Annotated in this window: 50 protein-coding genes and 8 pseudogenes (2 of these 58 cut by a window edge); 23 read left to right on the top strand and 35 right to left on the bottom strand. The window is 69.7% G+C overall.

Annotated elements, in window-relative coordinates:
• The 3 genes from ACFV5H_RS20650 to ACFV5H_RS20640 all read right to left on the bottom strand — a co-directional run.
• Window positions 1-937: the 5' end (the start) of a TerD family protein gene (locus ACFV5H_RS20650; RefSeq protein ID WP_385196511.1), read on the bottom strand. Its footprint begins 971 nt before the window's first position; only the first 937 of its 1,908 coding nucleotides appear in the window; the start codon lies at window positions 935-937; its stop codon lies beyond the left edge, outside the window.
• Between the two features lie 552 nt (window positions 938-1,489).
• Window positions 1,490-1,837, bottom strand: a complete 348-nt coding sequence (locus ACFV5H_RS20645; protein ID WP_385196558.1) for a VOC family protein — start codon at window positions 1,835-1,837, stop codon at window positions 1,490-1,492.
• Window positions 1,838-2,009: 172 nt separating this feature from the next.
• Window positions 2,010-2,204 carry a hypothetical protein gene (locus ACFV5H_RS20640; RefSeq protein WP_385196509.1) on the bottom strand — a complete coding sequence of 65 codons (195 nt, stop codon included), beginning with the start codon at window positions 2,202-2,204 and terminating at the stop codon, window positions 2,010-2,012.
• A gap of 165 nt (window positions 2,205-2,369) precedes the next feature.
• On the opposite strand from ACFV5H_RS20640, the gene ACFV5H_RS20635 reads away from it, so the two are divergent.
• The 5 genes from ACFV5H_RS20635 to ACFV5H_RS20615 all read left to right on the top strand — a co-directional run bounded on the left by ACFV5H_RS20635 (window position 2,370) and on the right by ACFV5H_RS20615 (window position 7,061).
• The gene (locus tag ACFV5H_RS20635) at window positions 2,370-3,143 is read left to right on the top strand and encodes an SDR family NAD(P)-dependent oxidoreductase (protein ID WP_385196506.1); all 774 of its coding nucleotides are present in this window, start codon (window positions 2,370-2,372) and stop codon (window positions 3,141-3,143) included.
• A gap of 63 nt (window positions 3,144-3,206) precedes the next feature.
• Window positions 3,207-4,352 (top strand): galactonate dehydratase, encoded by a 1,146-nt coding sequence (dgoD, locus tag ACFV5H_RS20630; RefSeq protein WP_385196503.1) that lies wholly within the window; start codon window positions 3,207-3,209, stop codon window positions 4,350-4,352.
• A gap of 118 nt (window positions 4,353-4,470) precedes the next feature.
• The gene (locus tag ACFV5H_RS20625; protein WP_385196500.1) at window positions 4,471-5,115 is read left to right on the top strand and encodes a bifunctional 4-hydroxy-2-oxoglutarate aldolase/2-dehydro-3-deoxy-phosphogluconate aldolase; all 645 of its coding nucleotides are present in this window, start codon (window positions 4,471-4,473) and stop codon (window positions 5,113-5,115) included.
• The gene (locus ACFV5H_RS20620; RefSeq protein WP_385196498.1) at window positions 5,112-6,113 is read left to right on the top strand and encodes a sugar kinase; all 1,002 of its coding nucleotides are present in this window, start codon (window positions 5,112-5,114) and stop codon (window positions 6,111-6,113) included. The genes ACFV5H_RS20625 and ACFV5H_RS20620 overlap by 4 nt, the downstream gene beginning before the upstream one ends.
• Window positions 6,114-6,161: 48 nt before the next feature.
• The gene (locus ACFV5H_RS20615; RefSeq protein WP_385196495.1) at window positions 6,162-7,061 is read left to right on the top strand and encodes an SMP-30/gluconolactonase/LRE family protein; all 900 of its coding nucleotides are present in this window, start codon (window positions 6,162-6,164) and stop codon (window positions 7,059-7,061) included.
• Here ACFV5H_RS20615 and ACFV5H_RS20610 read toward each other — a convergent pair.
• The 6 genes from ACFV5H_RS20610 to ACFV5H_RS20585 form a co-directional block, all read right to left on the bottom strand.
• The gene (locus ACFV5H_RS20610; protein ID WP_385196493.1) at window positions 7,051-8,304 is read right to left on the bottom strand and encodes a glycosyl hydrolase 53 family protein; all 1,254 of its coding nucleotides are present in this window, start codon (window positions 8,302-8,304) and stop codon (window positions 7,051-7,053) included. The genes ACFV5H_RS20615 and ACFV5H_RS20610 overlap by 11 nt on opposite strands.
• A gap of 145 nt (window positions 8,305-8,449) precedes the next feature.
• A complete protein-coding gene (locus tag ACFV5H_RS20605) occupies window positions 8,450-9,715 on the bottom strand; it encodes a cellulase-like family protein (RefSeq protein ID WP_385196491.1) in 1,266 nt (421 codons plus the stop codon).
• A 70-nt stretch (window positions 9,716-9,785) separates the two neighbouring features.
• Window positions 9,786-10,688 carry a carbohydrate ABC transporter permease gene (locus ACFV5H_RS20600; protein ID WP_385196489.1) on the bottom strand — a complete coding sequence of 301 codons (903 nt, stop codon included), beginning with the start codon at window positions 10,686-10,688 and terminating at the stop codon, window positions 9,786-9,788.
• Window positions 10,685-11,677 (bottom strand): carbohydrate ABC transporter permease, encoded by a 993-nt coding sequence (locus ACFV5H_RS20595; RefSeq protein ID WP_385196487.1) that lies wholly within the window; start codon window positions 11,675-11,677, stop codon window positions 10,685-10,687. The genes ACFV5H_RS20600 and ACFV5H_RS20595 overlap by 4 nt, the downstream gene beginning before the upstream one ends.
• Window positions 11,674-13,002 carry an ABC transporter substrate-binding protein gene (locus ACFV5H_RS20590; RefSeq protein ID WP_385196485.1) on the bottom strand — a complete coding sequence of 443 codons (1,329 nt, stop codon included), beginning with the start codon at window positions 13,000-13,002 and terminating at the stop codon, window positions 11,674-11,676. The genes ACFV5H_RS20595 and ACFV5H_RS20590 overlap by 4 nt, the downstream gene beginning before the upstream one ends.
• Window positions 12,995-15,430 carry a beta-galactosidase gene (locus ACFV5H_RS20585; protein ID WP_385196483.1) on the bottom strand — a complete coding sequence of 812 codons (2,436 nt, stop codon included), beginning with the start codon at window positions 15,428-15,430 and terminating at the stop codon, window positions 12,995-12,997. The genes ACFV5H_RS20590 and ACFV5H_RS20585 overlap by 8 nt, the downstream gene beginning before the upstream one ends.
• Window positions 15,431-15,650: 220 nt before the next feature.
• Between ACFV5H_RS20585 and ACFV5H_RS20580 the strand changes: the two genes are divergently transcribed.
• A complete protein-coding gene (locus ACFV5H_RS20580) occupies window positions 15,651-16,370 on the top strand; it encodes a FadR/GntR family transcriptional regulator (protein WP_385196480.1) in 720 nt (239 codons plus the stop codon).
• Here ACFV5H_RS20580 and ACFV5H_RS20575 read toward each other — a convergent pair.
• Window positions 16,360-16,587, bottom strand: a pseudogene (locus ACFV5H_RS20575) (transposase); the annotation flags it as partial. The gene ACFV5H_RS20580 and the pseudogene ACFV5H_RS20575 overlap by 11 nt on opposite strands.
• A 145-nt stretch (window positions 16,588-16,732) precedes the next feature.
• On the opposite strand from ACFV5H_RS20575, the gene ACFV5H_RS20570 reads away from it, so the two are divergent.
• Window positions 16,733-17,686: an aldo/keto reductase gene (locus tag ACFV5H_RS20570; protein ID WP_385196556.1), complete on the top strand. Its 954-nt coding sequence runs from the start codon at window positions 16,733-16,735 to the stop codon at window positions 17,684-17,686.
• A gap of 22 nt (window positions 17,687-17,708) precedes the next feature.
• On the top strand, window positions 17,709-18,059 hold the full coding sequence (locus tag ACFV5H_RS20565) for a MerR family transcriptional regulator (protein ID WP_385196478.1): 351 nt from the start codon (window positions 17,709-17,711) through the stop codon (window positions 18,057-18,059).
• A gap of 107 nt (window positions 18,060-18,166) precedes the next feature.
• Here the strand turns inward: ACFV5H_RS20565 and ACFV5H_RS20560 are convergent.
• The 5 genes and pseudogenes from ACFV5H_RS20560 to ACFV5H_RS20540 all read right to left on the bottom strand — a co-directional run.
• Window positions 18,167-18,728: pseudogene (locus tag ACFV5H_RS20560) on the bottom strand (transposase family protein); the annotation flags it as partial.
• A gap of 125 nt (window positions 18,729-18,853) precedes the next feature.
• Window positions 18,854-19,003 carry a hypothetical protein gene (locus ACFV5H_RS20555; protein ID WP_385196476.1) on the bottom strand — a complete coding sequence of 50 codons (150 nt, stop codon included), beginning with the start codon at window positions 19,001-19,003 and terminating at the stop codon, window positions 18,854-18,856.
• Window positions 19,004-19,037: 34 nt separating this feature from the next.
• Window positions 19,038-20,162 (bottom strand): Gfo/Idh/MocA family protein, encoded by a 1,125-nt coding sequence (locus tag ACFV5H_RS20550; RefSeq protein WP_385196473.1) that lies wholly within the window; start codon window positions 20,160-20,162, stop codon window positions 19,038-19,040.
• Window positions 20,162-20,971: a sugar phosphate isomerase/epimerase family protein gene (locus tag ACFV5H_RS20545; RefSeq protein ID WP_385196471.1), complete on the bottom strand. Its 810-nt coding sequence runs from the start codon at window positions 20,969-20,971 to the stop codon at window positions 20,162-20,164. The genes ACFV5H_RS20550 and ACFV5H_RS20545 overlap by 1 nt, the downstream gene beginning before the upstream one ends.
• A 460-nt stretch (window positions 20,972-21,431) precedes the next feature.
• Window positions 21,432-22,577, bottom strand: a complete 1,146-nt coding sequence (locus ACFV5H_RS20540; protein WP_385196468.1) for an MFS transporter — start codon at window positions 22,575-22,577, stop codon at window positions 21,432-21,434.
• Between the two features lie 291 nt (window positions 22,578-22,868).
• Between ACFV5H_RS20540 and ACFV5H_RS20535 the strand changes: the two genes are divergently transcribed.
• Window positions 22,869-23,507, top strand: a complete 639-nt coding sequence (locus ACFV5H_RS20535) for a TetR/AcrR family transcriptional regulator (RefSeq protein ID WP_385196466.1) — start codon at window positions 22,869-22,871, stop codon at window positions 23,505-23,507.
• A gap of 213 nt (window positions 23,508-23,720) precedes the next feature.
• Here ACFV5H_RS20535 and ACFV5H_RS20530 read toward each other — a convergent pair.
• The 4 genes and pseudogenes from ACFV5H_RS20530 to ACFV5H_RS20515 form a co-directional block, all read right to left on the bottom strand.
• Window positions 23,721-23,840 (bottom strand): annotated as a pseudogene (locus ACFV5H_RS20530) (hypothetical protein); the annotation flags it as partial.
• Window positions 23,841-23,856: 16 nt separating this feature from the next.
• The gene (locus ACFV5H_RS20525) at window positions 23,857-24,285 is read right to left on the bottom strand and encodes a transposase (protein WP_385196463.1); all 429 of its coding nucleotides are present in this window, start codon (window positions 24,283-24,285) and stop codon (window positions 23,857-23,859) included.
• Window positions 24,276-24,869: an aldo/keto reductase gene (locus ACFV5H_RS20520; RefSeq protein WP_385196461.1), complete on the bottom strand. Its 594-nt coding sequence runs from the start codon at window positions 24,867-24,869 to the stop codon at window positions 24,276-24,278. The genes ACFV5H_RS20525 and ACFV5H_RS20520 overlap by 10 nt, the downstream gene beginning before the upstream one ends.
• Window positions 24,781-24,966 (bottom strand): hypothetical protein, encoded by a 186-nt coding sequence (locus ACFV5H_RS20515; RefSeq protein ID WP_385196568.1) that lies wholly within the window; start codon window positions 24,964-24,966, stop codon window positions 24,781-24,783. The genes ACFV5H_RS20520 and ACFV5H_RS20515 overlap by 89 nt, the downstream gene beginning before the upstream one ends.
• A 311-nt stretch (window positions 24,967-25,277) precedes the next feature.
• On the opposite strand from ACFV5H_RS20515, the gene ACFV5H_RS20510 reads away from it, so the two are divergent.
• Both ACFV5H_RS20510 and ACFV5H_RS20505 read left to right on the top strand, forming a co-directional pair.
• Window positions 25,278-26,537, top strand: coding sequence for an MFS transporter (locus tag ACFV5H_RS20510; RefSeq protein WP_385196458.1), 1,260 nt, complete (start codon window positions 25,278-25,280; stop codon window positions 26,535-26,537).
• A 554-nt stretch (window positions 26,538-27,091) separates the two neighbouring features.
• Complete coding sequence (locus ACFV5H_RS20505; protein ID WP_385196456.1) at window positions 27,092-27,445, top strand: transposase; 354 nt, start codon at window positions 27,092-27,094, stop codon at window positions 27,443-27,445.
• 134 nt (window positions 27,446-27,579) lie between these two features.
• Here the strand turns inward: ACFV5H_RS20505 and ACFV5H_RS20500 are convergent, their stop codons facing one another.
• Both ACFV5H_RS20500 and ACFV5H_RS20495 read right to left on the bottom strand, forming a co-directional pair.
• A complete protein-coding gene (locus tag ACFV5H_RS20500; RefSeq protein WP_385196454.1) occupies window positions 27,580-28,773 on the bottom strand; it encodes a PP2C family protein-serine/threonine phosphatase in 1,194 nt (397 codons plus the stop codon).
• Window positions 28,774-29,502: 729 nt separating this feature from the next.
• The gene (locus ACFV5H_RS20495; protein ID WP_385196554.1) at window positions 29,503-30,114 is read right to left on the bottom strand and encodes an SUKH-4 family immunity protein; all 612 of its coding nucleotides are present in this window, start codon (window positions 30,112-30,114) and stop codon (window positions 29,503-29,505) included.
• A gap of 91 nt (window positions 30,115-30,205) precedes the next feature.
• On the opposite strand from ACFV5H_RS20495, the pseudogene ACFV5H_RS20490 reads away from it, so the two are divergent.
• Window positions 30,206-30,331: pseudogene (locus ACFV5H_RS20490) on the top strand (IS5/IS1182 family transposase); the annotation flags it as partial.
• A 378-nt stretch (window positions 30,332-30,709) separates the two neighbouring features.
• Window positions 30,710-31,153: a hypothetical protein gene (locus tag ACFV5H_RS20485; protein WP_385196551.1), complete on the top strand. Its 444-nt coding sequence runs from the start codon at window positions 30,710-30,712 to the stop codon at window positions 31,151-31,153.
• Window positions 31,154-31,344: 191 nt separating this feature from the next.
• Here the strand turns inward: ACFV5H_RS20485 and ACFV5H_RS20480 are convergent, their stop codons facing one another.
• The 3 genes from ACFV5H_RS20480 to ACFV5H_RS20470 form a co-directional block, all read right to left on the bottom strand.
• The gene (locus ACFV5H_RS20480) at window positions 31,345-32,532 is read right to left on the bottom strand and encodes an amidohydrolase family protein (RefSeq protein WP_385196451.1); all 1,188 of its coding nucleotides are present in this window, start codon (window positions 32,530-32,532) and stop codon (window positions 31,345-31,347) included.
• A 182-nt stretch (window positions 32,533-32,714) separates the two neighbouring features.
• Window positions 32,715-33,170 carry an Rrf2 family transcriptional regulator gene (locus ACFV5H_RS20475; protein WP_385196449.1) on the bottom strand — a complete coding sequence of 152 codons (456 nt, stop codon included), beginning with the start codon at window positions 33,168-33,170 and terminating at the stop codon, window positions 32,715-32,717.
• A gap of 258 nt (window positions 33,171-33,428) precedes the next feature.
• On the bottom strand, window positions 33,429-34,184 hold the full coding sequence (locus ACFV5H_RS20470; protein WP_385196446.1) for a TetR/AcrR family transcriptional regulator: 756 nt from the start codon (window positions 34,182-34,184) through the stop codon (window positions 33,429-33,431).
• A gap of 251 nt (window positions 34,185-34,435) precedes the next feature.
• Here ACFV5H_RS20470 and ACFV5H_RS20465 point away from each other — a divergent pair, with 251 nt between their 5' ends.
• Window positions 34,436-36,676, top strand: coding sequence for an MMPL family transporter (locus tag ACFV5H_RS20465; protein ID WP_385196444.1), 2,241 nt, complete (start codon window positions 34,436-34,438; stop codon window positions 36,674-36,676).
• 59 nt (window positions 36,677-36,735) lie between these two features.
• Window positions 36,736-37,464, top strand: a pseudogene (locus ACFV5H_RS20460) (Tn3 family transposase); the annotation flags it as partial.
• On the opposite strand, the gene ACFV5H_RS20455 reads toward ACFV5H_RS20460, so the two are convergent.
• On the bottom strand, window positions 37,365-38,000 hold the full coding sequence (locus ACFV5H_RS20455) for an SDR family oxidoreductase (RefSeq protein ID WP_385196549.1): 636 nt from the start codon (window positions 37,998-38,000) through the stop codon (window positions 37,365-37,367). The pseudogene ACFV5H_RS20460 and the gene ACFV5H_RS20455 sit on opposite strands and share 100 nt — an antisense overlap.
• A gap of 77 nt (window positions 38,001-38,077) precedes the next feature.
• A pseudogene (locus ACFV5H_RS20450) lies at window positions 38,078-38,182 on the bottom strand (short-chain dehydrogenase); the annotation flags it as partial.
• A gap of 286 nt (window positions 38,183-38,468) precedes the next feature.
• Between ACFV5H_RS20450 and ACFV5H_RS20445 the strand changes: the two are divergent.
• Window positions 38,469-38,704, top strand: a pseudogene (locus ACFV5H_RS20445) (transposase).
• Between the two features lie 511 nt (window positions 38,705-39,215).
• Here ACFV5H_RS20445 and ACFV5H_RS20440 read toward each other — a convergent pair.
• Entirely contained in the window at window positions 39,216-39,539 is a 324-nt protein-coding gene (locus tag ACFV5H_RS20440) for a hypothetical protein (RefSeq protein ID WP_385196441.1), read from the bottom strand.
• Window positions 39,540-39,586: 47 nt separating this feature from the next.
• On the opposite strand from ACFV5H_RS20440, the gene ACFV5H_RS20435 reads away from it, so the two are divergent.
• Window positions 39,587-40,204, top strand: a complete 618-nt coding sequence (locus ACFV5H_RS20435) for a hypothetical protein (RefSeq protein ID WP_385196438.1) — start codon at window positions 39,587-39,589, stop codon at window positions 40,202-40,204.
• Between the two features lie 358 nt (window positions 40,205-40,562).
• A complete protein-coding gene (locus ACFV5H_RS20430; RefSeq protein ID WP_385196435.1) occupies window positions 40,563-41,135 on the top strand; it encodes a hypothetical protein in 573 nt (190 codons plus the stop codon).
• A 288-nt stretch (window positions 41,136-41,423) separates the two neighbouring features.
• On the opposite strand, the gene ACFV5H_RS20425 is transcribed toward ACFV5H_RS20430, so the two are convergent.
• Window positions 41,424-42,284: an alpha/beta fold hydrolase gene (locus ACFV5H_RS20425; protein ID WP_385196433.1), complete on the bottom strand. Its 861-nt coding sequence runs from the start codon at window positions 42,282-42,284 to the stop codon at window positions 41,424-41,426.
• A 122-nt stretch (window positions 42,285-42,406) separates the two neighbouring features.
• On the opposite strand from ACFV5H_RS20425, the gene ACFV5H_RS20420 reads away from it, so the two are divergent.
• On the top strand, window positions 42,407-43,024 hold the full coding sequence (locus tag ACFV5H_RS20420) for a TetR/AcrR family transcriptional regulator (protein WP_385196430.1): 618 nt from the start codon (window positions 42,407-42,409) through the stop codon (window positions 43,022-43,024).
• A 221-nt stretch (window positions 43,025-43,245) separates the two neighbouring features.
• On the opposite strand, the gene ACFV5H_RS20415 is transcribed toward ACFV5H_RS20420, so the two are convergent.
• The 3 genes from ACFV5H_RS20415 to ACFV5H_RS20405 form a co-directional block, all read right to left on the bottom strand.
• Window positions 43,246-43,386: a hypothetical protein gene (locus ACFV5H_RS20415; RefSeq protein WP_385196428.1), complete on the bottom strand. Its 141-nt coding sequence runs from the start codon at window positions 43,384-43,386 to the stop codon at window positions 43,246-43,248.
• Between the two features lie 261 nt (window positions 43,387-43,647).
• A complete protein-coding gene (locus tag ACFV5H_RS20410; protein WP_385196426.1) occupies window positions 43,648-44,181 on the bottom strand; it encodes a GNAT family N-acetyltransferase in 534 nt (177 codons plus the stop codon).
• 424 nt (window positions 44,182-44,605) lie between these two features.
• Window positions 44,606-45,004, bottom strand: a complete 399-nt coding sequence (locus ACFV5H_RS20405) for a VOC family protein (protein WP_385196424.1) — start codon at window positions 45,002-45,004, stop codon at window positions 44,606-44,608.
• Between the two features lie 93 nt (window positions 45,005-45,097).
• On the opposite strand from ACFV5H_RS20405, the gene ACFV5H_RS20400 reads away from it, so the two are divergent.
• Window positions 45,098-46,087, top strand: a complete 990-nt coding sequence (locus ACFV5H_RS20400; RefSeq protein WP_385196421.1) for a helix-turn-helix transcriptional regulator — start codon at window positions 45,098-45,100, stop codon at window positions 46,085-46,087.
• Between the two features lie 284 nt (window positions 46,088-46,371).
• On the opposite strand, the gene ACFV5H_RS20395 is transcribed toward ACFV5H_RS20400, so the two are convergent.
• The 3 genes from ACFV5H_RS20395 to ACFV5H_RS20385 all read right to left on the bottom strand — a co-directional run bounded on the left by ACFV5H_RS20395 (window position 46,372) and on the right by ACFV5H_RS20385 (window position 49,116).
• Window positions 46,372-46,770, bottom strand: coding sequence for a hypothetical protein (locus ACFV5H_RS20395; protein WP_385196419.1), 399 nt, complete (start codon window positions 46,768-46,770; stop codon window positions 46,372-46,374).
• A gap of 650 nt (window positions 46,771-47,420) precedes the next feature.
• Complete coding sequence (locus ACFV5H_RS20390; RefSeq protein ID WP_385196417.1) at window positions 47,421-47,825, bottom strand: DUF2690 domain-containing protein; 405 nt, start codon at window positions 47,823-47,825, stop codon at window positions 47,421-47,423.
• A 754-nt stretch (window positions 47,826-48,579) separates the two neighbouring features.
• Complete coding sequence (locus ACFV5H_RS20385) at window positions 48,580-49,116, bottom strand: dihydrofolate reductase family protein (protein ID WP_385196414.1); 537 nt, start codon at window positions 49,114-49,116, stop codon at window positions 48,580-48,582.
• 46 nt (window positions 49,117-49,162) lie between these two features.
• Here ACFV5H_RS20385 and ACFV5H_RS20380 point away from each other — a divergent pair, with 46 nt between their 5' ends.
• Window positions 49,163-49,630 carry a hypothetical protein gene (locus ACFV5H_RS20380; RefSeq protein WP_385196412.1) on the top strand — a complete coding sequence of 156 codons (468 nt, stop codon included), beginning with the start codon at window positions 49,163-49,165 and terminating at the stop codon, window positions 49,628-49,630.
• Between the two features lie 347 nt (window positions 49,631-49,977).
• Here ACFV5H_RS20380 and ACFV5H_RS20375 read toward each other — a convergent pair.
• Window positions 49,978-50,247, bottom strand: a pseudogene (locus tag ACFV5H_RS20375) (transposase); the annotation flags it as partial.
• Window positions 50,248-50,724: 477 nt separating this feature from the next.
• Here ACFV5H_RS20375 and ACFV5H_RS20370 point away from each other — a divergent pair.
• Together ACFV5H_RS20370 and ACFV5H_RS20365 are read left to right on the top strand one after the other, a co-directional pair.
• Window positions 50,725-53,115, top strand: a complete 2,391-nt coding sequence (locus tag ACFV5H_RS20370) for a beta-L-arabinofuranosidase domain-containing protein (protein ID WP_385196410.1) — start codon at window positions 50,725-50,727, stop codon at window positions 53,113-53,115.
• A gap of 1,068 nt (window positions 53,116-54,183) precedes the next feature.
• Window positions 54,184-56,066, top strand: partial view of a discoidin domain-containing protein gene (locus tag ACFV5H_RS20365; RefSeq protein WP_385196407.1) — the 5' portion only. 313 nt of this gene lie beyond the right edge of the window; the window shows 1,883 of its 2,196 coding nt (coding positions 1-1,883); it begins with the start codon at window positions 54,184-54,186; its stop codon lies off the right edge, out of view.

The following is a 56,066-nucleotide window of genomic DNA, read 5'->3' as shown; positions in this document are numbered from 1 at the left end:
TGCTGTCCGTCGCCTCGTGCGCTGTCCCCGGCCGTACCTCGGCCAGCAGCCGCAGGAACGTCTGCTCGTCGATGACCGGCACGCCTTCGGCAAGTGCGCGTCGGGCCTTTGCCGATCCGGCCGCCGGTTCGTTGGTCACCAGCACGCTGGTGTGCCGGCTGACGGAGGTCATCATGTTCAGCCCGGCGGCAACCGCCCGCCCGACAAGCTCCGCCCGGGCGTGGGCTGTCTCACCGGTCAACGCGACCTTCATCCCCTGCTGGAGCGGCCCACCGGGGGTCAGACGTCCCGGATTGCGGTAGGCACAGGGAGTCTTCGGCGGCTTCGGCGTGAATTGGGATTCCGCCCGTGGTGGGCAGGTCACCAGCGGCAAGGGCAGATCGAGCCGAGCCGCCTCGCGCAGCGACGCCCGCAGGACCCCGGCGAGTACCCGGGTGTCGTCCAGCGCGTCATGAGCGCGCTGTTGGGGGACGCCGTAGTGGGCGGCGAGGGTGCCGAGCCTCATGTCGTGCGTGGGCGGGTCCACCTGGCGGTTCAGGGCCAGGGTGCACAGCCGCTGCGACACGGGCAGCCACATCCGCGCACGGGCGAACTCGTGAGCCAGGAAGTCGTAGTCGAATTGAGCATTATGGGCCACCAGGACCCGGTCCTGGAGCATCGCTCCGATCCGCCCGGCCACTTGGTCGAAGGTCGGTGCCCCCTGCAGACGCTCGACGGTGAGCCCGTGCACCTCCACCGGCCCCGGATCGCATCCCGGATTGAGCAGCGTGGAGAACTCACCGGTCTGCTCACCGTCCGGCCCGATCGTGACGACCGCAACGGACAGCACCCGGTCCCGTCGGGCTATGAGTCCCGAGGTCTCCACATCGACCAGCGCCCAGTCGTAGGCATAATCGCCCATGGCGGGCACGTCCAAGAAAGGAGAGACAAGACTCATGACGCCAAGGATGATCCGATATGCGTCCCTCCTTCAACCTGCATGGTGATTTTCCCTCGCCGGAAGGCCGTGACGGGCGGCACCGGCCTGCCCGGCGCTGCGCGTACCGATCACGGCAGCGGCCGGTCCCGGCCGAAGTCGCGACCACGAAGGCCCGACCACGGTCACGAAGCGACGACACCGCCGTGGGCCAGGACCGCCTCCCCACCGGCACTCCGGCCGGCACCCGCCCGCGCTTTCTGCCGCGCCTGTCCGCGGACCGGCAGGTCACCGCACTGGTGAGGTCGCGGTCGGGAGATCGACAGCTCCTCTGCGTTCTCAGTCCACGCCCCACGGCAGGAAGAACAGAGGAGCGGGCGGGCAGAACAGGCCCCGTCTCGGCCGGAGCACATGATCAGGCGGAGGCCGCCCCCGCGTCCGGCGAACCCCCAGGTGAGTGACCCGGTCCGAGACGCCGTTCAAGATCGGAAGGTGAAGAACAAGCTCAGGACAACGGCGAGTTCGCCACTTTGCGTGGGCTCGCGGTCGCGGTCATCGGCCGGCCGGTGATGCTCAGTCCTGCGTGGAGATGCAGAAGGGATGGCCTGCGGGGTCCAGCAGGACCCTCCGCTGACCGGGGTGCGGTTGGACAGGGGGTTCCATGGCGCCCAGTGCCGGCATCCGTGCGTGGGCGGCGTCCGGATCGTCGACGCCCAGTTCCATGTGAGCCTGCTTGCCCTGGGCCAAGTCCGGCCAGGTCGGAGGCCGATAATCGGCCACCCGGATAAAGCCCGGTCCGGGTGGATTCTCCCGGCCGAGCAGGATGAAGTCGTCGCTGGAGCAGACGACCGGCAAGCCGAGCGCGTTGCCGTAGAAGCGGGCCGGCCCGGCGGGGTCCGGGCAGTCGAAGTCGACGGTCAGATCTCGCCCGGTGTGCTGCTGGAACTGGCCGCCGTCTGCTGTCGTGGCGAGCTCACCCGTCTGTCGTACCGGGACCACGCGGGGAAGGACACGGTCCGGAACGTCGCTCCCTGACTGATTCGTACAGCGCCTTTGCCTGATCGGCACGCGCGTGAGCCGGTATCTGGTGCCGCTACCAGGGTTCGGGGCCGGGGTGTTCGGGGCGCATGCGGGCCTGGGCGGTGGCGAGATCGGCGACGAGTTTCCAGCGCTCACCGTCCCGGCGCAGCGTTGTGCGGGGCGCGTCGGGGGGCGAAGTCACGCGGGAGCCGCCGGTGCTGAAGCCGTGTTCGGGGTTGGCGGCCGACGGATTCCGGCGCTGCGCCACGAGAAGTCACCCCTCTGCTGTTCCCTGGCTCTCCGCCCGGGACGGACGAGCGGCGATGACCGGCCCCCTCTTGGCACCCCTGATTAATTAATATTTAATTGGGCTGGCCTCTTCAAGGGTCACCTCTCCACCTTCTTGTCGGACGATGCCGCTCGGGAGCCGCATGTGAACCCGTACCGCCCAGTCAACGATCGTTTCTCCGGCCGCTGCGTCGTCGTCACGGGGGCGGCCTCGGGTATCGGCGCCGCCACCGCGCACCGGCTGGCGGCCGAGGGCGCCGGTGTGGTCCTGGTCGACATCATGGATCGAGGGGGCGAGGAGACGGCACAGGCCATCCGTGACGCGGGCGGGCGGGCCGTCCACCGGCACGGTGACGTCTCCACCGAGGCCGGCTGGGCAGATGCGGTCACGACGGCCCACGACCACTTCGGGCCTGTCGCGGGGCTCGTCAGCAACGCGTACACGGTGCGTATGGGGGCCGCCCACACGATCGACCGGGCAGAGTGGGACCGTCAGCTCTCCGTCAGCCTCACGGGCGCTTTCCTGGGGTTCCAGGCGTGTCTGGAGGATCTCCGGGCGACCGGGGGCAGCGCCGTCTTCGTCTCCTCCGTGCATGCTCTGGTCGGTATGCCGGGGCGTCCCGCCTACGCGGCGGCCAAGGCGGCGCTGACGGGACTGATGCGGCAGCTGGCGGTCGAGTACGGGGCCGACGTGCGGGTGAACGCGGTGCTTCCGGGACCGATCCTCACGCGCGCCTGGGACGGCATCGGCGAGGCGGACCGGCAGGCCAGCGCCGAGCAGACGGCGATGGGCCGGCTGGGGCGCCCGGAGGAGGTCGCCGGCGCCATCGCCTTCCTCCTGGGCGCGGACGCGTCCTTCGTCACCGGAGCCTCCCTCGTTGTCGACGGAGGGTGGAGCGTACGGAAGACCTCCTCCTAGGCCGTTGTGCCGTCGTGCGCGAGACGTGCCCTTTCACCGCCACCCATCGCAGGAGCATCCCCCTTGAAGATCACCCGCATCGAGACCTTCGCCGTCCCGCCTCGCTGGCTGCTGTGCCGCGTGGAGACCGACGAGGGCGTCGTCGGCTGGGGCGAACCGGTCGTCGAAGGCCGGGCCGCCACCGTGCGCACCGCCGTGCGCGAACTGGCCGAACTCCTCGTCGGACAGGACCCGCTGCGCATCGAGGACCACTGGCAGGTGATGACCAAGGGATCCTTCTACCGGGGCGGTCCCGTGCTGTCCAGCGCGGTCGCGGGACTCGACCAGGCCCTGTGGGACATTGCGGGCAAGGTGTTCGGCGCGCCCGTGCACGTGCTGCTGGGCGGTCCGGTGCGCGACCGTGTGCGTGCCTACAGCTGGGTGGGTGGCGACGAGCCCGCTGAGGTCGCCGACGCGGTCGCAGCCCAGGTGGAGGCCGGCTTCACGGCGGTCAAGATGAACGCCTGCGGCCGGATGAACCGCCTGGCCACGGTACGCGACATCGACGATGTCGTCGGCCGGGCCGCCGCAGCACGCGAAGTACTCGGTGGGGACCGGGACTTCGCCGTCGACTTCCACGGGCGTTTCACGGTGGCCAACGCCCGCAGGATGCTGCCCCACCTGGCTCCCTTCAACCCCCTGTTCGCCGAGGAGGCGGTGCTGCCGGAGTACACCCACCTGCTGAAGGACCTGGTGGCCGGCTCACCTGTGCCGCTCGCCACCGGTGAGCGCCTGTACTCGCGTACCGACGTCCTGCCGGCCCTGCAGGCCGGTGTGGCCGTCCTCCAGCCGGATCTGTCCCATGCCGGAGGCATCTCCGAGGTACGGCGCATCGCGGCGCTCGCCGAGGTCTTCGACGTCCCCGTGGCACCGCACTGCCCGCTCGGCCCGGTCTCCCTCGCCGCGAGCCTGCAGATCGCCTTCAGCACTCCCAACTTCCTCATTCAGGAACAGAGCATCGGCCTTCACTACAACCAGGGGGCCGAGGTCCTCGACTACGTCGTCGACCACGAGGTGTTCCGCTTTCACGACGGCTGCTTCCTGCGCCCCACCGCACCCGGGCTGGGCATCGAGGTCGACGAGAAGGCCGTGCGCGCGGCCGACGACAGCAGTCCCGACTGGCGCGGGCCGGTCTGGCGGCACCCGGACGGCTCGTTCGCCGAGTGGTGACACCAGGGCACCGGTCCCGGTCCTCTCGCCCCGTTCCGTACGACACCGGTCCCGCTGCCCTCGCCTTCTTTGCTCCCTTGTCCCCTCGCCCTCTCCACGACATCACTGGAGCCGCCCCGTGGAACCCACCGACTTCACCGGCCGTCTGAGCCGTGACCGGCTCGCCGCGATCGTGCGCGGCCGCTCGGCGGACGCCGCCCTGCGCACCGTACTCACGCTCGTCGAGGAAGGAGTCGACCTCGTCGAGGTCTCCCTCAACACCGCCGACGCCTGCGACGTGATAGCCGAGGCCGCCCGCGAGGTGGGGGAGGACGCCTTGATCGGCGCGGGCACCGTCGTCACCCGGGACGACCTGCTGCGCGCCCAGGATGCCGGCGCTACCTGGATCGTCACCCCCACCACGGGGGAGGCCGTGACCGCCGCCGTGCACGAGCGGCTGCCCGTGCTGGCCGGGGCGTTGACGCCCACTGAGGCCGCGGTCGCCGTGACGGCGGGTGCCACCGCCGTGAAGCTCTTCCCCGCGTCCCTGGGCGGGCCCGCCTACCTCCGGGCCCTGAGGGACCCCTTCCCCGACATGCCGTTGGTGCCCGTCGGCGGTGTGGACGCCGACCTCGTACCCGAGTACTTCGCGGCCGGAGCTCTCGCCGTCGGAGTCGGCTCACCGCTGGTCGGTGACGCCGCCCACGGCGGTGATCTGGACCTGTTGCGCCGGCGGGCCCGGCTGTTCCGGTCGGTGTGCCGACGGCAGGAGGCGGGCGCGTGACCTCCCGGGCCGTCACCAGCGCACCTGTGCCGCACCCGTCGGAGGTGGACACGGACGTCCTGACCTTCGGCGAGACCATGCTGTCCCTGCAGACCGACGGGCCGCTCGCCACCGGAGCCCCGGCCCGCACCTCGGTGGCCGGCGCGGAGTCGAACGTCGCCGTCGGACTGGCCCGGATGGGCCACCGCGTCTCCTGGGCCGGCCGCCTGGGCACGGACGAACCGGCCCGGCTGGTCCTGCGGACCCTGCGCGGCGAAGGCGTCGACGTGCGGCACGCCACCACCGACCCCGAGGCGCCGACGGGGTCCATGGTGCGCGAAAGCCTGGTGGCCGACATCACTCGGGTGCATTACTGGCGTACAGGATCCGCCGCCTCCCGCCAGCGGCCCGAGCACCTCGCCCCGGCGCTGGCCGCGGGCGCCCGCGTCCTGCACGTCACCGGCATCACCTGCGCTCTCGGCTCCGGCCCGCGGGCCGCCGTGACCGAGGCGGTCGAGCACGCCCGCGCACACGGCTGGACGGTGGTACTGGACGTCAACCACCGGACGCGCCTGTGGAGCGAGGAGGAGGCGGCGCCCGTCCTGCGCCGCCTCCGCGGCAGCGTCGACGTCCTGATCGCCTCGGACGACGAACTCCCCCTCATGGCCGGGGGCGAGCACACGAGTGAGGACGCGCGGGTGGCGGAGGTGCTGGCCGCGGGGGTGGGTGAGGTGGTCGTCAAACGCGGAGGCGACGGAGCCGACCTGTACGGCGCCGGCGGCCACCGCCTCCACCAGCCCGCCCACACCGTCCCCGTCCTCGACACGGTCGGCGCCGGGGACGCCTTCTGCGCCGGATACCTCTCCGGGCTCCTGGACGGTCTGGCACCGGCCGACCGGCTGCGGCGGGCGGGCACCACGGGCGCGTTCGCGGTCGCCTCCCGCGGCGACTGGGAGGGCCTGCCGCACCGCGACGAACTCGCGCTCCTGGACGCGGCACCCGGCAGCGCCCTCCGCTGAGCCCGCCGCCGCCCACTCACTCACCACGCGATCCGGAGCCACCCGACCATGAGCTCGCACAGCAGCGTTCCCTGCGCCCCCGCCCTCGGCCATGACATCCGACCGGCCTCCCCCGACCGTCTGGAACTGGGCGAGGGCATCCGTCTCCTCGACGACGGACGGATCGTCCTCGTCGACATCCTCTCCGGCCGGCTCCTGACCCCGTCCGGCGACGCGGGCTCCCCGCTGGCACTCCTGGCCCGTCTCGACGAGCCGCTGGGCGCGGTCGCACCCGTGCGGGAAAGCGACGGATTCCTCGCGGCGGCCGGCACCGGCTTCACCCGCATCGCCGCCGACGGAACCACCGCGAGCCGTACACGCGTCGCGGGTCTGCAGGGCCCTCCGGCACGGCGGATGAACGACGCCGCCTGCGACGCACAGGGCCGCATGTGGACCGGTTCCATGGCCTACGACGCCACCCCCGGCGCCGGTGCCCTGCACCGGCGGGACCCGGACGGAACGGTCGTCACCGTGCTGGAGGGCCTGACCGTGCCCAACGGCCCGGCCTTCAGCCCCGACGGCAGCGTCCTGTACCTCGCGGACAGTGCGCTGGGCACCGTTCACGCCTTCTGCGTGGACCCGTCGACGGGGGACCTGTCCGACCGGCGCACCGTGTTCCGCATCGACCCTGCGCACGGCAGCCCGGACGGCATGACGGTCGACGACGAGGGCCGGCTGTGGTCGGCGATCTGGGGGGCGGGGCAGGTCCGCTGCTACGCCCCGGGCGGGCAGCTCCTGCTGGTGCTGGACCTGCCCGCCCGGCAGCCGACCAGCGTCTGCCTCACGGGAAGCGAACTGCTGGTCACGACCGCTCGCTACGGCCTGGACGACCCGGGCCCCCTGGACGGGGCCGTGCTGTCGGTCCCCTGTGCCGTCACGGCTCCCGTGGCGTGGCGTGTCACGTCCTGACCGGCGCGCCCGCCGGGCCGGAGCCGGACGGACGCGCCGGTTCAACGCACGCGTCGGTCCGGGCGGTGCGGTAGGCCCGCACCGCCGGCAGCGCCCGCCCGCGGAAGTCGGACAGCGTGGTGTTGCTGACGACGTTGGGCTGTCCCACCTCCCAGCCCACGCCGGGTGCGGGGATCATCACGGGGTCCCAGTACAGGACGCCGAGGACGGCCCGGTCCTCGACGCTCTTGAGAGCGGCGAACAGGTCGGCGAGGAAGTCGCGCCGGCCCTGCGGGGTCTCGGGGTAGGGCACGGGGCCGTTGTCGGTGAGCTGTCCCTCGACACCGTCGTGGGTGACCGGGTTCCAGTTGACGCCCGTCTCCATCACCATGATTTCTTTGCCGAAGCGCCGGTGGAGGTCGTTGCAGAAGGCCGTGACGGTCGGGATGTCCTTCTTGCTCCAGAAGGGGCAGGAGGACGAGCCGATGACGTCGTACGGGATGCCGTGGTCGGCGGCGGTGGAGAAGAACCACTCGTACTTGTCCATGTTGCCGCCGTCGTCGAGGCGGAGGATCACCTTCGTGGACGGGGAGACCTCCTTCACGGCCCGGTAGCCGGCCTTCAGGAAGCGGGCGAGGCTGCGCCATCCGTCGGCGGAGTCCGTGGTGCCGTAGGGGAAGAGGATCCCGCCGTGCATCTCGTTGCCGAGGGAGACGTGGGCAGGGGTGGTGCCCTGGGCCTTCATCCTGCGCATGATGCGCTCGGTGCAGTCGTGTACGTCCTTCTCCAGCGCGGCGACCGCCCGCGCTTCCGGCAGGGCGGTGGCGTCCCTCCGGTCCCTGGGGATGTCCTGGGTGAGTCCGTTGGTCCAGTAGTCGCTGTAGTGCAGGCCGAGCTGGATGTCCATGCCGTGTGCCGCGGAGCGTCGCGCCGTCTTCAGCATGTCGTTCTCGTCCTGGTGGCCCTCGGGCAGGTAGGAGTCCGGGTATCCGATCCGCGGGTGGTCGGGGCCGGTGCCGGTGCAGACGCGTAGGCGGGCCAGGTCGAACCCGTTGTCGGCGAGGAGGTCGACCGGGTCCCGGCGCTTGCCCCTCTCGTCGTAGTACCTGCCGCCGCTGTCCTCGACCCAGTTGATCATGGTGAGGTCGCCTCCGGCGGCGAAGCCGTCGTCGGCGGGGCGGTGGCGTCCGCTGTCCTCGGCGGCCGCCGGTGTGGTGCCTGCCGAGCCGAGGACGCCAGCGCGGCGATCCGCAGGCGTAGACACGGCCTGCCGGAATGTCGTGTACCTGCCATAACTCTCTCCTGACCTCTCACTGCGTACTGCGTGCGGGCGGATGCCGGCCCCGGCCCGTACAGGCCGGGGCCGGCGCCGTCCCGGCGGGGTGTGCCGCTTCCGCCGGGACGGACGGTCACGGGGCGGTGAGCAGGGCGTTGCACTCCTGCTGCAGGGCGACGTCGCCCCACATCGGGTGGTGCGGGGCGGCGTTGGAGCACACCACCGCGCCCCAGGCTCCGGCCTTCGCGGACTCGGTCACGGCGAGGCGGCAGAAGGCCGCGCCCACCGGACCCTCCTCGAAGGTGCCGTGCAGCGGGGTGTAGCCGACCCACCCCTCGCCGAAGACGAAGGGGACACCCGTCTCAGCGGCCCAGTCCGCGGCGGCGGCGATCCAGGTGGTCAGCTTCTGCTCCATCGCCGTGCGGTGGACGGCGTAACGGTCGTACAGCCAGGCGTCCCAGTGCTCCGGGTCGCACCAGTCGTGCACATAGACCTCACGGAGCCCCACCACGGTGGCGTCCAGGCGCCACCGCTCGTCGGCGGGCGGGGCCCAGTCCTGAAGGCGGGGCGCGCCCGGCCGCAGCAGCTCGCGGTCGGCCCGCTCCTGGGGGAAGGGCCGGGAGGGGTCCCGGAGGGCGAAGGTGTCGAGCAGTTCGTCCAGCACGCCGTAGACGTACGGGTGGAAGGCGGCGACGTCGACGTCCCGGGGGACGCCGCGCAGCGAACCGACCGGGACGTGCGCGTAGTTCACGGTGACCATCCGGTCGGGGTGCCGCTCGCGGAAGCGGGCGAGGCCCCGTTCCAGGCGCGGGCGCAGCGCGACGACGGTGTCTCCTTCGAGGCCCTCGGTGAGGAAGCCGGCCTGGACCTCGTTGTGCAGTTCGGCGAAGGCGACGCGGTCGTCCAGACCGTCGTGGGCGGCGAGGAAGTCGATGAGGTCGGCGAGCCCGTCGGCCAGGGCCCGCGGCCGCTCCTCGGGGTCCACCGCCATCAGCGCGTCGAACCAGGCACGGTCCCGGGCGAAGGACGAGGACTGCTGGTACTCCCAACTGGACAGGATGACGAAGCAGTCGTGCCGGCGGGCGGCCTCGAACAGGGCCAGCAGGTGCGCCCGCGCGTCGATCTCGGTGGTGGCGCGTACGTCGTACCAGCGCAGGCGCTGCCCGTAGGCGCCGCCCAGGGGGCCCAGGCGCAGGAACGCGGTGTCGAGGCCGGAGCCGAAAAGCAGGTAGGGCATCGCGCAGATGCGAACGGTGTTGTAGCCGCGTTCCACGGCCTCGGCGAAGGCTCGGTCCAGGTCGGCGAAGGGCTCACCGGGGCCGGTGCGGGTGTACCAGGTGAAGTCCCACAGGGTGATCTTCAGGGTGTCGGGGAGGTGGGACGGCCGTGCGACGGGCATGCGGGGATACCTCTCGTGACGGGTGAGGGGCGACGGGTGGGGACGCCGGCAGGTGGAGGAGCCGTGCGGCTCAGCTCTTGACCGCGCCGGCCGTGAGCCCTTCGAGGAGCTGTTTGCGCAGCAGGAAGAAGACGAGCAGGCCCGGTATCACCGCGAGGACGGCTCCGGCGAGGACCAGGTCGTACTGGCGGCCGGTGGCGCCGAACAGGACCTGCAGGCCCAGCGGGAGGGTGTAGTCCCCCGGCTCGCTGATCACGATCAGTGGCCAGATCAGGCTGTTGTAGCTGGTCAGGAAGGACCAGACGCCCAACGCGCCGAGTGCGGGGCGCAGCAGGGGCAGCACCACCCGCCGGAAGAGGCCGAACTCGGTGCAGCCGTCGACCCGTGCGGCGTCGAGGAGGGCGTCGGGCACGGACTGCTCGACGAACTGGCGCATCATGAAGATGCCGAACGCCGGGGCCACCCAGGGCACGACCAGCGCGAAGTACGGCGTGGTCAGGTGGGCCTTGGCGACCATGATGAACAGCGGGACGACGATGACGGCGAACGGCACGGCCATCGAGCTGAACATGATGTTGAACAGCACGGTCTGCCCGCGGAAGCGGTACTTGGCGAAGGCGAAGCCCGCCAGGGAGCACAGCGCCAGGGAGGCCACGGTCGAGATCAGCGCGACGACCGTGCTGATCAGCAACCAGCTCCGGAACGGGTGGCCGTCGAGCAGCCCGCGGTAGTTGTCCAGCGTGCCCGGCACCGGCAGCGGCTGCGGCGGGTAGGAGAAGATGTCACCGCGCGCCTTGAACGAGGCCGACAGCGCCCACAGCAGGGGCAGTGCGAAGACCAGCAGCAGGGCGATGAGGAAGGCGTACAGCAGGACGCGTCCGGCGGCCGATCCTCGACGTGCCGGGTGCCGCGGCCGGGGCGGTGCTCCGGAGGGTTCGGAGGTCGCAGGAGTCGTGGCGGTGGCCGAGGTCATCGGCTGCTCCTTCCTGCACCCAGGGTGCGCATGGCTAGCTGCCCCAGGACGAACACGACGACGAAGAGCAGCACGCCGGCGGCCGCCGCGTAGCCGAGCTGCTGGCGCTGGAAACCGGCGCGGAAGATGAACATGGCGACCGACAGGGTCGACTCACCGGGCCCGCCCTGGGTCAGCAGAAACGGTTCGTCGAAGATCTGCGCGGTGTTGACCAGGACCGTGACGGCGACGAACGCGGTCACCGGCCGCAGCGCGGGCAGCGTCACGTCCCAGAAGCGGCGCACGGGCCCGGCGCCGTCGAGGGCGGCCGCCTCGTACAGTTCCTTCGGGACGTTCTGCAGTCCGGCGAGGAAGAAGATCGTGAGGTAGCCGGTCCAGCGCCACAGCACCAGGACAATCACACTCACCCGTGCCCAGGCCGACTCCCCGAGCCAGTCGATGCCACCGAAGCCGAACAGGGCCCGCAGGGTGGAGTTGAGCAGCCCGAACTCCCGGTCGAAGACCAGTCCGAAGACGAGGGTGATGACGATCGGGGAAATCACCACCGGCATGAAGTACGTCATCCGGAACAGGTCCCGGCCGCGCAGCCCACGGACGTTGAGGGCCTGCGCGATCAGCAGGGCGGCGGGGACGACGACGCACAGGGTGAACACCACATACAGGGCGGTGTTGCCGACGGACGTCCAGAAGCTGTGGTCGGTGAGCAGGTCACGGTAGTTGCGCAGCCCCACCCAGCGGGGAGTGCCGAGCCCCGCCCACTCGGTGCAGCTCAGGTAGAGCCCGACGAGGACCGGTACCAACAGGAACAGCCCGTAGAGCAGGTAGAAGGGGGAGATGAACACGTACGGGGCGAGCGTGCGCTGCCGGCGGCTCCACCAGGAGCGCCCGTCGGAGCCGGTGTTCCTGCCTGTGCTCTCACCCGTGTTCTTGCCCGTGCTCCGCCGGGTGCGGGCCTCGGGCCGCACGCGGGTGGACACCGGATCGGTCATCGCTTCACCTGCTGTCGGTAGGCCCGGATGCCTGCCCTGATCGCCTCGGCGGCGGAGGTCTTCCCCTGCAGGGCCAGCAGCATCGGGCCCCCCAGGACGTCGTTCAGGATCTGCAGGCCCTGTGCCTGGTAGAAGATCGGCAGATCGGCGGCGGCCGCGCCGTACACATCGAAGACGCGCTGGCCGCCGAGGTAGTCGTCGGTGATGCCGCGGAGTTCGGCATCCTCGTAGAGCGAGCTGAGCGTGGGCAGGAAGCCGCCCGAACGGTAGCGCAGCAGCTGGCCCTCGCGGGTGAGGTAGACGCGGCGGAGCAGTTCGAGTGCGGCCTGGGTATGGGGCTTGTCCTTGAGGACGCAGAACGCCGTGCCGCCGAGAGTGGACCCCGCATGACCGCCGCCGGAGAACCGCGGCAGCGTCCTGATCCGCCACTTCCCCTTCTGCTCGGGCACATTGGCCTGCAGACCGTAGACGTTGTACCAGTTGGGCATGACGGTGGCGGCCAGCCGCCCCGACTTCAGCGCGGCGGCGCAGGCGCTGCCGTAGGGATCGGGCAGCGACATCAGGAAGCCCGTGCGGACGCCGCGCTGCATGAACTCCAGCACTTCGACGGCCTCGGGAGAGTCCAGGACGAGCTCGCCGGCCGCGTCGAAGACACCGCCGCCGCGCTGCAGGAGGAACTGGAGGAAGCCGTTGACGATGGAGCCGTTGTCACCGGTGGCGACCATGCTCAGGCTGATGCGGTGCCGGTCGTGCAGGCGCTCACCGAGGTCCGCCAGCTCCTGCCACGTCTCGACGTCCTCCGGAATCCGGTGCTCGGCGAAGATGTCCTGGCGGTAGTACAGGACGCTGATGGAGTTGTCCGAGTCCAGCCCGTAGGGGGTCCCGTCGACCGAGTACGGGGCGAGCTTGAGCAGCTCGTCGCCGAAGGGCTTGACGGTCTCAGTCAGGTCGACGAACAGGTTCTCGGCGATCCGCGAACCCATGACGCGGGGGAACTGGTCGATGATGATGCCCGCGAGGTCGGGTGTGTTCCCGTCCGCGACGGCCTGCGCCATCATGCGGGTGACGACGTCGCTGCCGGCCGCGTTGGTGAACCGCATGCGGTAGTCGAAGCGGGAGCCGTGCATCAGCGTGTCGTCACCGACGGCGCTCCGGAAGGTCTTGATGTAGCCGGGATCGTGGGTCCACAGCGAGACCTGCACCGGGCCGTCGGTGACGGCCCGGGAGGAACCGGAACCGCACGCGGCCAGTACGGGCGCGGCGGCCAGTCCCAGCCCCGCACCCATGGCGCCGCGCAGCACCGCCCGGCGGCTCGGCTCACTCATCTCCGGCTCCCCCGGCTCCCGCGGCCACCGTCAGGGCGATCCGACGGACCGGGACGAGCTCGGCGTGGTCCACCGAGGCCCGCTCGCGGGCGGCCTTCAGTACCTCCCGCACGGACGCGTCGACGTACACCTTGCTGTCCGGGAAGAGGGGCAGGACCCGGATCTCGATCCCATGCCCGGCCACCTCGGCCGCCTCGCCGGCGAACCGGCGCAGTCCGATCTCCCAGTCGGGCCCGTACCAGAAGTGGTCCGCGACCAGCCGGCCTCCGATGTAGGCCCGTGCCACGTCACCCGTGTACGACAGCCGCAGCAGCACCTCCCCGTCGGTGCCGTCGGCGTCGAACACCGACGCCGGGACGGTGATCCGGTAGACGGCCGCCCCGTCGAAGTCGGCGTCCCGCGGCGCGGAGGCCCGGTCGTGAGAACCGCCGGTACGCGCCGGCGGAACCACGGCCTCGGCCCGCACGCACTCCACGCCGCAGCGCGGCGGCGAGTCGGCGCCCTCCGTGCCGGCGGCGAGCGTCCACCGGGTGAAGAGTCCGTCGGTACACGGAGCGGACAGACCCGGCCCCGCGAGCAGGCGGGCGGCGGTCGCGTCACCGGGAGACGTCAGCACCGACAGGTCCACCTCGTCCCGAGCGGTGTGGATCCGCAGCTCGTCCCCGTCGGCCAGGACCGGTTCCGTGCACAGGAGGAGCCGGTCGGTGCCGCCGGCACTCACCCGCTGGGCCTGGAGCGCCTGTTCCTCGGAGAGCACCAGCAGGTGCACCGGTCCCTGCGGGCCATCCACCGTCACCAGGGCGCGGGAGCCGGGCTCAAGGACACTCACCACGACCAGGCCCGAGTCGTCCGTGTCCGTGTGCACCGGTCCGGACACCTCGCAGCCGGCCGGCAGGGCGAACTGCGGGGTGATGCCGGCGGTCGCCGCGAACACCGCGATCGGGTCCCCGTCGAGCTCTAGCCGGGTCACCGGCTGCGCGCTCGCCCACTCCAGCCGCACCCCGCGGCCGACCTCGTAACCGAGCGGCCAGACGAAGTGCGCTCCGGTGGGAACGGTCACCTCCTGGGCGGGCAGGGTGACCGTCCGCTTGGCCAGGTGCACCCGGAAGCGCACACTCTGGTGGTCTGGCAGCGTCTCGTGCGGCTGGTGGTTGTTGACGAACAGGAAGCCCCTGTCGCCGTCGGCGCGCACGGACCAGCGCAGCGACCGGCGGTCGTCGAGTCCGGCCGGGCCGTCGTCCGGCAGGTGCAGCGGCATGTCCGCCAGGTCGGCACCGCTGTCCCGGATCAGCAGGTGCTGCAGTCGCAGCGCGTGGAAGGAGGGCCGTACCTGTCCGTACTCGCCCAGCGGCGCCTGGAAGTCGTAATTGACGACCGGCAGGTCGTTGGGGTAGCCGGTGTCGTGCGACTCCTGGTTGGTCACGGTGTGCCCGAGGCGCTGAGAGCAGCCGTGGTACAGGTAGTAGCCCTGCCACACCGAGCCGCTGCCCAGCTTCGTCAGCGCGAGCGACGAGACGTCGGCGGCGGGCACGAGGGGGCGCCGATGGTAGGCGATCGCCATGCCGCCGCCCAGCTCGCAAGTCGCGTACGGGTAGCGGCGGTCGTCCGGTCCCGTGCCCGCCGGGGCGGACGAGCGCAGGTCGGCGCCGATCGCGTGGTCGTCGCGGATCGGAGTGAAGAAGTAGTGGCGCCGCATCTCGCGGGTCCAGCCATCGTGCGCGTCCTCCCAGAACGCCTCCGGGTAACCGCCGTACAGCGGCAGCAGCACGTCGGCAGGGATGTCGGCGGCACCCCAACCCGTCGCCGTCCACAGCGGTGCCCGGATGCCGACCCGCTCGGCCAGGGCGCGCAGGGTGCGCAGGTGTTCCGGCTGGTCATACAGCTCGTTCTCCACCTGGACGGCCACGATCGGGCCGCCGTCGTCGTAGCCGAGGCCGCGCAGTTCGTGGGAGATGCGCGTGTAGTACGGCTCGACGAGCGCCAGGTAAGCCGGGTCGTCGGTGCGCGGGGCGCACCCGCTTCCCGGCAGCCAGTCGGGGAAGCCGCCGTTGCGGCATTCGCCGTGCGACCACGGTCCGATCCTGACCGACACGTACAGCCCCAGCTCACCGCAGAGCTCGGTGAAGCGCCTGATGTCCAGGTCGCCGTCGAACCGCAGGGTGCCGCGTTCCTCCTCGTGCTGGTTCCAGAACAGGTAAGTGGCCAGGAGGTCGATCCCGCCGGCGCGTATCTTCAGCAGCTCCTCGCGCCATTCGGCCGCCGGGTAGCGGCTGAAGTGGAACTCCCCCATGACCGGCAGCCAGGGCTCGGTACCCCGCTGGAGCCTGCGGCTGTCGGCCTCCAAGGGTTCAGGGGTGCCCTCGCGACTGCCCATCGGCAGGTGCCCCTTGAGCGGGACGGGGAGGTCTCGGGTGTGCAGCGTCAGCATGACAGGCGGCTCCTGCGGCGTAACGGGCTCGTGAAGTGGGTTCATCGTCAGGGCGCCCCTACCCCCTGTCAAGATGTATTCATAAATAATGCTGACCGCTAGACTGTCCGATCACGGCGCGAGAAGCTCACCGGGACGCGGAGCCTGGCCGGCTCGGCCACGCCCGACGCCGAACGTCCCAACGGCCCCATCAGCCCTCTACCTCGTAAGGGAGAACCGCATGGCGTCCTACTCCGGTCGCGGTGTGCACGGACAGGTCGTACACAAACTGGGTGCGCGCATCGTGGGAGGGGAAATCGCCGAGGGGGAGATCTTGGACATCGGTGCGCTCGGCGCCGAACTGGACGTGAGCCTGACCGTCATGCGCGAGGCGCTCAAGGTGCTCGCCAGCAAGGGACTGACCGACGCACGCCAGAAGCGGGGCACCTTCGTCAGGGAACGCGCCCACTGGAACCTCCTCGACGCCGACGTCATCCACTGGCGCATGGAAACCGGCGACGGCACCCAGGTGCTGCGCGACCTCGCCGACGTACGCTCCATCATCGAACCCGCCGCGGCGCACCGGGCAGCGCTGCATCGCACCGACGCCGACCTGTCCGCGCTCGAAGCCGCCCTCGAGGACATGGGGCGGGCGAAAGCCGACTCCGCGGCCGCCGCCGAGGCGGACGCGACTTTCCACCGGGCACTCCTCGCCGCCACGGGCAACGAGATGCTCAGGAGAATGGACATGCTTCTGGAGCCCGGTCTACGGGAACGCGACCGTATGGTCCACGCCCACGGCGATGCCGATGACCCCGTCCCCAGCCACCGCGCGGTGCTCGACGCCATCCGCGACCAGGACCCCGCCCATGCCGAACGCGCCATGGTGAACCTGCTGGCGAAGGCGGTCGCAGACCTCGACCACCTCGCGCACGCACCGGACGTCACCCCGCGGTCTTGAGGATGTCGTTGGCCCGTTTCAGCTCGGTGCTCTCCTTCTTCAGCCGCTTCAGCTCGGCCGACTCCTCGCTCGTGGTGCCCGGACGGGTACCGGCGTCGGTCTGGTCCTGCCGCACCCACTTGCGCAGCGTCTCGGTCGTGCCGGTCCCGAGCTTGGACGCGACCGCTTTCGTCGCGGCCCACCCGGCGTCGTAGTCGGGCCGCACCTCGGCGACCATCCGCACCGCACGACGGCGCGACTCAAGCGGGTAAGGGGAAGGACGTGCCGTGACTCGATCCTGTCAAACGATCGAGTCCCTGCCGAACCCGGAACGGTTCATCTTCCCAGTCGCACTTGACCTGGAGCGCGCTCCAGATCTGAGGATGGGGGGCATGGACATCAACACCACTGACCCCCAGATCGTCCTCGGGACGATGGACTTCGGCACCCGCGTCGGCCCGGACGAAGCTTTCTCGATCCTCGATTCCTTCGTCGGCGGAGGTGGTGTCTGGCTCGACACCGCGAACTGCTACTCCTTCTGGGCCGATTCGAGTGGCGTCGGCGGTGCCAGCGAGCGTGTCATCGGCGCGTGGCTTCGCTCCCGCCCCGGCGCGCGCGACGCGGTGCGGATCGCGACGAAGGTCCGGCAGAATCCGCTCGTTCCGCACTCCTGGCCGCAGAGCGCCGAAGGACTTTCCGCCCCCGCCGTACGAATTGGTGTTGAGGGGAGCCTGGGGCGTCTCGGAGTCGATCACGTCGATCTCCTCTGGGCTCACGCCGAGGACCGCACTGTGCCGCTGGAGGAGACCGTCGGTGCCTTCGGCGAGCTGGTCACGAAGGGAACGGCTCTGCGCGTCGGGGCGGCGAATCATGCTGCCTGGCGCGTCGAGCGCGCCCGGTCACTCGCCCGGGGTCAGGGCGTGGAACCGTGGACGGCCCTGCAGCTGCGCCACTCACTTGTCCAGCCGCGGCCACTCACCCCGCTCGCGGAGGGCGGCCATCGCCTGCTCACCGACGAGGACCTGGACTTCGCGCAGTCGGAGGGGCTCACCATGTGGTCGTACAGCTCGCTGATGTGGGGTTCCTACGTGCGCGCAGACAAGCCGCTTCCACGGACTTATGATCACCCTGGTACCACCCGGGTGCTCTCGGTTCTGGACGACGTGGCCGGCGAGCTGGCGGCCACGAGGAACCAGGTCGTCCTCGCATGGCTGATGCGCCAGGGGATCGACCCCATCGTCGGCGTGAGCCGGGTGGAGCAGATCGAGGAGGCGCTCGCCGCACGCCGTGTGCGGCTGAGCGACGAGCACCTGGCGCGCTTCGCCGAAGCGCGGTAGCAACGGTCAGACAAGGAGCCCTGTGACCACCCTCCTCACCCCGGCAGCAGCCGCCGACCGCACCGGCGTCTCCCTCGACACACTGCGCTACTACGAGCGCGAAGGGCTGATCGGACCGATCCGGCGCTCCCCCGGTGGGCGCAGGGAGTACACCGAGGACGACCTCTTCTGGATCGGTCTGGTCACGTGCTTTCGTGACGCCGGCCTCGGCATCGCGGACCTGCGGGAATTCGTCGCCATGCTGCGCGCCGAGCATTCTGCGCAGGACCGGGTCACCTTCCTCCGAGAACGCCGTGCCACCCTGGAGCAGCGAGTGGCGGCGCTGCGCCGGGCCCTGGAGGTCCTCGACGACAAGATCGCCTACTACAGCTGAGTGCCGCACGCCCCGCGCTCTGCCCACCGCACATCGCCCACCATCCCTAACCCCTCGCCATCTGAAGCCGGCAGTGGCACAACGTCCGTGCCCTCACTGAGCCTCTTTCATCTTGAACAGCTGCAGGTCATCAGCGTGTGGATGGCCTGGCCGACGGTGCCGGTGCGGCGGGTGGAGCGTCTGGCCCGCCGGAGCGGTCGCCAGGACTTCAGCTGCGCGAAGGCGCGTTCGCCCGGTGCTCTCAGCCGGGCGTGGCCGTGGTTGAACTGCTGGTGGTGCGCGGGCTGTTCGCGGTGGTTCTTGTACGGGGTGCGCACGGTCGCGCCGGCGTCCTGGTAGGCGCGGTCCGCCAGCACGAGGATCTGCCGGGTCGGGCAGGCCGGGACGATGCCGTGGGCGTGGTCCGCGGTCAGGTCATGTGCGCGGCCGGGCATCCGCGGGAGAACCACAGGGGTGCGCCGTCCGGGCGGGCGATGACCTGTACGTTCATGCCGTGCTTCTTGTGTTTCTGCGAGTAGTACGGCTGGTCGGTGGGGATCAGGGTGCCGTCAACGATGACGTGGTCGCCCTCACCGAGGCCGGTGAGGGCTTCGTGGAGGCCTGGAGCCCAGGAAGCCGGCACCTGAAGGGCCCCCCGTCCACGGAGCGCCGGGCGGTGGCCTGCGGAACCGACAGGGCCCCTTCGGTCGCCGGTGCGCTGAGTGGAACCACCACGCCGGCGACCGAAGGGCCCTGCCTCGTCACCACGCCCGCTGAACAACCCGTTTCACCCGCCAGCACAGGATGAAAGAGCTTCACTGAGTGGTCAGCGCGAGAGCGGTGGGCTCGCTGCGCCGAACCCCCAGGACGGTGGCAGCAGCCGTGGTCCTGTCCGGGGTGGAGCTGGCGAGCGTGACGAGTCCGGCGCCCTCGGTGCCGGGGCCCGAGTGTGCGCCTCGGCTCATGAAGCCGCCGATGAGACCGGCCGGACAGCGGCGGTCACAGCGTCGCCTCGAAGGGACTGACGCTCTCGTCGACGTAGGGAATCTTGTCCAGGCTGCTGCCGAGGCGGACGTTCTCGCCGGTGGTGACCGACTCGTCGATGGACATGAGGATGTCCAGAGCGTGGTATCCGAGGTCGCCGGTGGCGATATGGGGCCGCCCCGCGCGCAGGGCACGGGCCATGTCGAGTACGCCCAGGCCGCGGCCCGCCGCGACGTCCGTCGAGGGGACGGTGTGCCAGACGGGATCCCCGTCGTCGCCGGCGAGCGAGCCTCGGGTGATCTTGACGTCGCCGCTGAAGTGGTTGGGGTCGGGCAGGACCATGGTGCCCTCGGTGCCGGTGATCTCGACGACACCGACGCGTGTGAGGGGCGAGTCGAAACTGAAGACGCTCTGGCTGACGCCTCCGGCGGCGAACTGGATGAGCGCGGAGACGTGGGTGGGCACCGTGACGTCGAAGCTCGTCCCGGCTCGGTCGCCGGTGCGTATGGTGCGCACCGTGCGGCCGGTGGAACCCACAGCGGCGACGCGCTCGGCGGGGCCGAAAAGGTTGAGGAGCGTGGTGATGTAGTAGGGACCCATGTCGAACAGCGGGCCGGCACCCCTGGCGAAGAGGAACTCGGGGCTGGGGTGCCAGGTATCCGGTCCGGCGTACTGCATCACGGTCTGCGCGGACAGCGGCCGGCCGATGTCGCCGCGGGCCAGAGCGCGCCGTGCGGTCTGTACGGCAGGCCCGAGGACCGTGTCGGGGGCCACGCCCACGCGCAGTCCGGCGGTCGCGGCCTGGTCCAGCACCGAGAGGGCGCTGTCCCTGTCGATGGCGAGGGGCTTTTCGGACCAGACGTGCTTGCCCGCGGTCAGGGCCCGGGAGGAGACGTCGGCATGGGCGGCCGGAACGGTCAGGTTGACGACGATGTCGACGTCGTCGTGGGCGAGGACGTCGGCCGCGGTGCCTGAGCGCGGGACGCCGTGTTCATCCGCCTGGGCTCGTGCGCGCTCGGTGTCCAGGTCGCCGACGATGTGAACCTGGAGGTCGGGGAAGGAGGTGAGGCTCTGAAGGTACTCATTGCTGATGTTGCCGGCGCCGATGAGGCCGACTCCGACCGGGCTGTGGGTGCTCATCAGCGGATGCCCTTCGCGTGGAGGTAACGGACGGCGGCGTCGATGCCGTCGAGGATGTCGCCGTCGTAGTGGTCGAACTCGATGACGGCCCAGCGGGCGTGGCGGACGGTGCTCAGCGCGGCGTCCAAGGGGATCTGCCCCTGCCCGGGAGCGACCTGGCCGGTGTCGGCGGGGTCGAAGGGTGCGCCGGAGAAGAACGGATCGTCGATCACGGCGCCGTCCTTGATGTGCAGGGCCTCCACACGGTCGCCCAGCCGCTCCAGCAGGGATACCGGGTCGTTGCCGCCGGCCGCGGCCCAGTACAGGTCGATCTCCAGCTTGACGCCGGGGTCGAGGAGACCGGCGAAGAACTCGAAGGCGCTGACGTCCTTGATCTTGTGGACGAACTCCTGTGAGTGGTTGTGATAGCCGACGGTGAGGCCGTAGGCGGCGGCGGCTTCGGCGGCCTGGTTCAGAAGGTCGGCGGTCGCGGCGACGTCTCTCTCGTGCACCCAGCGATCGGGGGCCACGAACGGGTCGAAGACGGTCTCCAGGCCCAGGGCGCGGGCGGCCTGGAATGTCTCATCCACGCGCGCGGCCTGCCCGCTCGTCGAGCGGGGGTCGGGCGAGAGGAATCCTGCGTGCCCGGTACGGGCCGTCAGGCCCGCCTCCCGCAGAGCGGCAGGCAGGGTGTCGGTGCGGCCGACGAAGTCGTAGACCTCCACTGTGTGCAGGCCGAGGGCGGAGATCTGGGCCAGTGTGTGCTGCTGGTCCGATTCCAGCAGGTGCCGGACGGAGTAGAGCTGCAGAGCCATCTGAGGTGCGGGCATGCCGAAGAATTCCTCTCCGAGGTGAATGCGCGCGGGCTGACTTCGCCCGGCACGATACCGACACACATGTTGGTTTCCTAGGGGCTGTCTGCGAGTCAAGTCGCGAGCGTCCCGGCGGCGGACAGTCGCGGGAGCCGCACGGTGAGAGCTCGGCGTGAGCGCCAACATCGACGCAGAGGTGCTGATCTGCCGGTCGCGACGCTCCGACCGCGGCTCACACCGGGTGCCGTGCTCGTGTTTGCCCCAAGGTGCTTGACGGCATCCGCCGACGCCCACGAATGCGGCCCAGTCGCCGGGGCTCCCCTTGTGACAGCCCCGGCCAGGCCGACGCCCCGGCACGGGTTCCGGCAGATGCCCGGGCCGCTCTCTGTCGAGGAGCATGGCGAACGGAACATCCCAGCGCACGGGGGCACTGGTGAAAGGCCGCGGGTGGCGGCTCGCAATCCGGCCGGCGTGGAGATCAGACGGACAGGGGATCCGATGCCGGTGAGGTCGCGTCCGATCGCCGCCGGTTCGACGAGTTCGCCATCACGATGTAGCCGACCACGGCGATCAGCCCGAAGCTCATGGGGAGGAAGAACACGTGAGGCAGCCCGAACGCGGTCGCTCCCAGTCCGCCTGCGAGCCCGCCCAGGGCGGAGCTGAGCGCCGGGGAACTCAGGAAGATCGCTGACGCCGTGGCCACCGCCGTGGGCAGAAGGCGCTGGGCGACCACGATGCCCAGGGAGGCGAAGACCGCCCACACGGCCCCCATGAGGACCTGTCCGGCGAAGAGGCCCACGCTTGAAGTCATCGTGGCGAAGCAGATGTTGGCCGCGACACCACAGCCCGCCGCGCCGGCCATCAGCCAGAGTGCCCCCGTCCGCGGCGCCAGCATGACCACGAAAGGCATCAGCACCAGTTCGACGAGGGGCTGGATACCGATGACCGCGCTTCGGACTTCAGCCGCGAAATGCAGCTGCTCATCCATGTAGATCGGCAGGTAGGCGTACTTGACGGGCTCACCGGCATACACGCACAGGTACAGGCCGGTGAAGACGAGGAGACCGCTCATGGCACGGAACCCCGGTTTACCGGCGCCGCCGCCCGTGTCCTCTCCCCCGGCTGGGTTCGTCGCTCGCTCCGGGCCCGCGACCTTCAACGCACCCAGCGGAATGATCTGCGCTCCGCAGCAGACGGCCGTGGCCACGAGCATCTCCCGCAGTCCGAAGTGATCGGCCACCAGGGTGCCGGCGGCCGGGCCGATCACCCACCCGCTGGTCATGGCCATGCGTGCGATGGAGACGACGCCGTCGTTCGCGGCCGAGGGCCTGCGAGTCATCTCGTCGTGCATGGCGGCGAACAGCTGAGAACCCGCCGCCCCTGCGAAGCCGAGCAGCACCACGCCGATCACAAAGGGCATCCACAGTCGCGTGGAAGCGGCGACGCCGATCCAGCCGACGAACCCCGCGGCCGCACAGAGCCGGAAGAGGCCCATGCGGCGACCCGTACGGTCGGACCGGGCGCCGACCGCATAACCGACCACCGGCGCCGCGAGGCTGGTCAGATAGTACAGGCCCGCCACGCCCAGTGACGCATCCAGCTCCTTGACCAGGAATGACGCCATCTGCGGCGCAGCGCGGAGAGGAACTCCGCCACCGCGACCCCACGGTAGAGCGGGTGCGCCAGCAGGACGCGTATCGCTGAGGGCGTCTTCTGGGCCACCGTTTCGTCTTGAATCCGTATGCCGTGATCCTTCACGCGTCTGCGCACACGCTCTCCCACTGCAGGCTCGGCTCGGGCATGCTTCGCTGCTCGGCCCGTAACGACGGTCGCCCCACTGCGCCGGAACGGCGACGGAGCGTCACCACATAATACCGACAGGGCTGTCGGTATCTGGAGTGGATAGCATCGAATCATGAGCCGTCCGACAGCCCCCGCACCGAGCGGCGCCCGCAACTACCCCAAAGGGGAGCGGCGCCGAGCACAGATCATCGAGGCAGCCTTCACCGCCTTCGGCAAGGTCGGGTACCGCAACGCCAGCATGGTCCAGCTGGCCGCCGCCTGCGGCGTCTCCCGCGCGGGGCTACTGCATCACTTCCCCACCAAAGAAGCGTTGCTCGAAGCCGTGCTGGCCCAGCGTGAACTCCAGGACGACGCGCACTTCTTCAACGCGGGAGCCGCTTCCCAGGCCGCCGAGGACGGCCTGGAGTACTTTGCCAGCCTGATCCGCCTCGTGGCACACAACCAGGCGAATCCGACGATCGTGAGCCTGTTCGCCGTCCTCTCGAGCGAGGCCACTGCCCCCGACCATCCCGCCCGTCCCTACTTCGTCGCACGCTATGAGCGCGTACGGCGCGAGGTCCGGACCGCGGTGGAGAACCTGTCTCGACGGGGCCTGCTGCGTTCCGACGTCGACACCGAGTACCTGCCGGCGGCACTGATGGCCATGATCGACGGCCTGCAGGTGCAGTGGCTCCTCGACCCTCAAGCGATCGATATGCCCACTCAACTCCGAGCCCGGCTCAGTGAGTTCATCAACGTCGAAATCCCATAGACCGGACGGTTCCGCTGGCCCGGGCGCCACGGGAACCGCGCGACTGGCACCGTCTCCGACGACGAGGGGCCCCGCAGCGTGACTCCACCCACGCGTAAACGCGCGGGCTTCCCGTGTCGGTGGCCAGGCCACGCCGCAGAGGGCCGGCCCGGCCCTGTTGAGGACGTTCATCGCGCCGACGTGGTCCGCGTTGGCGGTGAAGCCGCACGCGGCGCACTTGAAGTCGGCTTGGCTGACGCGGTTCTCCTTGGCGACGTGCCCGCAGTCGGGGCAGGTGCGGGTGGGGGTACCTCCCGCTTGCGGGGGAGTGTTGCGGGCGTCCACCGGGATCACGCGGCGAGCGGCACTCTCAGCCTTCTGCGCCAGGATTCCGAAGAACAGTCCCCAACCCGCGTCGAGGACAATGCGGTTGAGCCCGGCCTTCGCGGCGGCCCCGTTCGGCAGGGAACCCGCCGGGGGTCCCGGGATCGGGCCTGGCTGTCGGACTCCTGGTCATCCCGGCAGAGTTCGGCTTCTCGTGGACGACCACGTCATACTCGGCGACGAGTGTGTTTGCGGCCTTGTGGTGGTGGTCGAGCCGCTGCCTGCGAATCTTCACGTGGATCGCGGCGACCTTCCGGGCTGCGTCCCGGTGCTTCTTCGTGCGGCGCCGGGTCCGCCTGGGGAACGTCGCGAGGTGCCGCTGGGCGGCGGCCGGCTCCTTCGCCATCATCTGGAGGAAGCGCGGGTTCTGCACGTGCTCACCGTCGGACGTGGCCAGGAAGTGCCTCACGCCCATGTCGCTGCCGCGGCGATGAGGACGTCCGTCACTCCTGGGCATGACGCGACCGCCAGAACGCACGCCTGTGCGGTGGTCAGGCCCGGCCGGATGAGGTCGGCGAGCTCCTGGTCGACCATGGCGGGCAGTTCACCGCCGTGCAGCAACGCGGAGGCCATCACCCGCAGTCCCGCGCCGGCGGCGGCCGGGAGCGGATCCCGGCCGTGAAGGGTCTGCGTGATCGGCGTCATCATCCCCAGGCCGACCGGCATCTGGACGGCGACCAGGTGGTGCCGCCGGCCGCCGGTGGCGTCAGCGGCCAGGGCGAGCAACTCCGCCACCGTGAACGCTTCCTCTTTCAGGCCTGCCCAGGTGGCGATCCCGTACCCGGGCACGTGCCCGGCCGTCACGGCTTCCTCCAGGACGGCGAAGGCGTCGCGGATCGCGCGGTGCAGGACGCTCCGGTCGCCGGGGTGGGCGTGCCCGGGGTTGTGCAGCAGGACCAGGTCCAGCCGATCACACCCGAGCTCTCGCGTTACGGGCGAACTGCCAGCGCACGTGGTCCAGGGCGAGGCTGTGCCCGGCGATGGCCTGGTCCTCGCCAAGGACCCCGGCGTTCACGGCTTCGGCATCGGTGGCCGTGGTGAAGTAGCCGGTCTTCGTGGAGACCCGTAGCAACGGGTGGCGGCCGGGGCTGGGCAAGCCGGTCTGTGCCTCGGCCACTTGACCTCGACTTACCCGGCGTAACACTTGGCGAGTCGATCACGCTGTTTGAGGTGTGCCAGTTGTTGACCGGTAAACGTCACGGTTCCCCGCGGCAGTTGCGGGCCACGGGCGCCCGGTTCCGGCTTGTCCGGCAGCGGGCCCGCCCTTGTGACCGCGGTCCGGAATGCGTCCTGCCTCACCCTCCCAGGAAGGAGGTCACCCGAAAGATCCCAGTCGCCGACTTCATCCCTTTCCCTGTCCAGGTCGCTCGCTGACCGCCGTCACGGTCCACAGAAAAGTCCGTTGTCTTGATATCCACGAAAGCCCGGTCCGCCGCGCCCCGGCATGCCCGCGCCGTCACCCACGGCCGGACCAGGGACATCTACCTGCCTCGTCTGGCGGACGCGACCGCGTCCTCGATGACCACCTACGGCATCCCGTTGCTGGTGCTGGGCACGACGAGCTCGTCCTCTCTGACCGGCATCGCCTTCGTGCTGACGTGGGCGCCGCGGTTGTGCACGTTCGGTCTGGCCGGTATGGCCGTCGACCGTTACGGACCCGCGCGGGTGTTCCGGCTGGCCGCCACAACCCGGGCCCTGGTCGTCGGGCTTGTGACGCCTGCTCTGGCGATGACCGATGACGACAGGGCTCTGGGTCTGGTGATGTTCCTGGCGGCGTGCGCGGGGTGCCTGACCCAGTTCAGCTACATCGCGGCCGAAAGCGTCGGCGCGGTCGCCAGCAGGGACGCGGGTGATGCGGCACACCGCGTCCAGTCGGTCCTGCTGGGCATCGACCAGACAGCCGCTCTGGTCGGTCCGGCGGCAGGCGGCGTCCTCCTCCAGTGGGACGGCCCCAGCGGCATGCTCGCCGTGATCGGTGGTTTGTCGATCCTGTCGGCAGCCATATCCCCGCGCATGCGCCAGGCGCCCCCGCACGCGCCGAAGGCAACCGTGGCCGTGCCCCAGGGATGGCGCACGGGCTGGTCCACCCTGCGCGCGCTGCCGGCGCTCGCGTGGCTGGTGGCCGGGCTGGCGTTCTCCAACCTCGCCCTCGGCTTTCTGGAAGCGGCGACCCCGGTGATCGTGGTCCAGCACCTCGGCCGATCCAGCGCCTCGGTCGGCGTGATCTGGTCCTGCGCGGCCGCCGCATCACTGCTGGCGGTCGCCACCTGCCGCATCATGATCGACCGGTGGGGACTGCCCAAGGTGGGCCGCTGCGCCGCCCTGGTGACAAGCGTGCCCTGCTTCCTCATCGCGCACGCCGACTCCTACCGGGCCTACCTGATACTGATCGCCGTCTTCATGGCCGGTGACAGCGTGCTGGCCGTCGTACTGCGCACGCTACGGTCCCACCTCATCCCCGCCGAAGTTTTCGGCAGCACCCTGTCCGTGACCGTGCTGCTCCTGCTCCTGCCCTACCCCCTCGCCGGCCTCCTCATGGCCATCGTCGACCCGGCAGCCATACAGACACTGATCACCGTCTGCGCGGTGCTGCAAAGCCTCGGACTCGCCTGCGCCCTCACCTACGGCATCCGCTCCCGGCCACACCGCGGCAAGCACCGCAAGTAAGGCCCAGCGCGAGGCCTCGCACGCAGCTGGGCGAGCATGCCGCCATAGGGCGCTGTCCCATTGTCGGGCAGGCCGGTGCCTGACAGTGGTCGGGGAGTGAGGGCTTACAACCCGGGCCTGCCCCGGCCAGAGCGGCACCTACGGGCCCGCCCCTGGACCTCGGGAGGCCACACAACGCAAACCGGCCCCGCCCGGCGGCGTCTCCCGGTCCACCCCCGACTCGGCCTTCACCGAATCGATCGTCCGGCCCGTGAACCGCACCAACGTGACCGCGTCCCACTCGAACTCGCTGCTGTGCTTCGACGGACCTCCCACCTGGACTTCCCTCCCGGATCCCAGGATCCGATCGTCAGTGGTGTCCGTGCTCAAGAGGCGACCTCAGCCGTGGGAGGGTCAGGGTGTGGCGACGAGCCGTCCGGTGACTTCGCCTCTGGCGAGACGTGCCGGGCCGGTGGGGATGTCACCGAATCCGGTCTGCTGGACGGCCAGACCGACCTGGCCCTCCTCGAGGCCCCCTCCATAGCCGTCCGCTTCGCCTCCCGTCGGTGCGCCCCGTGTCCGGACCGGCCAGCCCGCACGCGGGGAAGTCCGCCCGCACCGTGCGCTTCCTCCCCCACCACCTGCACGAACTCCAGGCCCGCAACCGCACCGACCGGCAGGACCTCCAATGGAAACGGCTCTGTGCCACCCGGTCCGGCGTCGAAGGCGCCCTCTGCGAACTCGTCAACGCCCACCGGGCCCACCGCAGCCGCTACCACGGCCACCGCGAAACTCACGTCCAGCACGTCCAGCACGTCCTGACCGGCATCGCCATCACCATCGAACGGCTCGCCTCACAAGCGGCTGATCACCTCCACCGCCCCAGCCCCCCACGGCGTTCCAGCACTACCTCGACTCGCGGAACCTGACCTGGGAATGCTGGTGGAGGCAAGGCGAATGAACCCAAGTCCCAAGATCCCCGACGGAGTCGCTCCCTACGTCGTTCTGCGGGACGCGGTGAGTTCTGTGGGCAGGGTGGTGTCGTGCGGTGGGCTGCTGCGGCTCATCGCTGCGGGTCCTGTCCGGTCTCGTCCGGTCTTCGGCGTTCACCGTGCCAGTCCAGTATCAGGACCGTGGCGTCGTCCTTGAGATTGCCGTGACAGGCATCGAGCACCGCGGCGGTCAGGCTCCGTACGGCTTCTCTCGGATGCAGCGGACGGGTGTCGCGGGCGAGCGCGGTCAGGTCGACGGCTGCGGCGCCCCGCTCCTGCATTCCGTCGGTGAGCAGGATCAGGCGGTCACCGGGTCGCAGTTGCAGCTCCTGCAGACGGTAGGGGGTCGGCGCCGCCACGCCGAACGGCAGGTTGACGGCGAGCTCGACCTCCTCGACGGTGCCGTCACGCAGCCGCAGCGGCCGGGGATGGCCGGCGTTGACCAGTTCACAGAGGCCTGTTTCGAGGTCTACGCACAGCAGCTGTCCGGTGGCCAGGCCTCGGCTGTGGCTCAACAGGGCCTGGTGGGCGTGGTTGGCTTGTTTGAGGGCGTCACAGCCGCTGCGGCGTGCCCGTCGCAGTGCGCCGACCAGCAAGGTGGCCAGCAGGGCCGAGTCCGTGTCGTGGCCCATGGCGTCGGTGACGGACAGGTGCAAGGTGTCGCGGTCGAGGGTGTAGTCGTAGGTGTCGCCGCCGATGTCGTCGGCCGGGACCAGCCCGGCGGCGAGGGTGAACTGGGCCGCCTCGCAGCAGGAGGCCGAGGGAAGCAGCTGGTGCTGGATCTCCGCGGCCAGGCTGGTCTCGGTGGTGCGCCCGCTCAGGTGGTAGAGGTCGGTGAAACGGCGGTCCGTGACGATGATGTAGGCCAGCGCGTGGGCCGCGTCGCGGACCTGCCGGAGCACGGTGTCGTCGGCGGACTGCAGGGTCACCTCCAGCACGCCGATGCAGTCGCCGCGGTTGGTGACCGGTGTGATGACGCGCCGTCCGCCCCGGCGGTCCGGTTCCACATGCTGGCGCTGGCTCTGCAGTACGCGGTCGTAGACGCTGCCCTGCAGATCGATCCGCTCGTCGGGGTGCCCGCCGTCACCGTCGACCGCGGTGAGCCGGACCAGCCGCTGACCGACGAGGTCGAGGAACAGAAAGGACACACGCTCCGCACCGAACCGCTTTTGCAGATCGTGTGCCACCACGTCGACGGACTCACTGGGCGGCGCCGCCTCCGCGGCAGCCAGCAACTCACCCAGCTCCACGTCTCCACCCTTCACAGCGACCTCCCGTCATCTGCCGCATCTTTTTCCCCGAGTTTCCACAACATCACCCAAAGCGCCCCTCTTAGCTGGTCAGGACAGCGGGCCGGGGCACTGCGAGGAGAACCTCGCCGCCTCGGCAGCCGAACGACGACGCCCCCCAGCGCCCCGGTCACCGCTGCCCCGACCAGACCAGACCAGACCGTCCCCCACGAGCAGGCCACTCGAAGACATCGCGGGAGCCGTACAGCAGTCAGTCCCGCCCGGTGAGAAATCCGGCGACATCGCACCGAGCCACCGGCCCTGTCGCGTCGAACTTTCACGGCCAGACGTCAAGTCGATCGGTCGATCCCGGAGAGGACCGGCTGCGGGAGCGAATTCCTGCGGTTTCGTGACCGATGGCCTGTCCGTCGCCGTCATGACTCACCGTCACCACCCAATGTGAGACGGAGTCAGCTTCTGTGGAGCGGCGACGCTCAGTGTTGTCGAACGGCCCTGTGCCACCACGACCGACGGTGGTCTCGGTGGGACGATCAGCTCCGGTGGCGGGCAGCTGCCGAACCGGCCCACGTGGGATGGACCTCAGGGCCGGCTTCGCCGCCCGCCGTTGAAGACCGTACGGATGTCCTGGAGCACGTCGGACAGCCGCTGGGCGGGCGTGCTGCCGGGCACGAGGAGAACGGCCCGCAGGAAGGCGGTCTGCGCACCGTGCAGACCGCACGGTGCGTGGGCGGCATCAGTTGGCGATCACCCGTAGAGCGAGCGGCCTCCCGGGCTGTCGGCCGTGAAGCGCCGGCCCATGGCGATCTCATCGCCCACTACTGACCAGACGGTCTCGTCGTCCTGGAAAGGGAGCGGGTCGATGCTGCCTGTCTCCTCACGGATACGATCGACCTCGCCGTCCAGGCGCTCGAAGTCGGCTTCCCCGTCGTCGCCGACGAAGGTGAACTCTTCGAGTAGGCGCTGGAGCCGGAAAGTGACCTGGACGAGCGAGGAAACGTCCGTGTGGAGTTCCTGCACGGTCCCCTCATCGGGGTCGAAGGCGTGCACCTTGCCGGATACGGGGTCAAGGACGAGGTGGGCGTTGAGCAGCCAGCCGATGACGGGCCATTCGTCCGAGCCCTCCGTGGCGTCCTCGAAGTCCCCGATGTCGACGACGCTCCGGGCGAGAGGCAGCCGGCCGGAGTCCTCGTCGGGTTGACGCAGCAGGAGCGTCCCGGTGGGGGCACCGACGGTCTGCAGGAGGCGGGCGCCCTCGGTGTCCGCAGCGGCGGGCGGGAAGGCGGTGGCAGGCACAGACGCGATCCGGTCCTCGCCGAAGACGTCCGTGAGTTCGCTGCGGGCGATGTCGAAAAGCACTGCCAGAACTCCGAACTCGTACCAAAAGGCAACCACTGTAGCACTCTTGGACGCCATTTCAGTTGGCGTGATCTTGCGGCAGTCCGGGGTGATGACCGCTGCGCTTGTCGAGCGGACGGCGCCGGAAGACCTGTGGACGTTGTTCCGACGGGTGGTGCCGCCGGCGCCGGTTCGCCCGCAGGGTGGAGGGCATCGTCGACGAGGAGACCGCGAGATCAATTGCCTGGCTCCCCGCACGACAGCCCATCGGCCACGCCCCTGCGCCAACGGGCACGCCCAACGCCTGCTCGGTCACTTTCGGTTCACCTGCCTCCGCACGCATATCCCGGCAGCGGCCGACGGCGTGTCCCGCGCTGACATCCGTCGGCTCACCGCCCGGTTCGAGGACGGACGTCGCCACACGTCCAGCACCAGCCGCACCAGCCGCACCAGCCGTCACGATCCAGGTCGAGCCTGTTCGAGCCCCTCTGCGCGCGGGTATGCCCTGCCGTGCCGACCGCGCGTCAGGGCTCGGCCGGAACTGGCTGATGGGGGAATCGTGCGCACTCGTGTGTCCGGACTGGGCCTTGGTCCGATCCGAGGGGACTACGCCGTCATGACCCCGCTCGCGGGCACCTTGCTGCAGATCCTCCGGGGTTTTATGTTGATCTTCTGGGTCGTCATGCTCGGTCTCACCGTCTTCACCCCGGACCAGGTCGACGGGAACCTCGCCTGGACGACGGCGGTGGTGGTCGCGGTGTACACCGTGACGTTCGGATGGCGTCTGCTGACCGCCCGGCTCGGCATGAACCGGTGCTACCTCCTGGCGGAGGGGGTGGCCGTCACCAACCGCTTCAGGCGGGTGACCGACTTCGTGGCGTGGAGCGACGTGACCGGCGTCCAGCAGACAACGGTCGTGGAGCTCTACATGGGAGCGCACCGCATGGAGATCAACCGGAACCAGCCCGCCAAACCCCTCGTGTTCCTGGCACCGGGCGTGAAGTCGCGACTGGTGGAAGCGCTGCTCGCCGAGGGCCGCCGCGCAGGAGCCCTGCAGTGAGGGACGTCGGTACTCGCGGCCGAAACCGGGCGTCCCCGACGAGTCCGCCAACGCCGGGACGCAGACCACCCCGAGCAGCAGCCCGCCGTCCCGCCCCCTTCTCCCACGCCGCACCGGCGGCGCCGGAGCTCGGACAGAGGACGACTGCAGACGCCACGGTGCGCCCCCGGCCCCTGGCACGCGACCGTTCATCACTCGGGATCCACTTTCGGTACACGGCCTGACACGCCGTCCAGGAACACCATGTTGAGGTCACGAAGGGCGCCGATGTCCGCGGTGGGATCGGCGTCCAGTACGAGCAGGTCGGCGCGCTTGCCGGGGATCACCGTGCCGAGGTCCGGGCGGACGCACTGCTGTGCCGCGCCGCTCGTGCCGGCGGCCGGCACCTGGGCGGGTGTCATCCCGGCCGCCACCACGAGTTCGGCCTCTTCCAGCGTGTTGGCTCCGAACAGGCCCCGGCCGATGAAACTGTCACTGCCCAGCACGATGCGCACGCCGGCCCCGGCGACCTTCCTGAGGTTGTCACGGGCGTCCGGGTGGGCGTCGTCGATCCACAGCGTGGGCGTGTACGTGACGTCGTGTTCGAGCATCAGGTCGATGAGCGAGTGGTCGGTGAGGGGCTCGACGGTGACCCCGTGTTCCAGACCGTCCGCCCCCGCCTCGATCGTCTCGCGTGCCGCGGCCTGCTGGACGGTGTGGAGGGTCGCCCTCAGGCCCCGCTCGTGAGCGGCCTCGATGCCTGCCCGAAGGCGATCGAGAGGAAGCCGCTCCAACTCGACAACGTCCGGAAAGGCGGGATTGCGCCATAGATACGTCGGCCCGCCGGAGTGTGCGCACGCTCCTTCCGACAGGAGCTTGATCGCGTCCACCCCGCGGTCGGCGAGGTGGTGCACCAGGTCGCGCATCTCCCGCACACTGCCGGCCTCACCGGTGAAGCGCTCGCACGCCCAGGGGTTGCCGTTCGAGATGGTGGCGGGATGCCCGTCGCGTCCGGTGACACCGCGACCGGTCGCCGGCAGTCGCGGTCCCCGCAGCGGGCCGGCGGCGTTCCTGGCCCGGGTGTCCAGGATTCCGTCCGTCGGGTCGCCCACCGACCTGATGGTCGTGATCCCGTGGTCGAGGAACGACCTGAGCCTTCCGGGCATGTGGTGTTCCTCGAAGGCCCGCATCGAGGCCGCATCGGTGGCCGCGCGCACGTCGTGGAGGTGGACATGCGTGTCGGTCAGGCCCGGCACGACCCACCCTCCGGCCGCGTCCACCTCCCGTCCGCCCCGGAGCGGCTCGGCCGAGACGACGGCGATCTCCGCGCCGTCGACGGCGACGTCGTACAGACCGGCGAGCGCCCGGTGACCGTCGAAGACGTGCGCACGACTGATCACGAGGTCGTGGGTCGCGCGGTCGTACGCTCCGCCGCCAGCGGTTGCTTCACATGCCTGAGGCATCGCTGCCGCTCCTGGTGCGTGCTGAGAGGTGTTCGAGCTGTGGAAACCGATACTGCAACTCGATTGGTTGCAGTTCGGGCGTGCTTCATGAAGCGGGAGACGTACGCGTCACCGCGTGCTCAATGACCCTTCGGTTCGCCGTCGGCGGCCAGTACCTGCCGCAGCAGCCCGGCGATCGTCGTCCTGCCGAGTTGTGCCTCCAGGGCTCGCTCGGCACTCCGGAACTCGGTGTCGAGCAGATCGCCGATGTTGCGTCCGACGGCGCACGTCCCGCTGGGCGGATGGGCATGTCGCGAGAAGACTTGCCCGTCCTCGACGGCGGCATAGGCGTCGTAGGGGGTGATGTCCCGCGGGGCCCGGGCGAGGGACCAGCCGCCTCCGCGCCCCTCGGTGGACCACACCAGGTGGGCATCCCGCAGCCGGCCGAGGACGCGCCGCACGAGGACCGGATTGCTGTCGAGGCTGTCCGCGATCTCCGCGGACGTCAACGCCCCCCCACGCCGGTTCGCCGGCATCGCGAGCGCATGAATCGCGACCGCGCTCCTGCCGCCGCCCCGATCAACTGGAACCGACATAGTTGCAGTCTCCCCGGCGGTCAACCGAGCTGTGGTGGACCTCGGAAGGCAACCATGGCCTGCCGTCCCGGCCGGTGTGAGGGCCGGCAGGTCACAGCGTGTCAACAGGAACGGCAGCGCCTCACCGGCCGGCGTCCGCACCCCCGCGTGCCTGGCCGAGGGGGCGGCAGCACCGGGAGCATTCGTCCCGTCAGCGCCGGCTTCGGTGCGGAACCGGGTCAGCCGCCCACGCGGCCGCCGCGCGTCCAGCGCCGCCCCTCAAGGGGCAGCCGGTGTCCCCGGGGGCTGCGTGGGGATCCGCCGATGGATGTCCTCCAGCAGGTCGCGCATGGCCATGCGGAAGATCTCCGCTTGGTGTTCGCCGATGAAGGAGGTGTGCCCGAAGGCCTCCAGGACGACCATGCCGTGCATGTGCCCCCAGGCGCCGAGGAGGAGAGCGGCTGCGGAAGGCGGCAGGGTTTCCGAACCATGCGGAAACAGGGGTTCCACGTGCGCCTGCAGAGCCGGCGAGAGCGCCCGGGTGTCGGCTGCGGCGAGTTGCGCCGTGGTGAACCCATCGAATATCTCTCGCTGGAAGACCATGCCCAGTCGGCGCATCGCCTGGGTGGTCGGGCCCTCGGCAGGTGCCTCGTAATGGCGCAGCGGTGCGCCGTACAGCAGCTGGAATCGCTCGACGTGGGTGACGGCCCAGCGGCGATAGCCCTCGGTGGCAGCCAGAAACCGCCGTGCAGCCGGTTCGTCGGCCGCTGCGTCGACGGCTGCCGTCACGGCATCGGCCAGGTCGTCGTACGCCTTGGCCACCAACGCCGTGACGAGGGCGTCCCTGTTCGGGAAGTAGTGGTAGAGCCCCTGCACGGTCATGCCGAGGTCGCGGGCGACCGCTCGCAGCGACAGGGCGTGCGGCCCGTGCTCGGCGATCTGGCGCTCGGCGGCGTCCACGATCTCTCGAGTAGCGGCGGCTCGGCGTCGCTGGCGCAGGGACGGCAGGGCCGTCGCGGTCTCTTCGGCGAACATGCGGCGATCTTAAGGCGGTTGGCGGGGCGGGTCATCAGGGAACTACGCCCGTCCGAAAAACCTGACAGTGTCAGGTAAATCTCCTTCTGCTCAAAAACACGCTGCCTCGTTAGCGTCGTTCCCGGCGGCGACGAGCGCGGCATCGCGCACCCTCTACCGGGGCGAAGAGGGCTCTGCGACGCGTTCCGCCGGTTTCTCGCCCGGCCGCCACCTCTCGTCTTTTCCCGAAGAACCCCTAAGGAGATCCACTCGTGTTCGAACGTATGGCCGACCTGGCGATCCGCCGGTCCCGACTGGTGCTGGTCGTGGCCGCCTTGGCCGTGGCACTGATGGGCGTGGTGGGTGCCGGCGCCTTCGACAAGCTGAAGGGAGGCGGCTTCGACGACCCCGCCTCCCCCTCCACGCGGGCAGCGAACGTCATCGCCGACAAGTTCGGCGGCGAGACCAACCTCGTCCTGCTGGTCCGCTCCCCCGACGGCCGCGTCGACACCCCCGCCGCCGAGGAGAACGGCCAGGACCTGGTGGCCGAGCTCAAGAAGGACGAGCGGCTCAGCAACGTCGTCTCCTTCTGGGAGACGAACAGCCCGGACCTGCGTTCCGAGGACGGCCGTGAGGCCATGGTGCTCGCCCACGTGAAAGGCGACACCACCGAGCAGCGGGAAAGCGCCATCGCGATCCTGGACACCTACAGCGGCTCCTACAAGGACACCCTCACCGTCCGGGCCGGAGGAGGCGCCGCTGTAGGAGCCGACCTGTCGAACCAGGTGGTCGAGGATCTGATCCTCGCCGAGGCGATCGCCATACCGCTGACCCTTGTGCTGCTCCTGATCGTCTTCGGCAGCGTCGTCGCGGCGCTGTTGCCGCTCGCCATCGCCGTCATCGCCGTCATCGGCTCGTTCGCCCAGCTCTTCCTGCTCGGCAGCGTCACCGACGTGGCCGACACCGCCACCAACCTCACCACCGCCCTGGGTCTCGGACTGGGCATCGACTACGCCCTGTTGATGGTCAGCCGCTTCCGGGAGCAGATCGCGGTCGGGGTGAGCGTGGACGACGCCGTCCGGCGGACGGTGCACACCGCGGGCCGCACCGTCGCCTTCTCCGCAGCGACCGTCGCGGCGGCCCTGGCAACCCTCATGGTGTTCCCGCAGTACTTCCTGCGCTCGTTCGGCTTCGCCGGGGTCGGTGTCGTCGCCATGGCCGCCCTGAGCACCCTGTTCGTGATGCCGGCCCTGCTGAAGGTTCTGGGGCACCGGGTCAACGGCGGGCGGATGCCGTGGGCGAAGTTGCGGCGTTCCGAGGCCCAGGCATCCGTGTGGGGACGGCTGGCGCGCACCGTCATGCGGCGGCCCGTGCTCACAGCGGTGCCCGTTCTCGCCGTGCTGCTGCTGGCGGCGGGTCCTCTGCTGAACATCACCTTCGGAACGACGGACGAACGCGTTCTGCCCGAGGACGCCGAGAGCCGCCAGGTCTCGCAGGTCCTGCGGGAGGAGTTCGGCGGCAGCGAGGACTCGGCCATCTTCATCACCATCGACACCTCCGTGGCCGAAGCCCCGCTGGCCTCGTACGCGGGGCGGCTGGCCGCGCTCAAGGGCGTCGAGCGTGTCGAGACCAGCGCGGGCACCTACAGCGCGGGGCGGCCCGCCGCGACCGGTCCGGCCGACTCCGCCCTCGGCCGGACCGACGCACAGCGGATCAGTGTGGTGAGCAGCCTGACGCCGAAGTCGGAGGCGGCCGAGAGCCTGGTCAAGCAGGTGCGCTCGGTGACTCCGCCCCCGGGGACGGACCCCTTGGTCGGCGGGAACGACGCCGTACTGGTCGACGCCAAGGAATCCATCGCCGACAAGCTCCCGCTGGCCGTGACCCTGGTCGTCCTCAGCACCTTCCTGCTGCTCTTCCTGTTCACCGGCAGCGTCGTGCAGCCGGTGCGCGCGCTGATCCTCAACCTGATCAGCCTGGGCGCCACCCTCGGTGTGATGACGTGGATCTTCCAGGACGGCAACCTCTCCTCACTGCTCGGCTTCACCGCCCAGCCGATGGAGCTGTCGATGACCGTGTTGATGTTCTGCATCGGCTTCGGCCTCTCGATGGACTACGAGGTCTTCGTCACCAGCCGGATCAAGGAACTCCACGACCAGGGAGCGGACAACGAGACCGCCGTGGTCAACGGCCTCGGCCACACCGGGCGCATCGTCAGCGCGGCCGCCTTCCTGCTCGCGGTGAGCTTCTTCGCCTTCGGCACCTCCGAACTCAGCTTCATGCAGATGTTCGGCCTCGGCAGCGGACTGGCCATCCTCATCGATGCCCTCGCCGTCCGCGGCGTGCTCGTCCCCGCCGCGATGCGTCTGCTGGGGAACTCGGCCTGGTACGCGCCCGGCTTCCTGCGCACGTTCCACGCGCGGTACGGCCTCAGCGAAGGCGGTCCCAGGCCGGCGTCCGCCCCCGGATCGGCGGCAGCTGCTCGGGCGGACACGAAGGAGTCGACCATGGTGTGACCCGCCTGACCACCGCTCAGCCACCCACCGACTACGGAACGGACCCGTTCATCGGACAGACCCGGGCGCGGCTCGTGCACATCGACCGGTACTGTCTGCGGGCCGACACGTCCGCCGCGGCGAACGCGCGGCTGATCGCCGCCCGGGCCGAGGTGCCGATCGTGCAGTTCTGGGGCGAGGGCCTGCTCGCCTCGGTGGGCGGGCTGCGGTTCCTCGTCCCCGTCCGGACCGTCAGCGCGGTGCCGTCGCCGAAGTACTTCGGGTTCGAGCGGGGCATCACCTGGCTCAACGCCGTCAACGACCAGGTCGCAGGTATCGGGCAGATGGTCGTCCCCGGCACCCCGCGCGACTCCCTGCACGTCCTGGAGGCGCTGCCGAACCTGGACGGCGGGGTCAAGCCGGAGATGGTGGCGACCGACAACGCCTCCTGCTCCGACATGGTGCTCGGCCTGTTCGAGATCCTCGGCTACACCTTCTCGCCCCGGTTCCGCGACCTGGACGACCAGCGGTTCTGGCGGGCCACGATGCCCGGCGTCGGGACGGGCACATACGGCGCGTTGGAAGACCCCGCCCGCAACCGTGTCGATCCGAACAAGGTGATCACGCACTGGCCGGACATGCCGAAGGTCGCAGGCTCCCCGGTCACCAACCAGGTCCGCGCCTACGACCTACTGCGCATGTTCGGCCGCTACGGCTTCACCGCCAGCGTCCCGACTGCCGGCTCCCTGCGCCCGCTGTGCGACCCGGACGCGGTGGAGCTGGACGAGGACGACGAGGGCGAGGCGTGAGCACGCTGCTCGACGGCTGTGCGGTGCCCCGGGTCCCGGCTCGCGGCTGGGCGGCGAGAACGCGGCCTTCGACGCCGGAGGCCGCTCGCGGTCGGCTCTTCTTGATGGTGGTCCGGTCGAACAGGGCCGCCTTGGCGCTCCGTCAGTCGGAGCGGACAGTTGGTCCGGGCGCTCGTACATGTGTACCGGTGAGAGGAGGGTGGGGTGCCATGCCGATCGAGCGGTGGCGGTGACCGGAAGTCCCCTGCTCGGCCGAGGGCGGGTTGGCCACCCATGGCACTGAGGGTGGCGCCGTTGACACAGCTGGCGGCGGGAGAGGCGAGGAAGGCGATGGGGCCGGCGATTTCCGCGGTCCCGGCGAGGCGCTTGAGGGCTACGGCTTGTCCGGCTGACTCGAAGGCTTCGCCGTGGACGGCGGTGCCTTCCGTGCGGGTGGGGCCTGCGGCGACGGCGTTGACGCGGACGGCGTCGGGGCCGTATTCGGCCGCCCGGACACGGGTGAGGGATTCGAGGGCTGCTTTGGTGGCGCCGTAGATGCCGCTGCCGAATCCGGGGGGACGGCGGCGCCGCTGCTGATGTTGATGATGGAGCCGTGTCCGCGTGCGGCCATGCCGGGAGCGAGGGCCTGGACGAGGAGGTAGGGGGCGCGCAGGTTGACGGCGATGTGGGCGTCGAAGGTGGCCGGGTCGGTATCGGCGGTGCGGGCGAAGCGGAAGATGCCCGCGTTGTTGATCAGGATGTCGACGGCGCCGCCTGAAAAAAGCGACGGCCTTCTTCGTGAAGGAGAACGGCCGGTGAGCGAGCTTCACCGGTTGATCGATGCGGAGAAGGCGGCCTATCCGATCGTCCTGCTGTGCCGGGTACTGAAGGTCGCCCGCTCCTCCTACTACGCCTGACGCGAGGGTGAGGCCGCCCGCCGTGCTCGTCAGGCTCGCCTGTCCGGACAACACGCGGGCCTGCGATCCCGCTCGGGCGTTCGCTGATCTGGTCCGCCACCAGCGCGGATACCTGACCTGCTGCTGGAGTGGATCCGGCAGGCCGAGCAGGACGCACCGAAGCCGATGAAGGGCTTCGCCGGCTTCCTCCGTCAGGACCTCGACGCCGTCACCGCCGGACTCACCCTGCCATGGAGTTCTGGGACAGTCGAAGGCCACGTGAACCGGATGAAAACACTCAAGAGAGCAATGTATGGCCCAGCCCGTTCGAGTTCCTGCGAACCCGCGTCCTCACCCAGCCATGAACTGCACCATGAAACCGCCTCGTCAGCCGTCACAACGCCGGGTACGTTCATCTCGTGTGTTACTACGCCGAGAAGCCCTACAAGCTGCATTACGCGTGCGTGCCCTGCCGCGTCGCGTTCAAGCGGCACCCCGGGTCCGGCGGACACCGATGCCCCCGATGCGCCGAGCCAATGCTCTGTGCGGGGCACGACTTCGCGGCACCACGGCGCCGAGACACCAAGGCGTGGACCGTCGTGGCTGCGGTGCTGGGCGCAGGACTGCGTTACGAGGGCCGCGAACCCTGCGGCTGTGGCAAGGAATCCAAATTCCGCCCCCGTACCCGAGCCCAGTTGCGAGCACGCCGAATCGCAGCAGCACGAACCGGGACTCCCTTCGCCGACATGCTCGGGCGCGCAGATCCACAGACGCCCGCATGACCTGACACGCCGATACACACGCGGCACATAACCTGCCGCTGCACCCGCAAGACCATTCACGGAACCGCGGACAGAGCCGATTTCGAAGATCCCATCACTGGTCGGTGCCCGCGGAGCCGGCTGTCGAGGGCTCGCCGAAGGCCCACGACTGCTCCGTCGCGCGCACTCCGTCGGCATGCCGCAGGCCGCCCACCTGTTCGAGTCGCACGTCGTGGGCGAGCCCGGCCGAATCCATCGCCGATCGGTAGCCGGCCACCTGGGTCCGGGCGCCCGCCCTGGGCCCGGGCCCGCTGATCACGCCGATCCGCCGGTGGCCGAGCCGAACCAGATGCTCGGCGGCAGCGCACCCGCCGGTGAAGTCGTTGACACCGACCGACGGGGTCTCCGGCGCCACCAGGCTCACGGAGCCGACCAGCACGAACGGGATGGCTCACCGGTTGAGGTCAGCGCTGTTGAATGGGCGAGATGGAAGACAGCGCTATCTCGCGACTCCGTCAGGCCGTCCGGCTCACTGAGCACGCCACCCGCGACCGCACGGCCGGCGAGTGTGGACCGGAGGCCGCAGACGATGACGCCGGCACGTTCGCCACGGACGGCGCGATCGGCTTCGACCCGTTTCCCTTCCTCCGGGCGCTGCACGACTCCGGCGCCCTCGCCGTGGTCATCGGCCAGGTCGCCGGCATCATGCACGGCTCCACCGAGCTCACCGGCGACCTCGATCTGCTCTGGGACGGCACACCCGCGCAGGCGCGTGCCATCCGCGAGGCCCTGATCGCTGCGAACTGCCTGAGCCTGCCCGACCTGACCGGCGCCCAGGCCGCCTACCAAGTGACCGGCGCCGGCGGCGACCTCTGCACCCCCGAGCTGCCCTGGGGTGATCTGCACGTCGCCTCGTGCCTCGACCGCGCGGTGAGCGCCCACGACCCCGCGGGCTTCACCGTCCGCTACGTGGCGCTGACCGATCTGATCGGAATGCGGCGCGCCCTCGGCCGCCCCAAGGATCTCCGCCGGGCGGTCGAGCTCGAGGCCCTCCTGAAGGTCGGTCCAGATGAGGAGTCCGTGGGGAGCGCTCGTAGCCGCTGAGCTCCACCGACATCGGTGTTCGCTGCCAGGAGTACGGCGTGAACCGCCAGTGGTGGCCCGTCGCGCCGGACTGCCCGAGCGACGCCGCGGGCAGCTGCTGCCACGTACAGCCGGACGTGGCCACGAACACGATCGTGGCCGGCACCTCCCGGTCACCATGCAGACGGCGGACGCCTCGACAAGACCGTGCCGGTCACGAAGCTGCACCAGCCGATGGACCTGAGCTTGCCGCCAACACCACTGCGTGGGCGCGCTGTCCGGGCAGAGCCTGTACCACCTCGCTGCCCGCACCGGCAGCTGGTCCGCGACGGCAAGATCACCTACACCGGCAGCAGCAACTTCGCCGTAGGATGCGGGCATGTACATGCAGGGGCGCGGGCTCAGACTCACAGCAATGTCGGTGATGGTCGTACTGGCCCTGACCGGCTTCTCGTCGGGTCGTGTCCAAGGAAACAGCAGCCAGGACAACAGCGACGAGGGCGGTTGCAGCAGTTCCAGCCAGGATCACGACGGTTCGACGCCGGGCGGCAGCGACCCGCTCGGCGGTTCGTCCACCAGCTCGCCCAGCGGTGACTCCTACAACTCCGGGACGAGCAACAACAGCGGCGGCGGTTCGCAGCCCACGCCCACGGTGTCCGCCTCCGGCAGTACCGCCCCGCCCCTGAAGGACGGCACCGCCGTACTCGTGCGCTGCGCAAGCATGGAGGACCCGTACGCGACCGTCGAGATCAGGAATCCGAACGGACGTGACGCCGTCCTGAACGTGAAAGTCAGCTTCGCGGACAAGCACGGCTACACCTTCCTCGACACCGGCAATCAGATATTGGTCCCCGCGAAGGACAAAACAACCTACCGGGTGCCCGCCAAAATGAGATACACCGACAGGATCGCGCAATGCGAGGTCGATCCTGTAGCAACTGCCGTCTGGTGATGTACGGTCAGGCCCTTGCCCGCGCCAGTGGTGTCCGGTCCTGGTGATGCATCGGTGAGGGCCGGCCGTGCGCTTCCTCAGCACCCGCCGCCGGGCCTTGGGGTTCTCTCAGTGATTCCTGATGCTGTCTGTCAAGTTCAACCTGTCTTGCCTCAGTGCTGCCCCCTTGACAACGCGAATTTCGCGGTCGGTGAGGTAGCGCAGCGGCTTCGTCGAACCGTGCCGTGCCGTTCTCGCAGGTATTCGGCGTTGTGTCCCGTGCGGATCGGTGCAGTTGCCGGCGCCGGGTCACCGCGTCCCGTGCGGCGGCCGGGCCGGGCCGGTAAGGAAGTCGAGGATCTCCTCCGTGATGCGCTCGGGCGCGTCCTCCATCACGAAGTGCCCGGCCCCGGGGATGACGGTGAGGCGGGCGCCGGGGATGTCCTCGGCGAGCTGCTGCGCGTAGGTCAGGGGCTGCCACTGGTCGCGTTCGCCCCAGAGGATGCGGACCGGCATGGTCAGGGACGCGAGCTGGTCGGTGATCTCCTGGGTGTACCGGGAGTCGTAGTGCCGCACCTGGTGCTCGAAGAAGGAGACGCGGCCCAGCGCCGACCGGTGGGGCGCCAGGTACGCCTCGAGGACGTCGCCGGTCATCGTCGCCGCGCCGTCGGCCACCGTCATCTCCAGCTGCCGGGTGAGCAGGGCGTCGAACGCCTCCTGCGGCAGCCGCACATGGTCCTCCAACCGCTCGTCGATGATCTTCCGCCAGGTCTCGGAGGGCCAGGAGTCGTAGCTGACCGTGTCGATGATCATCAGCCGCCGTACCCGCTCGGGGTGGGCGATGGCGAACCGCTGACCGATGGCGCCGCCGATGTCGTGGGCGACGATGGTGGCCTGCTCGATGCCCAGGGCATCAAGGAGGCCTCCCAGCAGATCCGTCTGGGCGGCGACCGAGGTGTCGCGGTCCACCGGGCGCTCGGACCGCCCGTAGCCCGGCAGGTCGTAGGTGATGGCACGGTGGCCGGCGGCCTCGATGCGCGGCACGACGTTCCGCCACTCGTAGGAGTGCGAGGGCGTGCCGTGGAGGAACACCACGGGCTCGCCCTCGCCGCGGTCGCGGTAGGAGATACGGACCCCGTCAACGATCAGGTCACTGGGCAGGAAGTGCATACGGTCGGCTCCTGACTGGATGGATCTGCCTGCTCAACTAAACTGTACAGATCTGTACAGTCAATGAAGGGCGGCGCTCCTATGGCGGGGGCCGTCCGTCCATCGGCACCGGGAAGCGTGGGATGAGCGAGACAAAAGCGGAAGCGGCCGCAGCCGGCAGGCGGCGGCCCGCCCGGGAGCGCCTGCTGGCGACCGCCGCACGCCGCTTCTACGCCGACGGCGTGACGGCCACCGGGATCGACACGATCATCGCCGAGGCCGGCGTGGCCAAAACAAGCCTGTACAACAACTTCTCCTCCAAGGCCGAGCTGGTCAGGGCCTATCTCGACACCCGGCACGAGGAGTGGCTCGCGACTTACCGCACACGGCTGGAGGGGACGGCGGGCCCCCGTGACGCGGTCCTGGCCGTCTTCGATACCTACGCCGATTACGCGGAGGCCGCCCACGCGACCGGTTTCCGTGGCTGCGGCCTGCTCAACGTGGCGGCCGAGCTGCCCGCCGGGGACGCCGGGCGTGACGTCGTACGCCGCCACAAGGAGACGGTCGAGGAGCTGATCGCCGGCCATCTCGGGCGGCTGCTGCCCGAGCGCCCCGGAGAGGCCGGCGCGCTGGCGGAGCACCTGTCCTTCCTGCTGGAGGGCGCGATGGCACGGGCCGGGTTGGAGGGCGACGGCAGCCGGCTGGCGCACGCCCGCGCACTGGCAGCGGCGCTGCTGGACGAGGCGGCGGGCGGCCGCTGAGTCCTTCGGCCACCGCCTGGACGACGGGCGCGAGCACGTACGGGGCGTGCGTGCATCGGCGGACCGGTTGGTTCAGCGGCGTACTCGGACACTTCCTCGGCCTTGCCACAGGACATGAGCAGGTACACGATCGGGCCCGATGCCTCCTCGATGACCGGCGGCGACGCCCGCACGACGTTGCGGTCGACACCATCCGGATACCTCGCGACAAGGGATTCCACCTACGCGACGATGTGCGGCGTCGAAGGCACGACGGCATCGTCCGACTCCAGGTAGCGCTCGTAAAGCTCGTCGTACATCAAGCCCGCCTGGCGGTTGCCGAATGGGCGGTCGCCGTCCCACACAGCAAGGTCATAGCTCACAGGCGCATCGTCACAGGTAGCGGTTCCGTCAACGACAGCAGGTCCTGCGGTCGCATCTCCGCCAGTGAGCCGTAGGAGAACCCCTGGTCCTGGCTGAGGCATGGGCATACGAACTCGGTGTCGTGCTCTTCAGACGGGACTCCCGCCTGATGCCGTTATGCCGGAGTGCGTTTCTTCGGTGTCCGTGCTGCCGCGGTCAATGCGCTCAGGGACGTAGGGGTAGTGGTCGGCTGTCTTGTGGTGATCGACGGCTCGGCTGGTTCACGCCTGGAACTCGGTGAGGTCGATGGCGTGAACGCGCAGTGGGTAGCCGTACACCGGGTGTGCCGTCTCCCGCTCGAGCACCATACCGAGCTTGCGGATGACGTTCTCGGAGGCGTTGTCCCCCACCCGGCTGATGCTGATGACACGGTCCAGGCCGCGGTCCTGGAGTGCGAACTCCAGTGTGGCGTGCGCGGCTTCGGACGCGTATCCCTGGCCCCAGAACGGTGAGCCGAGCCGCCAGCTGATCGCCACGGCGGGCATCACCTCCGGCAGGAACTCGGGCACGGACAACCCCGTGAAGCCGATCAGTTCGCCCGAGGCCAACAGCTCGACGGCGAAGAGTCCGAAGCCCTCCTCGTCCCACTCCTCCTCCCATTGCTCGATGGCCTCCGCCGTATGGTCCAGGTCGCGCACCGAACCGTCGTCGATCCAGCGCATGACCCGTGGGTCCGCGTTGATGTCCGCCATCGGCGCGAGGTCGTCGTCGTGCCAGCTACGGAGGAGAAGACGAGGTGTGCGGATCTCGGTCATGCGCCCATCCTGCCGAAAACACGCACCGCATCGGTAATCCGGCGCTCGCCCGCCCTGCCGCTTCGAAACCACAACGCGTCAAGCCCTTGCACCGCACACCGTGACGTGGGAAACACCGGGCCGACGGCCGGGCGGACGACGTGCCGCTTCGACAGCGCGGTCGAGAGGCCGGACCGATCCGGTGGCAGCCGGCCGCAGCACCAAGATCATTCACGGAGTCGCGGCCAGAGCCGATCCCAGAGAGCGCCGTCATCCTGGCGGCTCCCATTGACCTACCCGCTCCAGCGCGGATCCGCGCAGACGTCCTTCGGGGGTCAGTGGTGCGTTCCGATGTGCCCTGCTGGTGGCGCTCCTGGACTCGGCGGCCGCGTTCACCGGGAGCCCTGGGATCTCAGGGCTCCCGCGTGAGCGGCTGTGCGTGGCGTCAGCGTGTGAACTTTTCGACGGCCGCCGGGGTGACGGGGGTGAAGAAGTTGACGAGGTTGCCGTCGGGGTCGCGGAACAGCAGCGACCGGTTGCCCCAGGGCATCGTGGTGGGCCCGTTGACGAAGTCGGTGACGAAGCCGGTCAGGTTCTGGTGAACGCGGTCCACGTCGTCGACGAGGAACTCGGTGATCACGCTGTGGTTGTCCGCCGGGCGGGCGGAGCCCGGGGCGAACAGCGGTACGGTACCGGTGCCGGCGATCGCGAGGGTGGCGCCCGCGGTCTTGAGTTCGGCGAAGTCCTCGGTGGCCCATGTCGCCCGCGTCCCCGTGGCTCGCTCGTAGAAGTCGACGAGGCGCGCTACGTCGCTGGTGATGATGCGGATCGAGACGAAGTCCATGGGAATCTCCTTGGCCGTGCTGGAAGCGTGCACCGCGCAGGCTAGGAGAAATAGTGGACAGAATCGGTCCTGTATTCGCGTTAGGCTGCGAACATGCCTCGACCCACCGGCCGCGTGCTGACACTCCTGGAGCTGCTGCAGTCGGGCGGCACCCGGACGGTGGCCGAACTCGCCGGCCGGCTCGGCGTCGAAGGGCGCACCGTGCGGCGGTATGTGGACCAGCTGATCGACCTGGATGTGCCCGTGGAATCGGTGCGCGGCCGCTACGGCGGGTACCGGCTCGGCCCCGGGTACCGCCTGCCTCCGCTCATGCTCAGCGACGACGAGGCGTTGGCCGTGCTGCTCGGCCTGGTCGCGGGCCGCCGAGCAGGGTTGACGACGGCGGAGCACACGGCGAGCGAGACGGCATCGGCGAAGATCCGGCGGGTGCTGCCCAAGCACCTCGCCCGTCGGCTCGACACACTCCTGGAAGCTCTCGCCTTCACGGATCAGCCCGGCGATTTCGACACCCCGGACGCCGGGGTCCTGCTCACGATCGCCGATGCGGTGCGCCACCACCGACCGGTCTCGATCCGCTACACCGACCGCGACGGAGGGCGCAGCGAACGCACGCTGCACGCGTACGGGATCGTCGCCCATGCGGGCCGGTGGTACGTCACGGGCAAGGACGCCCGGATCGGCGAGGACCGAACCTTCCGGCTCGATCGCATCGCGGACGCGCGGACCCTGCCCGGCTCCTTCGAAGCGCCCGTGGGTCCCGGCCCGGCACAGCGCGTGTTGTCGGGGTTCGCCACGGCCGAGTACCGGCACGAGGTGACCTTGCGGATCCACGGGACGGTCGAGCAGATCCGCACCCGTCTTCCGGCCGGCGTCGCGAGCCTGGAGGAGTACGAGTCCGCGGCCGGCGAGGACCGGGCGACCGAGCGCTGGCTGCGCGTCGAGCTGCGGGCGGAGCGGCTCGACTGGTTGCCTCCGGTACTCGCCGCACTCGACCGGCCGTTCGTCATCGAGCGCCCCGCTGAACTCCGCGACCTCGTCATCGCACTCGCCGATCGCCTCACGTCCTATGCCCGCCGAGCCTGACGGTGAGGAACCAATGTCATGAGATGGCACACCCGGCCGTCATGGTCAGGGCTACGGTCAGGCATTGCGCAGCCCCGACCATGAGGCCTGCCACAGCAGGTCAACACCGTGCTCAGACCATTGCGCAGCCGTACCTCCGGCACGACCACCAACTGCGCAGCGCGCCCGCCGGATACCGAACACTCCCCCGGGTGCGGGGGCAGTCGGTGTTCACGATGCGCTGGTCGACGAACCCGGGACCATCCCCGCGCGAGCGGAGGTGCGCCGATGCTCAGGTCGGGTTGTCAGCCTCCCGCCGAAGGGGGTGTCGGGGGTTGTCCACTACCCGGGACCCTGACGAGCTCCAGAGTCACCGGTCCGTCCACGTCCGGGTGCAGGAACACCTTCTCGGGGCTTGCGGTCCAGAGCTGGATGTCGCCCAGGACCCGGCGGCCTCCGATCTTGTCGGGCTGCAGGTACACGAAATTCGAGGGGGTGGGATCCCAGGTGCCGTCGAAGTCGACGCGGGTGGCGCTTCCGCGCCGATAGGCGTCGCTCTTCGCGATACCCACGGCGGAGAACCGTCCGCCGGGGTGCAGACGGATCTCCGCGCCGGTCTCGTCGTCGCGGTACACCCCCGGCAGGCGGTCCGGATCGACGTTGACCGCGCCCGCCCCTGTACACCCCGAAGCGAGCACTGCCACGGCCGCGAGGAGCACAGTGACAAACCCACTTCTGATCCCACCCCTCGTCCTCACGGTTCTGCCCCCATGTCCACACACCCCGTCCCCGTAGTCGGACGGCAGGTCTGCCACCGAGCCCCTATTTGAACATGCTCAAAAACCGGGGTGCTCCTCGGGCCTCGTCAGGACTTCCGGCCCACACGAGAGTGAAAGGCAAGTGCGATCTCTCGCTTTCATGTCAGTTGTCCGTGTTGAACCACTTCACGGTGCCTGAATCCATGGGTCCCGCTCTCTTCGTCCAATATCGCGTCACGCCCACGGGGCATGCCCGCCGCAGCCCCGCGAGATCACCCCTCACGCCCGGCCCTTGATCCTCTCCTCACCCCTGCGGCAACGTTCGCCACCGCACGGGGGTTCACCCGCACGAAGGAACACGGCCTCGGGACCGGCGGGCTCGCATGTTGAGGTGTCGCGTATTCGTAGCCGACGTCGGCAGCTCCATGACTCGGAAAGCCGACGCCTGCTGCGGAAGCCGCGCTGCGGCACCAACCGCATCACCGACGTGGTGAAGGACGTTCTCGCCCTTCACCACACATCAGCATGAGGTTGAAAACGGCTCAATCACCGAACGGAGAAAGACGCCCACATTACCTCCCTCCGATTCCGGTGTATCAGAACTTCGTGCTGCACTTCATCGGGTACTCATTACCGACGAAGGAGATGCAAACGCGGTAGTAGTAGCTGGCGCCGCCCAGCATGTTCGACCAGTCCGAGCCGCCCGTTGTGTCCGGGATCCTGACGCTGAGCGAGCGGATCAGCTTGCCGGCCGAGTCGTACTTCTCGATGTAGCCGTAGGAGTTGTAGAGCGAGTTCGAGGAGTTGTTCGTCACGCGGACCCAGGCCGCGCTGCACCCCGACGCCCAACGCAGTTCGGCCTTGCGGCTGTTGTTGTCGATGGTCCGCTGCGTGGAGACGCTCGCCGTCTCGCAGCCCGTGGCCCTCGGCCCCTGGTTGTCGCAGCCCGCCCCGCTGCAGCTCGCGGCGAAGGAGGTGCCGGCCAGTGGAATCATACCCATCGCGACGACGGCCGCAGAGATGGTCGCGGTACGGGACAATATCTTGTTCACGAGAACTCCGGTTTTAATCAGGCGGCGCCGGCACTTATGTGCAGCACCGGATGATCATAGATGTGAGACGCCGGGCTGACAATTTTCACCGATGTCGAGAGCGGACTTTTCGGTCTATGCACGAGTAGAGGCCACCCGAGTAAATGGCAAATTAAATCACTCTTTATGCAGTTTCCTCGATTCCGGTTCTGGACCAGGAGTTTCCGCCGCACATCTGACCTTCCTGAGCATGCAGGGGCAGCAGACCGGGGATCCGGGCGAGACCGATGCCTTGAGGTCCCTGCTGCTGATGTGCGGCGGACCGCTCCTGACCGTGGTCGCGGGTGACCAGCCGCGGAGGGCCTGGGGCGGGGTAGCCGGCGGCCCGCTGCTCCCTGCGTGAGCTGCCTGACGAAACGCTCCTGGCGCCCCTGCATCTCGGCGAACCTGTCCGGGTACGACGTGCCGATGCCGGCCTCGGATCGCCTGCGGACTTCGGGGTCCGGGGCGTTCGGTGGGGGGACAGGTGGCATCAGGGCGCGGGCCCTGACGACGCAACGGGAGCCGTGTCTTCAACTGCGCAGAACCGCAGGTGGTCCTCGACCGCCCGATCGATGTTCGTCATGAACTACAGCCGCCGTCGGGCCAGTTGATGTCCAGCGAGAGTGGGGAACCTGCCCCACGGGATGGGGCCGTGACAGCAGGCCAGTGGTTGCGACCGTGCCTACTTGGGCACATGGAAGCGCAGCATGGTGACCCCGCCCGACTGGACGTTGCTGAACGGTTCCAGGTCGATCCGGTCGAGGCCCGGCGGCGCGAAGCGGACGCCGTCGCCGAGCAGCACCGGCAGCACGTACACCAGGATCTCGTCGACGAGGCCGCGCTGCAGGCACTGGGCGGCCACGTCGGCGCCGAGGATCTCCAGGTTCTTGTCGCCGGCGGCGCGGCGTGCCGTGGCCACGGCTTCCTCGATGTCGCAAGTGAGGAAGGTGACGTTGGGGTCCGGCTCGTCGGGCGGACGGTGGGTGAGGACGAACTGCGCCCCGCCGTCGTAGTCGGTGTTCTCGTCGGACATGCGCTTGCCGACCTCGTACGTGCCCCGGCCGATGAGCATGGCGCCCGTGGCCGCCATGACCTCCGGGAAGGTCGCCGACGTCATGTGCTCGAAGATCCAGTCCATCGTGTGGCCGGGACCGGCGATGAACCCATCGAGGGACATCACCCTGTTCACGACCACTTTGCCGGTGCTCGCATCCGTCATACGTCTTCTCCAAGCAGGTGGAGGGCCGGGATCGCATCATAGATCGGTGAGCAACATCTTCTCCGGCGGTAGCCACGGCCTGGACCTGTCCAATGGCGCCACCGCGGTGTTCACCGACGTGCTGGTGCCGGCCGTGTCCGATCTCGTCTCCGAGGGCTGGGACTCCCGCTTCGCGGCGCTGCTGCCCCTGCAGGACCAGAATGTCATGGGGCGCGGTGCCGTCGGGTTCGACCTGGCGGAGTTCGACCGGAGTGCAGCGGAGCGGGAACGCGCCCGTGCGAAGGACCTCGTGCCGCGTGCCACAGCACTCCCGGCGAGCGGACATCGCTGGAGCGAGCTGGGCTGCCACCCGCCCCGCGTGCATGAGATCGGTCTCAGCAAGGCCGAGCAGCGGAGAAACTGGTGGCGGGCCGGTTTTCTGACACTGGTCTTTGCCGGTGGGGCGGTAGCGGTCGGCCTGGCCGAGCCGACGTCAGACCGATGGTGGTGGGTCAGCAGCTTCGGCATTGTGTGATTGGCCTCGGTTTCCTACATGGTCAACCGTGGATACGGTCGGACGTGCCTGACTGCGGATGGAATGGAATTCCGCACCTCCGTGAGCCGGCGCCCGGTTCCCTGGAGCGAGATCACCCGACTTGAGAAGCGACAGCACCTCACGCGCAGTGGGACCTGCGGGCCGTACTGAGCGGCCCGCGAGGCGGACCGGGCCGGAGACCACTGGCACATGTGGCCGAAGCAGAAGGAATGGGAACAGAGCGGAGGGCACGCCAGCTGCTACGTCGTCACCGCCAGGGGCACCGGCTGAAGCAGGTGACGGAAGACCGCGACCGGGCGACCCGAAGCAGGGCGGCCCGGTCACTCGGCCAATGCCCGTCGCAGCCGGCCGGTTTCGGTCTCTCCGCGGGCCACCACCGCATAAAGCCCTCCGTGACCACGGCGGTGTTCGCCCACCAGCTACAGCTCGGCCAGCGACCTGACCAGCCCGTCGCCACACAGAACAGCGCCTGCCAGCTCGAACAACGCGTCCGAGCGAGCGGTGAGACAGGAGTGGAACTCGCCCCGGAAGCACGGCAGTTGCGTCAAAGCCTCTTGTCGGACGTCTTGTCGGACGTCGTGTTGCGGCAGACTCATCCTCACGGACCTTCTTGCGCAGCGCGGCGTTCTCCGCCTCCAGCGGCGTGGGCGGCTCAGCGGGTGTCTCCGTACGGCCTCCCCGCCGGTCGGCTCGCACCGGCCGCCCGGACCCGGTTCCGCAGGGTTTCCGGTTCGATGCCCGGATCGACAGCGACCTGCCGGAACGTCGCCTCGGATCACGACTGGTGCAGCGCGACCGCGTCCACCTCGAACTCCGGCGGACAGTACTTCATGACCACGAGATGTCCGTTCTCAGATCCTCAGGATCCACTGTCTCGTGTGTCCAGGATCAGGGGCCGAGGCCCAGCTCCTTCCTTGTCATGTTCCTGGACAGTCCGGTCCGGGTGTGCTGTCATGCCGGAAGTCGCATTTCCAACGTTGTAGAGCTGGGTCGCCAAGTCCACGTCCCCGCCGGGACGCTGTCATTCACGCCCGCCCACCACCGAGGGCCCGATCACTGACAGGAGCACCCGCATGCCCTTCCCCCGACGACGCTTTCTCCGCGACACTGCCCTGGTCGTCACCGCGGCATCGGCCGCACCGCTGCCGACCCCGGCCTCCGCAGCGGCCGCCCGCCAGGCCCTCGCGCCGGACGCTCTGCTCAGGCTGCGGCCGGGCAGCATCACCCCGCACGGCTGGCTGGCCGGCCAACTGCGCCGCCAGCTCGCCGGGTTGTGCGGCCGCTACGAGGAGATCTCCCACTTCCTCGACTTCGGCACATCCGGGTGGGTCCACCCGGAGAACGGCGGCTGGGAGGAACTGCCGTACTGGCTGCGCGGATACGTACCGCTCGCCGTCGCCACGCGGGACCGGGACGCGTTGGCCAACGCGCGCAGATGGATCGACGCCGTACTCGCCACCCAGCAGGCCGACGGCTTCTTCGGCCCCCGCGCGCTGCGCACCTCGCTCAACGGCGGTCCGGACTTCTGGCCGTTCCTGCCCCTGCTCATGGCCTTGCGCACCTGGGAGGAGTACTCAGGTGACCGCCGCGTCGTGCCTTTCCTGACCCGCTTCCTGCGCTATATAAACGCCCAGGGCCGGGGCGCCTTCGACTCCAGCTGGGTGTCGCTGCGCTGGGGCGACGGCCTGGACGTCGCGACGTGGCTGCACCGCCGTACGGGCGACACCTTCCTGCTCGACCTCACCGCGAAGATGCACGCCTACGGCGCCGACTGGACGGGCGCCCTGCCGAACCAGCACAACGTCAACATCGCCCAGGGCTTTCGGGAACCGGCCCAGTACGCACAGGTGACGGGCGACACGGCACTGACCCGTGCCACCTACCGGATCTACGAGCAGGTGCTGGCCGGATACGGACAGTTCCCCGGCGGCGGCTTCGCGGGGGACGAGAACATCCGCCCCGGTTTCACCGACCCCCGGCAGGGCTTCGAGACGTGCGGCATCGTCGAGTTCATGGCCAGTCATCAGTTACTCACCCGCGCCACCGGTGACCCGGTGTGGGCCGACCGGTGCGAGGACCTGGCCTTCAACCTGCTGCCCGCGGCCCTCGACCCCGACGGGAAGGGTGTGCACTACATCACCAGCGCCAACTGCGTCGACCTGGGCAGCGACCGCAAGACCCAGGGCCAGTTCCAGAACGGCTTCGCGATGCAGTCCTACCAGCCCGGTGTCGACCAGTACCGCTGCTGCCCGCACAACTACGGCATGGGCTGGCCGTACTTCAGCGAGGAACTGTGGCTGGCCACACCGGACGGAGGGCTGGCCGCCGCGCTCTACGCTCCCTGCGAGGTGAGCACGGAGGTCGCGGACGGTGCGCAGGTGACGGTGCGGGAAGAGACCGACTACCCCTTCTCCGAGACCATCCGGCTGACCGTGTCCACCGACCGGCCCGTATCCTTCCCGTTGCTCCTGCGCGTACCGGGCTGGTGCCGCGGTCCGGAACTGAAGGTGAACGGGCGGGCATTCACGGCGCCCGATGGCCCCGCTTTCGCGCGTGTCGACCGCACCTGGAGGGACGGGGACACGGTCACCCTGCGTCTGCCGCAGCGCACCGTGCTGCGGACCTGGGCGGACCAGCACGATGCGGTAGGCGTCGACCGCGGGCCGCTCAGTTACGCACTGAGGATCGGCGAGCGGTACGAGCGCTACGCGGGCAGTGACACCTTCCCCGAGTACGAGGTGCACGCCACCACCCCCTGGAACTATGGCCTGGTCCCCGACACGCCGCTGTCCTTCCACCCGACGGACGGACCTCTCGCCGACAATCCCTTCACCCACGACACCGTCCCGGTGCGCATCAGGGCGCAGGCACGGCGCATCGACGCCTGGGTCCTCGACACCGAACAGGTCGTCGCGCCCCTGCAGCAGAGCCCGGCCCGCAGCGACGCGCCGGTGGAGACGGTCACCCTCATCCCCATGGGGGCCGCGCGGCTGCGCGTCTCCGCCTTCCCCACCGTCCTGCCGGACGGACACGTCTGGACTCCCGAACCCCCCTTCCGGCGCATCCTGAACCAGCACAGCGGCAAGGTCCTCGCCGTGGACGGCATGTCGACCGCCGACAGCGCCCACGTCGTGCAGTTCGACAACTCCGGAACCGGCGACCACGCCTGGCAGCTCATCGACAAGGGCGACGGCTGGTTCCTCGTGCGCAACGGTCACAGCGGGAAGGTGCTCGGCGTCGACAACATGTCCACCGCCAACAGCGCCCACATCGTCCAGTACGAGGACAACGGCACCGCCGACCACCTGTGGGCCCTGGTGGACCGCGGTGACGGCTGGTTCCTCGTACGCAACCGGCACAGCGGGAAGGTGCTCGGCGTCGACAACATGTCCACCGCCAACAGCGCCCACGTCGTCCAGTACGAGGACAACGGCACCGCCGACCATCTGTGGCGGTTCGCCTGAGGAGCACTACGGCGACTCCCTCCGCGGCCCGATTCCAGGCGTCAGTGACGGACTCCGGCCCGGTCGTCACCGTGTACGGGGCACGACCGGGCCGACCGGTTCCGGCCTGTCCTGGTGGTGGGGCCCGTTCTTCGTCTTCGTCCTGGTCCCCGTGCTCGACCAGGTACTGGGCTCAGACGACGCCAACTCGCCCGAGGCGGTGATGAGGCCACTGGGGGCGGACCGCTACTACCCGCTGGCGCACCTACCTCTACCTGCCACTGCGGTTCGGCGCCCTGGTGTGGGCCTGCGGCGAGCGGGCCGGTGGCGGTCTCTCCGTGGTGGGGGATCCGGGCCTGGCCGCGACCACGGGAGTGGTCTCCGGAGTGGCCATCGACACCGCTCACGAACTCGGCCACAAGCGGGAGCAGTCGGAGCGTCCTGAGCCGTACGGCGCTCGCGCAGACCGGCTGCGGCCACTGCTGCGCCGAGCACAACCACGGTCACCGCATACGTGTCGCCACCTCCGACGACGCACCCCAACTCCCCTCCGGCCACGCGGCGATGATCGCGCCGGCCTGGTTCCCGCCCCTGTGGCGCCACGTGATGGGCCGGCGGCTCCTGGCGCACTACGGCGGCGACGCCGGGTGCGCCAACCTGCACGCGCCCACCCGTCGACGCTCCGACGGCACCCCTGACGGCTCGGCCCTTCAGCCCGGACCGCGACGCTCCTTCGATCACCCACCACCGGGCAGGACCGGCCGAACACGTCGGCCGACGCAAGGGGTGTCGAGTCGACGACGAACAGCGCGACCGGCGCACTCTGCACAGGTTCAGCGCGGCCGAAGGCCGGTTGCCCCGCCGCCGACCGTTGCAACGCCCCAGGCAGTTCCCCACACCGGCCCGGCCGACTCCTCATTCCCTCAACCACTCCGGCTCGCCCCGGCTCCTCCCAGGGACCCAGCCCCTAAGCCGATACTTAATGCAAGACAAAAGAAAAGCCGTGTCCGGAACCTTGACCGCGACCGGTGTGGCGGGCAAGGTTCCGGAGAGCGCTCTCCCAATCCCTTCCTGTCAAGGAGTCTCCCCATGTCCACTGTCGGCACTCCCCCAGCGGCGTCGGTGCCACGCAGACCCGGCCGCCGCGGCGTCGTCGGTGTGGTGGTCACCGCACTGGCCGCCGCCCTTCTCGCCTTCGCCCCTGCCGAGGAGGCCCAGGCCGCGCCCGTGCCGCTGTCGCAGGGCAAGCCGGTCACCGCCTCCAGCCAGGAGCACTACGGCACCCCGGCGACCGCGGCCGTCGACGGCGACAACGGCACTCGCTGGTCCAGCGCCGCCGCCGATCCGCAGTGGATCCGCGTCGACCTCGGCGCCCCCGCCTCCCTCAGCCAGGTCGAGCTGCGCTGGGAGGCCGCCTACGCCAAGTCCTACCGCATCGAGACGTCCCAGAACGGTACGGACTGGTCGACGGCCTACTCCACCACCACCGGCGCCGGCGGCACGGAGACCGTGAGCGTCTCCGGCACCGCCCGGTACGTCCGCATGCTCGGCACCGTCCGCGCCACCGGATACGGCTACTCCCTCTGGGAGTTCAAGGTGTACGGCACCACCGGCGACGACCCCGGTCCGGTCATCCCGGGCGGCGGCGACCTCGGCCCCAACGTGCACGTCCTCGACCCGTCCACGCCCGGCATCCAGGCCAAGCTGGACCAGGTCTTCGAGGAGCAGGAGTCGGCGCAGTTCGGCTCCGGCCGGCACGCCTTCCTCCTCAAGCCGGGCACCTACGACAACCTCAACGCCCAGATCGGCTTCTACACCCAGATCGCCGGTCTCGGCCTGCGTCCCGACGACACGACGATCAACGGTGACATCACCGTCGACGCCGGCTGGTTCAACGGCAACGCCACCCAGAACTTCTGGCGCGGCGCGGAGAACCTCGCCGTGAAGCCGGTCAACGGCACCAACCGGTGGGCGGTCTCGCAGGCCGCCTCCTTCCGCCGGATGCACGTCAAGGGCGGCCTCAACCTCGCGCCCAACGGCTACGGCTGGGCCAGCGGCGGCTACATCGCCGACAGCAGGATCGACGGCCAGATCGGCAACTACTCGCAGCAGCAGTGGTACACCCGCGACAGCTCCATCGGCGGCTGGTCCAACAGCGTGTGGAACCAAGTCTTCTCAGGTGTCGAGGGCGCTCCCGCCACCGGCTTCCCCGAGCCCCGCTACACCACGCTCGACACGACGCCGATCTCCCGCGAGAAGCCCTTCCTCTACCTGGACGGCGGCGAGTACAAGGTCTTCGCCCCCGCCAAGCGCACCAACGCGCGCGGCACCACCTGGGCGAGCGGCACCCCGCAGGGCGAGTCGATCCCGCTGAGCAAGTTCTACGTCGTCAAGCCCGGCGCCACCGCCGCCACCATCAACGCCGCCCTCGACCAGGGCCTGCACCTGCTCTTCACCCCGGGCGTCTACCACGTCGACCGGACGATCGACGTCGACCGCGCGAACACCATCGTGCTGGGCCTCGGCCTCGCCACGATCATCCCGGACAACGGGGTGACCGCCATGAAGGTCGCCGACGTCGACGGCGTGCGGCTCGCCGGCTTCCTCATCGACGCCGGACCGGTCAACTCCCCCACGCTGCTGGAGATCGGCCCGCAGGGCGCGTCCACCGACCACGCGGCCGACCCCACCACCGTGCAGGACGTCTACATCCGCATCGGCGGCGCGGGCGCCGGCAAGGCGACCACCAGCATGGTGGTCAACAGCCACGACACGATCATCGACCACACCTGGGTGTGGCGGGCCGACCACGGCGAGGGCGTCGGCTGGGAGACCAACCGGGCCGACTACGGCGTCCGCGTCAACGGCGACGACGTCCTGGCCACCGGCCTGTTCGTCGAGCACTTCAACAAGTACGACGTCGAGTGGTACGGCGAACGCGGCCGGACGATCTTCTACCAGAACGAGAAGGC

The organism is Streptomyces sp. NPDC059787 (assembly GCF_042732315.1).
In the GTDB taxonomy this organism is placed as follows: domain Bacteria; phylum Actinomycetota; class Actinomycetes; order Streptomycetales; family Streptomycetaceae; genus Streptomyces; species Streptomyces atrovirens.
Note: the sequence above shows the minus strand (reverse complement) of the source record. Positions and strands in the feature narration are given on the sequence as shown.

What these genes read in the sequence shown, in the direction of transcription:
- ACFV5H_RS20405 (WP_385196424.1), bottom strand. Translation starts at nt 45,004, where the DNA reads ATGGACTTCGTCTCGATCCGCATCATCACCAGCGACGTAGCGCGCCTC.
- ACFV5H_RS20580 (WP_385196480.1), top strand. Translation starts at nt 15,651, where the DNA reads ATGGCGTCCTACTCCGGTCGCGGTGTGCACGGACAGGTCGTACACAAA.
- ACFV5H_RS20485 (WP_385196551.1), top strand. Translation starts at nt 30,710, where the DNA reads ATGACCCCGCTCGCGGGCACCTTGCTGCAGATCCTCCGGGGTTTTATG.
- ACFV5H_RS20385 (WP_385196414.1), bottom strand. Translation starts at nt 49,116, where the DNA reads ATGACGGATGCGAGCACCGGCAAAGTGGTCGTGAACAGGGTGATGTCC.
- ACFV5H_RS20430 (WP_385196435.1), top strand. Translation starts at nt 40,563, where the DNA reads ATGTACATGCAGGGGCGCGGGCTCAGACTCACAGCAATGTCGGTGATG.
- ACFV5H_RS20615 (WP_385196495.1), top strand. Translation starts at nt 6,162, where the DNA reads ATGAGCTCGCACAGCAGCGTTCCCTGCGCCCCCGCCCTCGGCCATGAC.
- ACFV5H_RS20390 (WP_385196417.1), bottom strand. Translation starts at nt 47,825, where the DNA reads ATGGGTATGATTCCACTGGCCGGCACCTCCTTCGCCGCGAGCTGCAGC.
- ACFV5H_RS20550 (WP_385196473.1), bottom strand. Translation starts at nt 20,162, where the DNA reads ATGAGCACCCACAGCCCGGTCGGAGTCGGCCTCATCGGCGCCGGCAAC.
- ACFV5H_RS20570 (WP_385196556.1), top strand. Translation starts at nt 16,733, where the DNA reads ATGGGGGGCATGGACATCAACACCACTGACCCCCAGATCGTCCTCGGG.
- ACFV5H_RS20400 (WP_385196421.1), top strand. Translation starts at nt 45,098, where the DNA reads ATGCCTCGACCCACCGGCCGCGTGCTGACACTCCTGGAGCTGCTGCAG.
- ACFV5H_RS20545 (WP_385196471.1), bottom strand. Translation starts at nt 20,971, where the DNA reads ATGCCCGCACCTCAGATGGCTCTGCAGCTCTACTCCGTCCGGCACCTG.
- ACFV5H_RS20600 (WP_385196489.1), bottom strand. Translation starts at nt 10,688, where the DNA reads ATGACCTCGGCCACCGCCACGACTCCTGCGACCTCCGAACCCTCCGGA.
- ACFV5H_RS20410 (WP_385196426.1), bottom strand. Translation starts at nt 44,181, where the DNA reads ATGACCGAGATCCGCACACCTCGTCTTCTCCTCCGTAGCTGGCACGAC.
- ACFV5H_RS20370 (WP_385196410.1), top strand. Translation starts at nt 50,725, where the DNA reads ATGCCCTTCCCCCGACGACGCTTTCTCCGCGACACTGCCCTGGTCGTC.
- ACFV5H_RS20555 (WP_385196476.1), bottom strand. Translation starts at nt 19,003, where the DNA reads ATGAGCCGAGGCGCACACTCGGGCCCCGGCACCGAGGGCGCCGGACTC.
- ACFV5H_RS20605 (WP_385196491.1), bottom strand. Translation starts at nt 9,715, where the DNA reads ATGCCCGTCGCACGGCCGTCCCACCTCCCCGACACCCTGAAGATCACC.
- ACFV5H_RS20540 (WP_385196468.1), bottom strand. Translation starts at nt 22,577, where the DNA reads ATGGCGTCATTCCTGGTCAAGGAGCTGGATGCGTCACTGGGCGTGGCG.
- ACFV5H_RS20535 (WP_385196466.1), top strand. Translation starts at nt 22,869, where the DNA reads ATGAGCCGTCCGACAGCCCCCGCACCGAGCGGCGCCCGCAACTACCCC.
- ACFV5H_RS20475 (WP_385196449.1), bottom strand. Translation starts at nt 33,170, where the DNA reads ATGTCGGTTCCAGTTGATCGGGGCGGCGGCAGGAGCGCGGTCGCGATT.
- ACFV5H_RS20420 (WP_385196430.1), top strand. Translation starts at nt 42,407, where the DNA reads ATGAGCGAGACAAAAGCGGAAGCGGCCGCAGCCGGCAGGCGGCGGCCC.
- ACFV5H_RS20425 (WP_385196433.1), bottom strand. Translation starts at nt 42,284, where the DNA reads ATGCACTTCCTGCCCAGTGACCTGATCGTTGACGGGGTCCGTATCTCC.
- ACFV5H_RS20435 (WP_385196438.1), top strand. Translation starts at nt 39,587, where the DNA reads ATGGAAGACAGCGCTATCTCGCGACTCCGTCAGGCCGTCCGGCTCACT.
- ACFV5H_RS20525 (WP_385196463.1), bottom strand. Translation starts at nt 24,285, where the DNA reads ATGGGCGTGAGGCACTTCCTGGCCACGTCCGACGGTGAGCACGTGCAG.
- ACFV5H_RS20590 (WP_385196485.1), bottom strand. Translation starts at nt 13,002, where the DNA reads ATGAGTGAGCCGAGCCGCCGGGCGGTGCTGCGCGGCGCCATGGGTGCG.
- ACFV5H_RS20595 (WP_385196487.1), bottom strand. Translation starts at nt 11,677, where the DNA reads ATGACCGATCCGGTGTCCACCCGCGTGCGGCCCGAGGCCCGCACCCGG.
- ACFV5H_RS20585 (WP_385196483.1), bottom strand. Translation starts at nt 15,430, where the DNA reads ATGCTGACGCTGCACACCCGAGACCTCCCCGTCCCGCTCAAGGGGCAC.
- ACFV5H_RS20470 (WP_385196446.1), bottom strand. Translation starts at nt 34,184, where the DNA reads ATGTTCGCCGAAGAGACCGCGACGGCCCTGCCGTCCCTGCGCCAGCGA.